Raw genomic sequence first — 40,791 nt, 5'->3', positions numbered from 1 at the left:
TCTTGTTTATTATAACTGGGAACGGCCACATCAGGGCATCAATGGTAAAAAACCTATCGATATGGTCACCCTAAACAACAAATAAAAATACCTGATTCTGTTACCGAATTACTAAACCCTTACAGCAATGACGGTCGGTTTAAATGGTTAAATTAAAATAAATGTGCCCGTATCTCACCCCGGGCACACAGGTTATCAAATACCTGATAACATCAACTAAATCCCGGTTAATCTCGTTTATACCGGGATACTTTATCCCCATGTCCCGCTGAACTTGTTTCAGCATCCCACAGGACAGGTTGCCCGCAAATTGAACACTAAGTACGTGGGATGCCGAAATAAATTCGGCAGGACTTTTAACCTAAATCCGCACATCAATAAACTATAAAACTCCCCCTCGCCCGGATATCTTCTGATGAGCTGCCTACCATTATTTTAAACTCGCCGGGTTCAACAACCTGTTTCATTTGCCTGTTCCAAAGCATCAGTTCCCTGTTATTCAGTTTAAAATGTACGGTGCCACTTTCCCCTGGTTTCAGGGAGATGCGCTTAAAGCCTTTTAACGATTTTACGGGTGTAGTAACACTTGCAATAACATCGCGCAGGTAAAGCTGTACAACCTCGGTACCCTCAACCTTGCCGGTATTTTTTATACTGATACTTACGTTAACCGAACCATTAAGCGGGATACGCGCCTGGCTAATGTGCAGATCTGAATATTGAAAAGTAGTATAACTTAAACCATGCCCAAAGGGGAACAAGGCCGAAGTATCCTGGTCGACATATACGTGCCTTGAGGTTGGCTTATGGTTATAATAATAAGGCAACTGCCCTACCGACCGTGGAAATGTCATTGGCAACTTACCTGATGGATTGACTTTTCCCAGTAAAACATCAGCTATGGCCAGCCCGCCGGTTTCGCCCAAAAACCACGATTCAACAATGGCCGGTATTTTTTTAGCTATCCAATTGATACATAAAGGTCGCCCGTTGAAAAGCACAACTACTGTGGGCTTGCCTGTTTTATAAATAGCTTCTATCAACCTCGATTGCTGATGATTCAGATCCAGATTGGAACGATCTTTTCCCTCGCCTACTTCGTTAATATCTTCTCCCAAAACAGCTATAGCTACGTCGGCGCTGTTAACCGTGTTAATTGCTTTCTGCAGATTTTCGGCTTCCCCCATAGCCGAGGTATCAGCCGGTGAATAACCGGGTTCATATTTTATATCCAAACTATTACCCGCCCTTTGCTTTAAGGCGTTAATAATAGCAACACCCTTACCATCCTTATTGGCATATCCGCCCAAATAAGTACTGGCAGCCAAGGGGCCAATAACTGCAATGGAATGCACGTTAGCGCCAAGCGGCAATACCGAATTTTCATTTTTCAACAAGCTGATGCCTTCCTGTGCGGCCTGTAACGCTACTGCGCGACTGGCCTCGGTATGGTTCACTTTTTGAAGTAATGCCTCATCTATATACGGATTATCAAACAAACCCAACATAAATTTAACCCTCAGTACGTTAGCTACCGCCCGGTTAAGGCTGGCTGTGGCCAATTGCTTACTGGTTAAAGCCTTTGTCATCGCATCCATAAACTGCTGATGCGGAAAATCATAAAACTGCATATCCAGCCCGGCAGTAAAAGTTTGCGCCAGTGCATCGGCAGGGTCTGTAGCTACCTGGTGACTATTCAAAGACATCTTGATGGCCCCAAGATCCGACAGTACAAAGCCTTTAAAACCCCATTCTTTGCGCAAAACATCCTGCAGCAACCAGCGGTTATCTACGCAGGGAATACCATCAATTTCGCTGTATGCAGCCATCATACCTAAAGCGCCACCCTCTTTAACCGCTTTTTCAAACACATATAAAAATGATGAACGGGCTTCTCTCTCACCCATATTTACGGGTGCCATATTGCTGCCCGCTTCGGGTACGCCGTGAACCGCAAAGTGCTTGGGTTCTGCCACAACCGCATCCGGGCTGCTTAATTTATTGCCTTGCATGCCTTTTACCATAGCCACGCCATTGGCCGCGGCCAGGTATGAATCTTCCCCGTAAGTTTCTTCAACCCTTCCCCAGCGCGGATCTCGTGGCAGGCAAAGCACGGGTCCTAATATCATATTAACACCATGCGCCCGTACCTCGGTAGCAATGATGCGCCCGGCCTTGTGTACCATGGCAGTATCCCAGGCACCGGCCAGCGCCATAGGTGTAGGGAAGGTTGTACTTCCCAGGCTTTCATAGCCATGCAACCCTTCCTCAATGAATAATACAGGGATGCCTAACCTTGTTTTCTCCAGCGCATACCGCTGAATCTGGTTGGTAACAGCCGCTGTTAATGGATAAAGATCATGCACCGAGCCAATGCCTTGTGTGCCGATATTAATTTTAGCGCTATCAGAAACTGATTCGGCCTCGTGCCCTTTCATATTGGCAACCTCGTGGCCCCAAAACATATCCAGCTGCCTGATCTTTTCGACGGTAGTCATCCTACTTAGCAGATCTGCCACCCGTTTTTCAACCGGTAATCTGGCATCCTTGTAAGGAAGTTTCACCGGTTGATCCGGATTATTAAATGAACAAAAAGTCATCGTTAAAAGAGCCAAAATTGAGGCGTTCTTTTTCTTCATACTTTATTATATGATAAGATTAATATTTGAATACAATCGATTGGTTTACCTAACAAGCAGAGCTTAATTATTTGGTTTATACTTCGGCTAAGCTATGTGTGGACAACTAATAAGTAATTAATAAAGCATTAACAAGAACTGATTTTTTATACTTTCGCAAATTTCACCAACAAGAATTTCTAAAAATTCCACTTAACTTGTCTGCATTTTTTCAAACACGCAACACGCAACACGCAACACGCAACACGCAACACGCAACACGCAACACGCAACACGCAACACGCAACACCTACTTACCAACCGGCAATGGCACATTCTCCTGCAAAGGCACCTGATGCCTGAGCATTTTAGCAGCATAACCGGTTAGGTACAGGTAATAATCATTGGGCACGTCATCCTCATACCTAACAAAGGTGCTTAAGCCAACCGGTGGATTTCTTGATGCTTTCAGAATAGCAGTGCCTTCATCAACCTCATCAAACATGGCTACGTAAAGCATGTCGGCACCGCTTTTTATGGCGCCGTTAATCTGTTTCCAGTAAAAGCGGCCCCGGTTGCGGGGAATTTGGTTTTGAGGACTGCGCGGGTTCATATTATGCCAGCTAAAGCCAGGGAAAACAGTGGGCACATACTCCACCTTATTGGCTTTGCACCAGGCAATATCATCTACAATCCTCGCCTCAAATTTGGGGTACGAATCTTCATTAAATCTGCCCACAAACCAGGGATGAACAATATCAACCTTCCGCAGCAAATTGTGCAGTTGGGGATCCTTCTCCGTATCGTTCCCAAAATCGCGCCAGTAGGTTGGTACACCCAATAAAACAGCGCATCCACCATAAACAGGATCGTTCTTTAAAAAATCAATGATCCTTTCAGCTTCTGCAAGGCCATATTTGCGGTTATCGTTAAAGCCAACTCCCCATACGGCAATAAGCGGTTTACCGTTATGATATAACCAGGTTTGGTTGTTGCCACGGTTGGTTAATTTCATACTATCAACCAAATGCTTCCAGTCTTTAATAACTAATGAATCGCCACCGGCGCCCATTCCCGAAAGATCATACATTACAGAAATTGCCCTGTGGTATTTTTCAGAAAATTTAAGCGCATTACCCAAAACTACATCGTTGTGATTGCGCCCCCTGCCCCGTTGTACATCGCCAATAAAGCGTTGTACAAATACACCATCTACGCCGTACTGCTGCATCCATTTAAAATGGGTTTCCACAGATGATGCATCATAGGAGCTATAGAGGTAAGCATCACTTCCATCGGCCAGTTTAAAGGGCGACTTATAGGTCTTTTTATATTCGCTCACATCGGGCCATACATCAATATTTGTAAAGCCCGGCTCAAATTTACCATGCGATGTATAGTGATTCCAGCCCCGGCCACCACCATCTTCAGGCGCATTGAACCAGCCCTGGTAACCGGCCATCACCAGCCCCTTGTAACTTTTAAATGCCGACGTTTTGCTATGTTTTTGACCGTATACAACAGTGCATAGCAATAGCAGCAAGATGCTAAAAACTTGTTTTTTCATCAGGAGAAAATTTAATATGTTTTGTTTTTATTGGTTAAATCAGATACCCCAGCTTTTATTTGGTTTTGGCCCCATCTCCAGTTGGAGGGTACCTCCGGAGGTTAATTGTTCATGTGTAAACCAGGGTTTATTTAAAACTTTGCCATTAAACTTTGCGCTTTGAATATACTTATTGATCACCGAGCAATTATTGGCTACCATTTTAAACTGTTTACCATTGGATAAATTGATAGTAACCTTGCTAAAAACCGGACTACCAATGGTATATACCGGCTTGCCCGGCGTAATAGGATAAAAGCCCATAGAGGAGAACACCACAAAGGCCGACATACCGCCGCCATCCTCATCACCGGGGATGCCGAAGATGTTATCCTTATACCATACATCAAGCAGGAAACGGATGCGTTTTTGGGTTTTCCATGGGGCGCCGGCATAGTTATATAGGTACGGGATATGGAAACTTGGCTCGTTACCCATAGAATACTGGCCAACTAAACCCGTTGCATCCGGAAATTTAGCCCAAAACTGGTATTTACTCCTATCTAAACTTTCGCGAAATGTTTGATCAAGTTTAGCCTGGAAGTTATCGTTGCCACGCATTAAATTAATAAGGCCGGGTATATCATGCTGCACCTGCCACAGGTAAGTCCAGCCGTTGTTTTCATCATAAAAATCACGTCCGCCAAGGCCGCCATCAAATTTAGGGTCGATGTTAATCCAGTTGCCATCCTTATCTTTAGGGATAAACATCTTTTTATCATCGTTCCACAGGTTTTTATAGTTTAATGCACGTTTGGCAAATGTGGCCTCATCGTTTGTCTTTTTCAACTCGGTTGCCAGCTGGCCAACTGCCCAATCATCATAACTGCCACCAAGGGTTACGGCAACAGCCTGTCTTTTCTCAAACGAATGAACCAGGCTCACAGTTTCCTTTTCACCTTTTTGCAGGGCCGGGAAAAATCCTTTGTTATAGTAAAAATCATCCAACTCGCACTTAGGGCCATTTTCCCATGGCAGCATGGTAGCCTGTGTTGCATTTTTCAAAATGCCTTCATATGCTTTTCCTACATCAAAGCCACGGATACCCTTCCGGTAATCATCCAGGAACATCACAGTAGAGTGAAAACCATTCATGCATGGGTTATCGCCAAACAATACCGGGAAGGTAGGCATCCAGCCGCTTTGCTGGTACATGTTCACGTAGGAATTCAACATATCCGATTCCATGGCGGGATTGAGTATGCTTCTCAGCGGGTGCAATGCCAGGTAGGTATCCCAAACCCAATCATCTACATAAAAAGGCCTGTTACTGTCATGCACTTTTTTATCATACCCGCTATAATAATGCCCATCCTCGTTGATGTTCACCATACGCTCATTGCTACGGTAAAGCGCTGTATAAAACGACCTGCGTTGTGCCACGGTACCACCCTCAATATTGATCTGGTTTACCACTTTTGCCCAGGCGCTTTTGGCCAATGCTTCCAACTTTGCAAAATCAACCCCGGTAAACTCATCCTTAAAATTCTGTTTGGCCTGCTCAGCGCTTACATAGGATATGGCATATTTAAATTCAATATGATCAGGAGCATCAGCTGCAAATGTGATAAATGACCGGGCCTCCTTACCCTCTACCGATGGCTGATTGGTTAACGCGCCATCCTTAATTACACCTGCAGTTCCTTTAGCGCTAAACTGCCCGTAAACGTAAATTTTAATATCGTCATGATAAATTTCTGTACCGGTAAGCTCGTTACCACCTGTAAAGTTCCATGTTGCTGGTCCCTCATTATATACATTAAACAGCATACTTTTGGCAGCAGTTTTAGCAGGAAAGGTAAACCTGTACTCGCCAACCTTTTTGCCGGGTGTAAATTCCACAGTAATACCTTTATCAATAAGATAAGTGGAATAATACCACGGCCTCGTAACTTCCAGGTCATGATCATAAGTCATTTTTTGGTTCCATGACTCCATGGTGAGTGGTTTATTATCGGGCTTTATGGCAAAAACCTCGCCCAACCTATGCGAAACCATATTAAGCGGGAAGCTTGAAATCTGGTCGTCAATATAATCGGCCCTTTTAGGGTACATCCTGATCATTTGATTGGGCAGGTGCATAGTTGGCCGGGTGGGCTCCAATAGTTGCCCCACGTTGCCTATCCTTGGGTCAATATATACTAAATTGCCATCGGTGTTTTGCGCATAGCTTGTACCTGTAGCAGCCATACTGCACATGGCACATAAAACAACCGGTTTTAATAAACGGGAAAAATGATTAACCATCTGCAAAAATTTATAATTGGTTTATAGCCCAAAATTGTTCATAAAGCTTAATGAACTATTAATATTTGATTAATTAAGGAAGAAAATAACGATTGTAACAGATTTATTCAAGAATTGAATGAAAATCACGATCAAAAGCTTCACCATAAATTACTTTATACTCTTTGTTAAAGTTTTCGAAAGTGTTTTTTGCAAGCGAGTGTTTGCCAATGTGCGCAAGGGCCTTGCACTTTAATATCATGGCCTCCTCGTTTACCGGGTCGAAATAGAAAATATCATTGGCCAACTTTATCAAAAACTCAGGATCATCAGCTATTTGAACGCTGTTTGCAAATTGTATATAGGAATCAATGATCTCGTTAGATACTTCGGATTTAAAAGCATCAAGCCATTCGTATTCAATGTTCGATAAAAAATTACCTCTCTGGGTGATATGGGTAAGCTGAATTATCTTTTGTTTGTTAAGTTTGGTTTTGTTGGATACAATGTTGAGGTAATTGTGGTAATCAACCAGGATGCTGCTATAATCAATCGCTATTTTCCAGTAACCGGTATCTTTTGATAAATGGCAATGCCCCATTTTATCCAACAACGATTTAAGCTTGGCAATATTTACCGACCGGTTATTACGGGCGCTTTTTTCTGATTTATCAAACCAAAGTATCTCATTCAGCTTTTCGGAGCTTACTCCTCTATCCAACTTTACCGAGTAGAGCAAAATAACTAGGAACAGTTCTTTTAGCAAGGGTGTAAAATACTTGGTGATCTCGTTTCCGTCCGGCGTAAAAAGCTGCAGATCGCCAAATAAAAATATGGCGTTACTGTTGTTGTTATTCCGGGTATGATCGTCTGCAGCAATTATTACTTCCGGCTCAGGTTGATGAACGGCGACGGGCTGTTCTTCGACACTTTTGGGTATCACCGCCGGTATTGCTGAAGCTTTTTTACGGCGACGACTGATCACAACCACCAAAGCTAAACCCAAACCAGCCACACAAACACCTCCTATCCATAGAAGATAGCTATGATTAATCTCAATTACCTTATCAGCCAATGGTTCAGGCGGACTTAAAAGTGAATAGATCTTGATTCGTGTTCTATCGTTTTCTCTAAAAAGGGTTACAGCCAAAAACTTACCGCTGTGAGCAAAATAACACAGATCTGCATAAGCGTGGATATCATGAAAAAGAAAGGGAATAGTATCGCCCACCAGGTGGTAGCTTGCCTTATCCAAAGATCCTTCTATGAGTTGAAGACTTGAATTAAATTTGTGCTGCGGAAAAATAAGCCCATAGTATGACCTGTTTTTTTCGTTAACGACGAGGGAATTGGCAAATACAAAATCCTCATTTTTAACATCGATGCTGAACAGTTTTTTAAAGGATTTATCTTTAACCGAAAACCGCATCATATCATACAAATTGCGCGGGTTTACTATCTGCTGCCCCGAAGCGCTGCCATAACCGCCAATTACGTAAGCCGTATCGCCGGTTGCATTGGTGCCCAGCCCGGCCAGGTAACGGGGGGTAAACGTATCGCCCTTAACCTTTACTTTTTGCCAGGTATTGGTGATCACATTATATCGTTTAACACTATCCTTATATATCAGCTGCCCATAGCCGCCAATAGTATATACAGAGCTATCTGATTTACTGTAAAACTTATTCAGGTGCCCGTTATTGGTTGCCCGGTTTTTGAAACCTTTGTTCCATTTGCCAGCTTTAAAATCATAGGTAGCAATAGCCATTTGATCTATGTACAAATAGTACAGCTTATCATTACCAAATACAGCCTGATCACCGGGTACCAGCATTTGCCTGCCCGATTGGTAAGCCGTACTTTTTAGCTGCGGTGTTTTATTAACAGAAAAAGTAACCAGCGAATCCTGGGAGATAATATGAACGGCTTCATTTGCGGCATCAAAGGCCAGACTGGCATCGCCCGGTACCGTAAATTCCTTTTCCATTTGCCAGTTACGATGACGGGCCTTAATCCACAATGGGTTTGTTATTGTTCCGTTGTTTTGGTTTACTGTTTCATTGGCAACACATCCATCCCATTCATTAAGCGGCCAATTGGATAACAGTTTACCGCTTTGCGATACATTTACGTCCCTTAATTTTATAGGCGGAAGATCGGTTGTTTGATACTGGCGGTAGGCATTAGCGCCAAAAAGCAATTTGTAGTTTCTGCTTTGTTTCAGATGAACACCCAATTCAGAAAATGATTCGCGGCCCGAGAACACGGTGATCTTATCATTCTTATAATCTATCAATAGCCGCAGTTTGTTCCAGTGCTCAAATAATAGTTTATCATCAATATTAAAGGAGATCTTGGAAAGCCGTTCGCCTATGATGATTTTAAAGTGCCGGGTATTGGCCTGGTTATCATATACCAGGTCGATATTTTGCTTATTATCGTCAACAATTCTTAATATATACCCAAAATAAATTTCGTGATTGGGGATGAAAGACAGATCAAATGAAACTTCAAGATTATCTTTTGGGGCAACATTACTCAGGCTAAGGTCTAAAGTGGTGCGTTTATCCTGTACTACTTCGTGACTATAAAATCCCAACCCATACGATTGCGCATTGGCTGGCAATATGAATAGGATATTTAATAAAATAACCGTTATAGTTCCCGATAAAAAAAATCTCATGTTGAATAAGTACACAATAAGTATTAATACTTAAGTACCCGGCGTATAGTTTAATAATTCAGGTTATGAAAACATGTAAAATGTTTAGGTTACATGTGTTATGCTGGCTAAATTACAATAAAAACAATACACATTCAAGGAATATAACTTTATATAAAGTAACAATGCAGTGAAGGCCGGCCCAAAGTAACTGGTATAAATTTAACAAATATTAATACCAATTTACCACAAACATTAAGTACCTTAACCTTTTGCTCAAACAAAAGCATGTTTTCGATGGGTCGACCGCCTCATCGGCTTATTAATGTTTCGTCATATCAACAACATCGGCCATCCGGCTTTGGGGGATAACTTTCAGGTTAACAAGCTTTCCGTTTTCAACCCTCCCTTCTACCGTTGTGTTATAAGGCGCATTAAGTTTAAAATCAGCATCCCATCCTTTGGGCCAGGCGGGCAAAAGCATTATCTTTTTGCCATCAACCTGCATCAACATCAATTGCAGGCCGTTTTCTCCGTTACCGCCGTTATCTTCATCGGGCATGTAATCATTGGCTTTATCCCAAAAGGCCGGAAATTTAAGTTGAGGATCTTTATGGGTAAGCGCAAAACTTACATAGTCCTTGGCCACATCGGCATCGCCTATCATGGCAGCCTGTATGGGGTCCTGAACCCAGCAGCCCTTTGAACGCTGTTTACGTGCATTAAATGAATTTATGGCTACATCCAAACCGGGCTTCCCTAACCCATAAATACGAAACGGATATATGGCATATAATTCTGGATTTTCACTGTTGAATGCTTTTGCGGTTTGCGGGCCGGTGTAGGGCAAAAGCAAAGTTTTACCATTATCATTTGCTGTGGGTAAGGCCGGCAGCTCTTCATAAAATTTTTGCCATTGTGAATGTGTTTTATCATCCACAATACCGGCAGGCAGTTTTATCAAGCGGCTAAGTAGGGCATGTAAACCTGCAATATCGGGTGCGGGGTTATGCACTTTCCAAAACATTTCTATAGAGTTATCAGGATCAAGCAAAAGCTTCCCGGTACTGTCCCGGCCAAAATGCTGTTCAAAAAACTGTAGTCCGGCGGTGGCAATGGGCAATAAGGTTTTTTTAGCAAACGCAGCATCGCCGGTGTATTCATAATAATCAAGCATCATCATGCTTAATTCCAATATGGGCGTAAAGTAATGATTGGTATAATTGGCCTTCACATCGGGTCCCATAAAATTCAGTCCGCCCCAAAAAGGTGAGGTTTCTGCAAAATAAGCCCCGGCGTGATGGTAATATTGCTGAACCTGGGCAGCATTGGCCGGCAAAATATTGGCATACATACCAAACAACGGCAGCATCATATCAAAATCACCGGCCATAAGCCTTGGCCAGTACATAGCCCTGGTATTTTGAAACCAATATTGACCGCCCCAGGCACGGAAATCGGCATTTTCATTTTTGGCAGGATTATCCACCACAAAAATAGACCCGTTGAATTTTATAGGATAAGCCCCCCTACCGGCGCATGCAGTAACAAAGCGCTGCAAAACGTAACCTTGCGTAACATGATTAGCCTGCTCATCACCACGTACAAATACCCAGCTGCGCTGCCAGAATTGCCGCCACCATTGCTGATGGGCCAGCCGGGTTTGTTCGAGTTTTAATTTTTCAATTTGGTTTACTTTATTTTGAAGTTTTGATAGCCATTGACCACCACTTTCGGCAACCGACGTTAATGGATAAATAGAGATCAATTGCGAGGTGCTTGCCTTACCCGATTGCAAAGTTGCATTATCCTTATTCACCAGGCCCGTACCTTTAATAACGGCCCCAAAAGTAAGGTTAGCCAAATGAGGATCGGTAGTTGCCGCGTTATGATGATACCAGGCTATGCGTCCCTTTTGATTTTTTAAAACGGTATCCGTCAAGCCCGAGCGCCAGTTTTCGAGTTTTACGCTTACTGTTCCGGGGGATGCACTATGGGTTTCCACCCTGATCACAGGGTTATTGGCATCAACCCAAACCCTAAGGTTAACCGCGGATGCACCCTCCCCTTCCTGTATCAATATTTCGCCTGTTTTTAGTTGGAGTACCTGTTTAAAAACCGAACCATTAGCTAAAGGACTGGGATTTACAGATACTCTGACAGCCCCTAACTTCATCAATACGCCGCCCTGTTTCATCCACTCGTCTTTTTGAGCAGCCAATTCGCCGCCCCATGCGTCAGTTTTGCTGATGTAGAAAACGAGGTCGCCATTTTTTTCTACCCAAAGATTCAGGCCAATATCACCGTTACCCAAAGGCATGGATTGCGCCGAACCGGGACCGGGCGTATCCCAAAGAACATTATATTTATCAAGCAAGGTATCCGCCGGGGCTTTTGGGTTGGCAAAAACGGCGGTGGCAATAATTAAACACAGGAAAACATTAATCAGTATAAAAGGCTTTCTATTCATTTTTATTTAGGTAGATAACTATCCGAAGCATGAAACAATACGTCAGCAATTAACCACGAGCGTTTATACTGTAGTATTTAAACAGCAAAGGAATAAACAGAACTTTATAATGCAGCTTACCCGGTTAATTGATGGTACAAATAAACATCCGCAGCTTAATAAACCATTAAAAATTGATTAACCAAATAACTCTTTAAATGAAATAAGTTTTTTTATAAAGCACCGTAACCTTAGAAGCTCTTTAAAAATAGAGAAAAAGATCGTCATTGCGAGTCGTAAAATCTGGTGGCCTCTGAAGGAGAAAATGACGTAACAAAACTGGCTGTCATCCTGAGCCTGTCGAAGGATAGCGGGCAAAGGCCTCTCCGCGCGAGTCTTCGACAGGCTCAGACTGACAGGCCCACACGCCTCAAAATTCAATACGTCATGGGTAACGATAGTGAAGGATCTACTCTCCACCATGCTTCTTCGCCCTGTACAGTTTGCAAATAGATCCTTCGTTCCTCAGGATGACAAAGCTTTTTAACGTTATTTCCCCTTCAGAGGCCATCGGATTTTACCATTCACAATGACGGTTGTTTTATTTATTTTTAGACAGCCCTTATAGCTCCCTCACCCAAATATTCCGGTAGCTTATCGGTTCACTTTTGTCGCCATGGGCTTGTAATTTGATAGGTTCGGCGCCATGTTTACGGTATTCGGGCTGACCGATGTATGGGGTATCTCCTTTTAACGCTGTATTGTTTTGAACCAGTACCCCGTTGTGCAACACCGTGGCCCGCGCCGCTGATTTTAAGGTGCCATCTTCATTGAAGCGGGGCGCCGTCCATATCACATCATAATATTGCCATTCACCAGGCTTGCGGCAGGCGTTCACCAATGGTGGCGATTGTTTATATAAACTGCCTACCTGGCCGTTAACATAAGTAGGGTTCTTATAGTTGTCCAACACCTGCAATTCGTATCCGCCGGCTCCCCAGGGCAGGGCTGCCAGGAAAATACCGCTGTTACCGCGTGCCTGGCTTTTACCTGTAATATTTGACGGGATCCTGTACTCGATATGAAGCTGAAAATCCATGAATTTCCGTTTGGTTTGGATATCGCCTGCGGTTTTATCTACCGTAATTGCTTTATCGGCAACTTTCCATTTATGTGCCGATGTGGAATCATTAGTGGCTACCCATTCATCCAGGTTTTTACCATCAAATAAAATAATGGCATCAGATGGTGCTTCGCCCATGTTTTTGGCAGGGGTTACTATGGCCGGTACAGGAGTCCAGTATTCAGTATCTTCTGGTTTAGCAGTTTGCTGCCCGTGAGCTGTTAAAGCCGAACAGGCCAATAAAGCCGCAAATATTACAAAGTGTTTCATTTTTCAGATTTGTTTTTAAATAAGAGTTAAGAATCAAGATACAATTATCTTATTCTTGCACACAATATATTAAGACCCGCCTTGCAGTCTTTTTCTTGATTCTTGACTCTTATTTCTTGATTCTTGATTCTTTTTATTTCACCAGTGATTTTATCCAAAGGGCAATTTTGCGGGCATCCTCTTTAGGTACCTGCGGCATTGGTGGCATTGGTGTTGAATAATCCGGCCAATGTTCAGGTTTCGGATTGTGAATCAGCTGCACCAATTCGTTTACACTGTATTTTCTTTTTGCCACATCAATATAAGCCGGACCAACCTGGCGTTTATTGGCATTATGGCATGATAGGCACGTATTTTTCAGTAACAGTGGTTTTACTTCATCATAAGTTGGCACTGCATTAGCAACCGCCAAAACCTTTACACCAGTTCCTTTTTTAGCTCCGGGTTTTGCCGTTGCCAGTGCTGCAACTTTTACTTTTTTAAATGAGTTGATGGTGCTGACTTCCACAATGGATAGTTTTTGCCCTTCGGGGATATTATTCAGGGTATAATATGCTGTGGGATGAATCAGGTTAAAATAATTCTCTTTATCGCGGATGCCATCAAGGGTAATGGTGTGGATATAATATTTGCGCAAATTATTGACGATCAATCTCGCCCTTAAACCATCATCTGATACTTTAACTCCAACTATTGGGCATTTTTCGGTATTTACCGGGGGACTACCATACACGCCGTGGTATTTATAAATATAACTCTCTACCGAGTATGATGCTATATCTTCAGCAACCTTCTTATCTACCGGTTTGGTAAATTCAATTTCAAATCCATCGGGCATGGCACGGATGGCCCTCATTTCAAACGGGATTTTATTGTTCCATACCAAACGCTGCAAGCCCATGGTAGCCTCGCCCGCAGAGCCCCAGCCACGGTTGGTTTCGCCTGCTGCCAGCGAACCATCTGGCAACCAGGCCAGCCTTACAATGCCCGATTGAAAACCACTCCGGAAAGCCCATGCGGCTCCCTGGTATTCGCCATTAACTTTTTCCAGGAAAATCCTGTCAACCATGCTTTGTCCCTGATCGCATACCAATAACTGGCCTGCAAACGGACCGAAAGCGCCTTCAGGGATCTTTACAATTTCGGAATTGGAAATCCCAAGGATGCCATGCGGCAGCCAAACAACGGGCAACTGCAATTCCGGAATTTCTTTTTTAGCCTCAAACTCAGTTTTAAACTTTTCGTTAACAATATTCTGTGGTTTAAACGGCTGCCCATCTTTATCAAATTCAATCCTCGGGTTGTTTTTGGCAAAGAATTGCTCGGACGTAAGTTTTAATGGCGAGTTTGGCAAATTAGTCCATACCAAACTTGATGGATGGCCCATAAAAGCGCCTTTTTTAACCTGCATTATACTGCCCGATCCCACCCAGTCGCCCTGGTTGTCGGTATACCACAATTCTCCGTCAATCATACTGATACCGCATGGCGAGCGCATCCCGGCAGCCCATGGAGTAACCGTTCCATCTTCTTTAATATTTAAGGTCCATCCCCTGTATGGTACAAAACTTTTAGGGTGCCACCAATCCGGCGGGAAACCAAGGTTAAGGGTAACAAAGAAAGATCCATCGGGCGCTATCTTTGGGCCAAAGCTGTATTCATGATAATTGCCAGATAAAGGCCACGCATAAATGGTTTCAAAAACATCGGCCTTACCATCCATATTGGTATCAACCAATTTGGTAAGCTCGCCACGTTGTACTACGTACAAAGCCCCATCTTTCCAGGCTGCTCCCAAAACCTCATGCAGGCCAGATGCAAACTTGCGAAAGAACGGATGCTGACTGGTAGGGTTCTCTACCATAAAAATATCGCCCCGGCGCGTGGTTACCGCAAGTGTTCCGTTGGGTAAAGTACATAAACCGCCAACTTCCAAAATGGTACCCTCGGGAGCGGGCACTTTCATAATTTTAAAAAAATCATCCTCTTTGGGCGATTCTGCCTGGGCATATGTTTTTTGTGTATAGTTTAAAAGAGCGGCAATTATTAGTGTGCTAAATAATGTGGCCCTGTTTATCATTTGTTTTAATGAGTAATTCATGATGAAGGCTACTTAAAAGATAATGGAATAGGTTAATTTTTTCTGGATCGGGATGATAAGCTCCTGCTTCCCGCCCGCGTCACGAATAATGGGTTTGACTCCTCCAGCGTCATCTATGCGGATATAGTAGGATTTGTTATCAACCGTATATAAGCCGTTACCAAGGTCCTCAACACTATCGCCAGTAACAAGGTGTGCAAATAAACCATCAATTGGGTTTTGCAAAGTTATTTCGCGGTGAATGCCCTGCCCTTTATCCATAATGGTACTGGCATCATTCACTACTGAACCATAAATGATATACCTGAAAGCCGGCTGATCATTGGTATTTAAAATATATCCTTTAGGCTTATAACCTGTACCAGCGGTATCGGGCGCCCAGGCAGCCTGCGCGTTAGCCAGCTTTTCAATTGCAGGCACCGGTTTACCCAAATACAGCACTGAGCCGGCCGGGCGCGATGAGCCATCGCCGCGTTCATGCCACATGGGGGTAGCATCTAAGAATCCGCCACGCCATACTTCAACTATCATTCCCTTATCCAGGTCATAAGTATAGTGTACCTGTTCCGCACTGCCTACATTTACACCGTGTGTAACTCTTATACCACCCGGCAGATCAGAGAAACTACGCAAAATGGTATTTGAAGGAGCATTGATCAGGATTGGATCAATGGGGTCATTTGAACTTACATTGGCATCGCTCAACAAATACTCACGAATGCCGGGGCCGGCTACCGTAAGCCCTAAAGAAGGCTTGGCCCAGTCAGCAGTTTTTGAATAAAAAAGCTCGAAATTATGGTCGCCGGGTTGCAATTGAATTTTGCCCGTCCCCCTGTTATCAGCCTGGGGTACTGCATCGGCGCCATTAATGTGCAAAGAACCTTTGCCGCCGGGTACACTTAGTTTAAATTCATATTCGCCGGCTTCGGTAACTTTTATGTTGCCTGTATAACGGATCAAAAAGTCGTTGGTTAATTTACCCTGATTTGATGACAAAATTGTTGAACTGCCTTCCGCCTCGGGTTTCAGCTTTTTGTATTCAGTTTCGGTAAGTGAGCCACCCTTATATACCTGGTATTTTAAGTTTGATAACACCGGATGCGATTTATCAAAACTTGTTATATTAATATTTTTGAAAGCTACCGCGCCATGATCGCCCTGGATGCGTAAAGGGCCGGTAACATTTTCCTTACTATCTATGGCCCCGCGGGTTGGCCCTGCAAGCTCCACATTGTCCTGTATTAAAACACCGTTCAGCCAAACATATATTATTTTTGCGTTTGATATTTTTTGGCCGCCTGCATCAAAGCGCGGTGCCTGGAACGAGATCTTCATATGTTGCCACAAACCGGGAGCCCTGCTGGCATTTTGCCTTGGCGCATGCCCATCATAGCCTTGCTGTCCATCGGGTTTACTATCATCCCAGCGTTCATAGATGCCGCCGTTATCGCCCGATTTGGGATTAACCACTCCCCAGCTATCCAATAACTGAATTTCATACCGCCCCTGCAGATATATTCCTGAATTTGATCCTTTAGCCATCAGGTAATCAAGCTCAATATCCACATCACCATAATTAGCTTTGGTAAATAGGTCTTTTGCACCTTTTTTGCCGGGCAGGTTAACCAGGATACCTGTACCATCCTTAACGTTTAAAATCTCATCCTGCAAAAGATCGGCCTGCACGTTGGTTGCCAGCTTCCAGTTTGATGATGGATCCTGAAAAAAAGACAAGTCATTAAGTGGTACTTTGTTCTGCGCCATGAGGTTTTGAAAACCCAGCGCACAAACAAGTAACGCCAAAAACCTTTTACCGCTAAAGTTTACAGGAGGATACTTCATAGAATACATTTGATTTTAATTATAATATGGTTTATGTAGTTTAAAGCGAAGAAGCTTTACAGTTGGCAATTTAGTAAAATTACGCAATCGATTACGAATATTATTTTAACAATAGTTAATCTAAAATTACCTGACAACCAGTCATAAAAAAAGGCGTTCCATTTTAGCAGGAACGCCTTATAATTGACTAAATATCAGAATAAACCAAGAATTAAAAAGGCTATAACTTAGGCAGGTTATTGCTTAAATCCCACATTTTTAAACTTTTGATCAATGTTTTTCCTTCAGCAAATACGGCTATGCCGGTAGCATCATTATCCGGGTAAATCATGGTGGAAATCACCCGTTCGCCGCCATTGCCAAAAACTTCCAATGATGATCTGTCAAGCAATACCTGTATCCTTATTACACCATTCACCGGTTTTAAAGGCGCTGTTTGAATCAAATTCCGGGAATCTTTATTCCCTGTTTCTGAACCGGTACAATCTACAAACAGTTCCTGCTTGGCGGCATCATAGCCTACTATTACTTTTTTTGATGTCCCCTTTTTTTCTGTTAAAACAAAGCCGGTTTTCTGGGAAGCGTTCACCTCAAATTCCGCATCAATCCAGTTTGAGTTACTGTTAAAACGTCCATCTGCAGAAAGTTCAACGTTGCCATCAACAGTCATGTTCTTTTTAGTAAGAACGCTCTTTGCATGCTTTGCAAGCGATTTGCTGATTACCTCAGATGGCGACTGGATCAGCCTTAAACCCTCGTCGGTAGTTTTTAACGTCAGATCATGCGGGATAGACATCTGTCCCTTCCATGGAAATGTTTCTTTCCTGCCGTTCTGCATCCAACCTAAAAGGACCTTTTTATTTTCGGGCGCATCCCGCCAGGCTATGGCGGCATAAAAGGCATCTCCGTAGTCAACGGTCAATACTTTATTAGCATCGTTGTTGTTTTTAAAGCTTGTGCCGTCAAAGTCGCCAACATAGTATTGCATTAGCGGGCCGTGCTCACCTCCTGATGATACAAAAAGCACCCATTTTATATTGGATGCATTACCATCAACTACCAATGGCAGCAACGATGGGCATTCCCAACCGTTTTTTGTATAACCTGCAGGACCAAAATCACTCAGCTTTGTCCATTCCTTTAAATTTTTTGAACCGTAGATCCTTACCATGTGCTCATCAACCATGGCTACCGTCATGATCCATTGCTTGGTTGGCTCATGCCAAAAAACATTGGGGTCGCGAAAATCCCTCATGTTAAGATCAATCACCGGGTTACCGGCATATTGAGTATAGGTTAAGCCACCATCATTACTGTAAGCAATAAATTGTGATTCCTTTTTTTGCTTAGGCTGATCGGCAGTAAAAATGGCCACAATGGGTGCCTTACCATTTTTGCCAAAACCACTTGTATTGTTTTTATCCAGCACCGCCGAGCCTGAATAGATCCAGGTGGTAGTATCCTTTGTCATTATTTCGGGTATTGCAACAGGCAGGTTGTTCCAATGTACCAGATCGGTACTGGTGGCATGCCCCCAGCTCATGTGCCCCCATTTGTTTTCGGATGGGTTATGCTGATAGTATAAGTTATAAGCACCATTCAGGAATATTAAACCATTGGGGTCGTTCGTCCAGTTCTTAGGCGGGGTAAAATGATAGGCAGGCCGCCATTGCGGTGTTGGCACATCCTGGGCAAATGCCATACGGTTTACAGCAACAACAAAAAGGCAGGTTATTATAACGCTGTTAATAGATTTCATAGAGTAGATGGATTTTATTTATTCCAGATGGATTTTAGTGGTGTAATTTTAATGTTTTTTATATTCAATTTTTCATTTGCTGTTATTGCCAGATCGGTAAAATCCCCGTTAGGGAAATAAACAGCCGTCATGGTGGTTAATCCTCCATCTGCAAATACCTCAACCGATGCCTTATCAACCACTATGGTAATATCTGAATTTTTAGCAGCCGTAAATCTTGGCGCTTTAGCTTGCCCTGCAAAATCCTTTTGAAAACTAACCTTCCCGGATTTTGTACGATCAATAAAGTATTGATCTTTGGCTTCGTCATAACCTATCAGGAGTTCTTCGCTTTTTTTGTTTGATAATTTAATGGTGTAGCCCTTTAACTGCGCCAGGCTCATTTTTAACACATACTGGCTTTTGAAGTCCGCTACCTTTGATGACAGATCAAGCGTTTTATTAACCGATAGGTTATTTAAAGCCAAACTCTTTGCATTTATAGTAGCCAGTTCGGGAACGGGTGTTGATGCAATTACGATACCTTGTTTACTTTGCTTTAATTGCAGATCGCGCGGAATGGTCATAGCGTTGCGCCATTTTTCTGTTGGTACCTGGTTGGCATATTCCCAATTACTCATCCAGCCTAAAAATATTTTGCGACTGCCTGTATTTCCCCAGGTTATACCGGCGTACTCATCGGGCCCATAATCCAGCCAACGGGTTTGGGTATCCATTGGTGTAAACTTGCTGCCGTTATAGCTGCCTATAAAATATTGCGTGGCCGATCCTCCGTTTGGCCCTCCGGGATTAATGTTTACAATCAATACCCAGTAAGTTTTGCCATTCAGCTTTAAAGGGAACAGGTCGGGGCATTCCCATACCCCGCCGTGCGCTCCCTCTCTTAAACCAAACTCACTCTCCTTCTTCCAGTTTTTCAGATCAGACGCCGAGTAAAAAGTGATATGATCTTTGGTGGCCAAAGTCATTACCCATTTTTTTTCTTTTGCGTACCACATTACTTTAGGATCACGAAAATCCTTAATACCCGGATTTTTCAATACCGGGTTGCCCTTATACTTCGTCCATGTGTTTCCTTCATCCAGGCTATAAGCAATACTCTGGTTCTGATAATTATCCTTACCGGCTTTCTCCCCCTTAGGGTCGTGATGCGTAAAGATAGCTACCATGGGAATCTTTCCCTTTTTACCAAAACCCGAAGTGTTGTTGGAGTCAACCACGGCGCTGCCAGAGAATATATAGCCCAAACTATCGGGATATAAAGCTATCGGTAACTCTTTCCAGTGGATGAGGTCCTTACTTACCGCATGCCCCCAGTGCATTGGGCCCCAAACAATATCCTTGGGGTAATACTGGAAAAACAGATGGTAAGTGTGGTTAAAGTAAACCATACCATTGGGATCATTTACCCAATGCGCCTTTGGCGAAAAATGTAACTGCGGGCGGTACTGCTCCGTGTAAGGTTTTGGCAAATCCTGAGCCTTACAAATACATGTTATTGTAAGAAAAGCAATCAGCATTAATACGCCACATTTTGTTTTCATAATTTAAGCTATTAACAGGTTATATTATTTGGAGGGGGCATTCAAGAAACTTAAAATAAATATTCCATAAATAACAGGCATCCCGGCTTAATAAATTAAGCCGGGTGCCCATTAATTTTATATAACAATTTTAATAACCAGGGTTTTGTTTATATAAACCGTTGGTAAATGTAATTTCTGATTGTGGAATTGGCAGGTACTCATCTCTCCCGGCGGTAAACTTAGCCGTTGCTAAAAATGGTCTTCTACCTTTTTCAATGTTAATATAGTCGTTTAAAGTTTTTTCTGCAATTCCCCATCTCACTAAATCAAAGAAACGTGCACCTTCGGTTGCAAATTCCAGGCGTCTTTCCCATTGTAATGCTTTACGGGCATAGTCCTGATTCCAGTTTGCTAAACTATAGGGCTTTACATTGTAGGTTGATGGGAAAGTACCATCCAACTTTTTAAGCCGCCCTGTACTTGCCGCGGCACGGTTGCGTATCTGGTTAATGAGTGGTAAAGCGCTTGCCTGCTGCCCCAATTCAATATATGCTTCGGCCTGCATCAATAAGATATCATCATACCTGATTATATCATAATTTTTTGCCGATCCCATAAACGGACCGAGCTTAAAATATGATGAGCTGGTAGCCAGTTGCTGGTTGCGCATGGTATGAAAATTTCCATAAACACCCGGATCACGTACCCAGCTGTTGCTGAATGGTTTGGTGTTATCATATTTGTATGGGTGGCCATCTATACCTACTGTATGATCTAATCGCGGGTCAACAGTAACTTTTGTTAAATCAGCTATACTATTGTTGAAGTTATCAAAATTAGGTAAACCATTTACATCCGTTGTATGCGCATTTACTAAGTTTTGACTTGCAGCATGAAATCCGCAACATCCGTACTGAGGTGCTCCATGCGGATAGTTTAATCCATCCTCGAAATTTAAACGCCCTGAAGTAGTACCATCATTAATGGTGAATTGTATCGCGAATACTGATTCTGGTCCGTTTTCTGTTTCGGGTAAAAAATCATCAGCAATATCATTACTTAATGAATATTTACCCGAGCCAATAACTGCCTGTGTAAGGGTAACTACTTCCTGCAACCTTGTTTTATTGATATTGGTTACATGATGTTTATCATCCTGCTCATAAGCCTGGTATAATTTCAATTTGGCCAAATAAGCCTGGGCATTTAATTTATTGGCTCTTGCTTTTTCGGGCTGTGAGGCTGGTAAATTGTCAACCGCATATTGAAAATCAGCAGCGATTTTGTTCCAGGAATCATCATTTGATAAAGTATTTGAAACTTTCAGGATATCGGCAGATGTTGCATTTTCATCAAAAATGGGGATATTTTTATATAACAGCTTCATAGTAAAATAACTATGTGCTCTTAAAAATCTCAATTCGGCCAAACGTGTTTTTTTGTTAGGAAATTCGGCATCCGAAAGCGAATTAACCGCCCTGAGCGCCGCATTTGCTCTTGAGATAGATTTAAACAAGTTTTTCCAGGTACGCGAAACAAACGAATCCATTGATGGGGTTACCAGGTTATAATGCTCCAAAGCATCCACTTCGCCAACATCCCCTGTACCGCCGCCGCCTTTATAGGCATCATCTGAGCGAACGCTGCCGTAGGCCCAATCGCTATATATCGGCCCAATCATATCGCCGTTCCCGATAGCAGCATAGGCCGCGGTTACCAAACCTTCAACAGCGGCTGGTGTTTTTAAATCTGATGCAGACAATACTCCTTTTGGTGTATAGTCTAACGCTTTTTTACAGGAGCTGAAGATGATCAGGCCGGATAAAATAGCTGTAAATAATATTTTTGCTTTCATACTGAATAGTTTTTATCGTTAAAATGATGCGTTGATACCAAAACTGAAAACTTTAGGAATTGGAACCGGGTCCAGGTCAATCCTTTCAGGATCGGGGCTTAAATAGTTTTTACTTTTCATCGTAAATATGTTTTCGGCCATCGCGAACACCCTTAGCCTGGTAAATACCGCTTTAGGCACAATAGTGTATCCAATTTGAATGTTGCGTATTTTGAAGTAAGAGGTATTCACAATAAAATAGTCGGAAGTACGGCCTTCATTATTGTTATCTTTTAATGTTAATGCCGGTACCTTTGTGTTGGTATGCTGCGGTGTCCAACCTTGAAATACTCCCGGGCCAACGTTTTCGCGGCTATGCATCAGGTTATTATACAAGGTGTATACGTCAAATCCTTTTCTGCCTGCCACACCCGATCCAAATAAAGACAGATCGAATTTTTTATAGGTTAGGTCAATTCTTGCACCGTACTCTAAAGCGGGCAATGTAGTCCCTATCCAGGTTTGATCATTGGCATCAATTTTCCCGTCATTATTGGTATCAACATAACGGATTCTGCCCGGACCAGCGCCAATTTGCGTTGGTGCAGCGTTTACTTCGGCCTGGGATTGGAAAAGGCCATTGGTTTTGTAGCCAAAAATATCAAACTGAGAATGACCCAATATGGTATTTTGTAAATTTCCGGGGTAGGCTGGCCTCACATCCTCTGGCAGGCTGGTGATCCTGTCTCTGAAGTGCGAAAAGTTTAAAGTTACATTGTAATTAAAATCTCCCCTTTGCTGCCCGTGATAGGTTACTAAAAATTCCCAGCCTCTATTGCTCTTTGATGCACCGTTAACTGTTTTTGATTGTCCTTCGCCCAATGCAGATGCAACAGGAGGTGTAATCAAAATGCCGGTGGTTTTCCTGGTAAAATAATCAAATGAGCCCGAAATCCGGTCATTTAATATGGCGAAATCCAACCCTGCATTTATTTCATCGGTGGTTTCCCATTTAAGGCCGGGGTTTGGTGCCTGTGTTTGCACAAAACCAGAAGGTAAGGAACCTGTGTTGGCACCCGACAATGAATACGCGGTTCCAACATTCATATATTGTTCCCAAAATCCTGGGGTTAGCTGGTTCTGAGTAGTACCATACCTTGTACCATAAAGTGCGAAGCGCGAGATGTCGCCAATTTCCTGGTTACCTACCCTACCAACACCAGCCCTTAATTTCAATTCAGAAAAAATGGCGTTATTCCTCATGAAACCTTCCTGGTCAATTTTCCATCCGAAAGATGCTGCCGGGAAAATACCATACTGATTATCTGAACCAAACCTTGACGAACCATCGCGGCGCACAGTAACTGATGCTAAATATTTGCCACCGTAACTGTAATCCAAACGCGCAAACTGCGAGAACAGGCTATTACCGGTTGATCTGCCGGAAACAATAGTATTGCCGGTACCTGCATCTAAGGTAAAATAGTCTTCGGTTTGTATGGCGTAACCTTGCTTAAGTGTGGTCTGGAAATCTGTAAAGGTTTTAATATATTCTGTACCAGCTAAAAATTTGAAGTGGTTATTGGTTGATAAATCGTAGTTATACCTTAAAGTGTTTGAAAAAGTAGTACTCAGGTAATGATTTTGATCAAAGAATAAACTATTGGTTGTACGGCTTAACGCACCTTCAGAAAAAGTTGGCGTTATTACTTTACTAAGATAGGTTGCGTTATCAGCACCATAATTTGATTTGAAAAACAGGTTTTTGATTGGTTGAATTTCTAAAAACACATTGCCAAATGTGTTTAAACGATTGGCGTTATTCCATTTTGCCAGATCCTGCATATGCAAGGGATTGTTCCTGTCAGAATAACCTGCGCCTGATTCACCTGCATAGGTAGTACCATCTTTTTGATAAACCGGGATAGTTGGAGCCAGTGTAACCGCCAAAAATGTAGTACTTGCGCCGCCTAAATCCCTGGTGGTAAGAGTTTCATTTGAGTTGGTTATTTTTAAATTAACGCCAAAGGCCACTTTGCTGTTAAAAGCGTGTGTTATAGCATTAATACTACCGGTAGTACGCCCGTATTTGGTAAACCTAACAAGGCCGGTATTTTTAATATTTGCAAAATTAATTTGAACGGAGGAGTTTTTGTTCCCTACTGAGGCTGTAAAATCATTATTATAAACAGCCGCGGTTTTATACAAAACGCTTTGCCAATCGGTATTGCCAGCGAGGGTATTTGGGTCGCCGCCTACAAATTGTTTAGGTACCACACTATTTAAAACAGGATTATTAAAATCATTATTCCAGTTAAAGGTATATATGTCGCCATAACCCGCAGCCGGGTCCTGGCCATCATTTACAGAAGCCTGCCACAATGCCCTACCTCTGTCTGTTGAACTTAACATCTTAAACCTTAAAGATTTTTCGGACTGAATTGAGGTACTGTTATTAAACTGAAACTGAACTTTGCCTTCTGTATTGCCGCCGTTTTTTGTGGTAACGATGATAACACCATTTGACGCGCGTGAGCCATAAATTGACTCGGCCGAAGCATCCTTCAGTACTTGTACAGAAGCTATATTTGTTGGTGACAGATTTTGAAATACTTCGGGCCTGGTAGTAGGGATACCATCAATAATATATAAAGGATTATTATTACCTAAAGTATTCGCCCCCCTGATTAAAATCCTGCTGGTTGAGCCGTTGGCCGATCCATCTTTTTCGATATACAAACCCGCAACCCGGCCTTGTAATGCCTGCATGGTATTCCCCGAACTGTTGTTTTTTACCGGTGCTAAATCAACAACTGCAACCGCGCCCGTTAAGTCCTTTTTTCTTTCAGATGTATAACCGGTTACAACCACTTCGTTAAGTGTGTTTTCTGCATCTTTAAATACTACATTAAGCACTTTAGTATCAGCGGTGATAGTCATCAGCATCGGCTTTGTGCCCACGTATGAAAACCGTAAAGATTGCCCGGTTGCTACGGAGATACTGAACTTTCCGCTGGCGTCTGATAATGTTGATTTTTGGGTTTCAACAACCACTATGGTAACCCCATCCATTGGTTTAGATGCGTTATCCAATACAGTCCCGGTTATGATCCGGGATTGTGCATATCCCTTGCTTATTAGCAATATAAGAAAGGAACAGATAAGTAATAATTTTCTCATTGATTTTGATTTAAGTATATGTTGGTTTCCTCTGGTTTATTTAAAACATTTTGTTTTTAAAGTCTTCGTATTCCTTGATTTTATAATCCGGACAACCTCCTTTCTTTGTTGCAATAAAGCCGCCCATCGCTATTGCATTTTTCAATAAATTTTCTGGTGGTACGCCACGGTAGTGGCTGGCAATAAATGCCGCTAAAAAGGAATCGCCGCTGCCAATAGTATCTATTACTTTTACCTCGCGGCCCGCCACATGGTAAGCTTTATCGCCTTTGTAATAGGAGGCGCCAAACTCGCCCTTGGTAACTACAATCTCGGGGATGTTAAAATGATCCCGGATAAATTTGATCTGTTCCGATTCTTTCCAGAATGATCCACGGAATAATCCCTGCACCATTTCCAGTTCGGCCTGGTTAAACTTTACAATATCGGCCTTATGAAGCAGCTCATCCAACAAATCGCGGCTGATAAACGGCGGCCTCAGGTTAATATCAAACACCTTGATCGCATCACTTTCCAACAGCTCAAACAAGGTATTGCGTGATACACTATTGCGTGAAGCCAGGCTGCCATACACCAAATAAGTTGATGGCTTTAGCTGTTTGATGATGTGCTCACTATCGTTAATAAAATCCCAGGCTACCGGGAAAACGATCTCGTATGATACCTCGTTACCATTATTCATGCTGGCAATTACCTGGCTGGTTGGGTGTTCGGTATCCGTTTGCAGCAAATGTTTAGGTATTCCCCAGCCGTCAAGCAGGCTTTCCAGCTTTTGGCCGTTAACATCGTTACCTATTTTACTTACCAGACTGGCTGGCACACCCAATTTATTCAGGTGGTACGATACGTTTAGCAAAGCGCCACCAGGCTGCGGACCATCTGGCAGCACATCCCAAAGAATCTCGCCATAGCAAATGGCCGGGGTTAATGTTTCTGTTTGCGGGTTCATCATCATTCAATTATTAATGCATTACCATATTGGTTTCAATCTGCTCCAATGAGCGTCCTTTAGTTTCGGGCATAAACCTCCACACGAAAATGAGCTGACAGATCATCATGGTACCGAAAAATGAAAAGGTGATTGCTCCACCCAGCGACTCGGCCAGGTAAGGGAAGCAAAACGCAATTATCGCAGCCATAACCCAATGGGTTGAGCTGCCCAGCGTTTGCCCTTTTGCACGCACCTGGTTGGGGAAGATCTCGGATATAAACACCCAGATAACCGCTCCCTGCGAAAAGGCGAAGAAAGCGATGAACATCATCATATAAACAGGTATGGCAAAGCCGTTAAAATGGCCCGAGTAAAAGGTGAATGCCACCAGGAATAGCGATGCTATAAGCCCGAAAGAGCCTACAAGCATCAATGTACGGCGCCCTACCTTATCAATAATATTAATACCCAACAAGGTGAATATGAAATTGATAAGCCCGATGCCTACTGTTGAAAGTAATGAGGAGTGCGCACCCAGCCCGGCCATTTCAAATATGCGCGGTGCATAATATATAATGGCATTGATACCCGATACCTGGTTAAAAAAAGCAAACAGTACAGCCAGTATAACCGGCGTTTTGTACTGGCCCGAGAAAAGGCTGGTACTTGAGGCACCGGCATGCAGACTGGAGTCTTGAATAGATTTAAGTTCCTGATCGCAGTTGAGAGGGTTTATGATCCTTAGTATCTCAAGCGCCCGGCCAATCTCCCCTTTTTTAAGAATAAGCCAGCGCGGGCTTTCGGGTATAAAATAGATGAGTGCCAGGAAAAGCAGCGATGGGAATGCCTGTACACCCAGCATCCAGCGCCAGGAGGTTTCGCCGCCCTGGCTAATGAGGTAGTTGGATAGGTAGGATACAAGGATACCTAACACCACATTAAACTGAAACAAGCCAACTAACCTTCCACGCCTATCGGCAGGCGATACTTCTGAGATATAAATGGGGGCTGTAACTGAAGAGATCCCCACACCAAGGCCACCCAATAGCCTGAAAACTAAAAATATGTACCAGTTATCGGCAAGCGCAGTACCTATTGATGATAATAAATAGGCGGCGGCCACAAAGTATAAGGTATTCTTCCGCCCGAAAATATCTGATGGCCTGGCACCTAAAAGAGAACCGATTACTGTACCTATAAGCGCGATAGAGATAGTAAGCCCGTGCTCCATAACAGAAAGGTGCCAGAATTGCTGAATAGATTTTTCGGCCCCCGATATCACTGCGGTATCAAACCCGAAAAGGAAGCCACCAAGGGCTACGACCATGGACCAGGCCAGGACGGAATGTTTTCTCATAATAATTATAAAAGGTGTTAATTGGATTTACGATTGCAAAGTAGGTCCATTTGCAAGGCAGCAGTTATTGATTTTATACCAAAACAGTACAAAAATCAAAACACCCATAAGTAACTGATTTTCAGGTAAATAAAATTAAAGCTCAATTCTATTTCAACAAGATGTTTGTTTTTGTTACGTGCTTATTTCAATTTTGATACATATTGATGCCCTGAAAACACTGGCTGCAACTTCCGCAGTTTGTATTGTAAAAACATTTATCGATACATTTGTATAGGAGCATCCCAAAAGGCATTGCATTCACCAATAAACCGTACTTAAACGTTTACTTAATATCTCACTCCTGATTGATTTAATGGCTTTGAATTATAACCTGCGCAACATATTCCTGTTACCTGTATTGATACTGGTGCTATTTACCGGCTGTAAAAAAGCAGATAAAACATCACAGTATACTATAGGTTTTTCACAATGCGTGGGTTCTGATCTTTGGCGGCGTAACATGCTGGATGAAATGAAAATGGAACTGTCATTACATCCCGATGCCCGGTTTATTTATGCAGATGCTGATAACAGCAGTAAAAAACAAATTGAGCAGGTAAAGAAAATGCTGGATGAAGGCATCGACCTGTTGATCATATCACCTAACGAGGCGCAGCCGCTTACGGGCATAGTTGAGCAAATCTATAATAAAGGTATTCCTGTTATTGTTATCGATCGTAAAACCTCCTCAGATTTGTATACAGCCTATGTTGGCGCTGATAACTACCAGGTTGGTAAAATGGCGGGTGAATATATTGGCGCCAATCTTAAAGGCAAAGGCAACGTGATAGAAGTAATGGGACTGCCAGGCTCCTCCCCTGCAATTGAAAGGCACCGGGGATTTAGCGCTGCTTTATCAAAGTTTAATAATATTCATATTAAAGCACAAGTATATGGCGATTGGCTAAAAGATCATGCCCAAAAACAGCTGAACCTGATAAAGCCTGACTTAAAAACTGCCGATGCCCTGTTTGCACATAATGATGTAATGGCCGGCGGATCAAGGGAGGTACTTAATAGCCTGCACTTGGATCACCACGTTAAAGTTTTAGGGGTTGATGCTATGCCGGGGAACGGCGGTGGCCTGCAAATGGTGGCATCCAAAACCATTGATGCCAGTATGATGTACCCCACCGGTGGCAAAGAAGCTATTACTACCGCTTTCAGGATCCTGAATAAGGAATCATTTGAGAAGGAGAACATCCTGCAGTCGCTGGTTATTGATTCAACCAATGTGCAGCTCATGAAGCTGCAATGGAACAAGATCAATAGTCAGCAAAAAGATATTGAGCGGCAGCAATCATTGTTAGAAGAGCAGCGCCAGGTTTATAACAGCCAGCAGTTGGTTTTAAACATCATTGTAATTACACTGGTACTCGCCATAGTTTTTGGAGGGCTTGCCTTTTACTGGCTGATGGAAAACCGCAAGATCAACAAAAGCCTGGAAACCAAAAACAACGAGATCTTATTACAACGTAACCAACTGATTGAAATGTCGGCACGGGCCGAGGCTGCAACCGAAGCCAAACTGAATTTTTTCACCAATATTTCACACGAGTTTCGCACCCCCTTAACCCTCATTCTTTCACCCGTTGAAGATATGATGGGTAATGAAAAGCTTGACAAAGTTGCCGGCAAAAATTTAACACTCATTCATAAAAATACATTCAGGTTGCTGAGGCTGGTAGACCAACTGATAGATTACCGTAAAATAGAATACGATAAACAGGAAATAAATGCATCGCCCAATAATTTGGTTGAGTTTGTGAGCGATATATTGGATAGCTTTAAGCATAATGCTCAAAAACGGAACATTAGTTTAAACCTGGCATCATCAGCAAAAAACATAACTGTTTGGTTTGATGCCAATATGCTGGATAAAGTTTTCTTTAACCTGGTATCCAATGCGCTTAAATTCACAAAGGATAACGGCAGGATACAGATAATATTTACTTCGAATACCGAATCTGTGGAGATAGCCATAAACGATAACGGCATAGGTATGGAACCCGAAGAAGCAGAACACGTTTTCGACCAGTTTTACCAGGCTGACAATGGCAATAGCAAAGGTTCGGGACTCGGGCTTTCTCTATCAAAGGAAATAGTAAATCGTCATCATGGCAGCATTACGGTGAGCAGCAAAAAATGGCAGGGCACAACTTTTACCGTAACCCTGCCGCTTGGCAACCTTTACGCCTATAATACCGATAAAAATAGCCCGGTGATCAACGCGTCGGTTCTTGACGAACGTTCCCGGATCTATACAACCGACCTTGAACAAGGCGAAGTAAAGACCGATACCAATTTACTTGAAACACCCAAAGAGCTATCCATACTCATCATTGAAGATAACGCCGATCTGTTAAGCTACCTAAGCGATAAACTGGGCGAGGACTATGAAATTTTTACAGCTAATACCGGCACGCAAGGATTATCAGAAGCATTTGAGAAAGTTCCAGACCTGATTATATCTGATGTGGTGCTGCCCGGCATATCGGGCAAGGTGATTACCCAAAAACTTAAAACAGATATCCGTACATCGCATATCCCTGTTATATTACTAACCGCACAGGCCGGCGTTGAACAACAAATAGATGGCATCCGCAGTATGGCAGATTATTATATGGTGAAGCCCTTTAGCTATGATCAGCTACTGGCAACTGCAAAAAATCTGATAAAAAACCGGTTAATACTAAAAGAACACTTTACCAGCGACGTTAGTCATGGCAAAATACCGGCATCAAAAAATATCGACAAAAAATTCCTGAATGATTTTGCCGGCATTGTTGAGCAAAACCTGGCTAACGAAAACTTTAATGTTGACGATATCTGCAAAACCGTAGGCATTTCGCGGGTGCAGCTTTACCGTAAAGTAAAGGCCCTGCTGGGTTGCAGCATTACCGATTATATTTTAAACCGAAGGCTGAAGAAAGCCAAATATCTGCTGGTTCATGAGGCGTATTCCATATCCGAGATTACTTACATGGTGGGCTTTGCCAGTCCCAACTATTTTGCAACTGTATTTAAGGCAAAGTATGACTGCACACCAAGCGAGTTTAAACGCAGGCAGCATTTGTAAATGTTAAAGGCAGCATTTTGTTTTATTATCAAATTAAATTTTGTAAGTTTATTTTTAAATAACATCTTTAGGCAAACCTTTGTACTTAATCCAAAATTGAAAAAGTTTATTGCCATAATGTTACTAAACATTCACCTGCTAAACATTGGCGGGCAATTGGCAATACATCAATACCTGGTTTATAAAACAAATAAATTTTTTACAGAACAAACCCGCAAAGGTCTTTATAACGTTAAGGATCTTACAGAAATAGCTATACCGGTAAACTTACCCAACATTCACGATTGGAAACATTTTGAAAATATAGCCGGCCAGATACAGTTTGGCAAAACCAACTACAACTACGTAAAAATGAAAATGACCAGGACTGCCATCCACCTGATGTGCATTCCTAATTATGAAACTACCCAGCCAGTTGATAAAAACGTGGTGAATGCCAAAGGCGTAAAAGATATCCCGGTACCTCAAAAAGATCATGTTCCGTATGGCAAAATAATCATACAGGAAAACATCAGTTTCTCCTTTGTGCAATTTGAGTTTTATTGCCCTATAAAAAATTTACAAGAAAACGTTGTACAACCCGTGCAACCATTGGTTCATTATCACCAGGATATTCCTGAGCAACCACCTAAAACTTCCTGTTAATCCCCCGCCCTGTTTTAATTCATTTTCTGGATTTGCTTTACATTACTGTTGATTTTTACCAGGATTTGCCTGCGCGTTTATTAATTCCCGCTTGCCTTTAAATTTAGGTTAGGGAGAAAAACATGTTGGCAGCATTCCGATAAAAAGTCTCTTTGCACGTAAGGCATCTTCCAGACCATTTTCAAATCTTCAAATTACCAAATGGCCATGCCTTACATACCTCTTGAATCTCATTTACCGGGAATTACCGGCCTGCTTGAATACAGCAAAGAAACTGCTGAACCTATCCGCGATTTGACGCAGATCTTACTGCGCGGCCCTTCAACCCTATCAGAAGGCGACCGTGAACTGATAGCTACCGTTGTATCTCACGGCAACCAATGCAAATTTTGCACCACAGCCCACACCGCCGCCGCCGACTTATATATCGGTGACACCGAAACGGCTCAAAAAATAAAGGAAAACATTGAAACTGCGCCCATTACCGAAAAGATGAAAGCGCTGCTTACCATTGCCAAACTAACAGGCCAAAGTGGTAAAAATGTAACCACGCAACATATTGAAAGGGCTAAGGCTGCCGGCGCAACAGATATCGAAATTCATGATACGGTACTGATAGCCGCCTTGTTTTGCCTGTATAACCGCTATGTTGATGGCCTGGCTACAGCCCTGCCCGCTGATGCCGGATACTACAATGTATTGGCTGACCGGTTGGTTAACCACGGCTATACCCGCCTGCCGCAAGGCTATGATCACCTTAAAAAATAAACCCCATCCTAATAATCCTATCCTAATTAAATTAAACACCAAATCACAATGAAAAAACTTTTATTCATCTTATTACTACTCACGTCAATCAACCTGTTTGCGCAGGAAACCAAAATAACGGGTACTATAACCGATGCCACAACCGGCTCGCCTATTGTTGGCGCAAGCATCAGTGTTAAAAACAAGCTTGCCGGCACCATAACCGATTCAAAAGGCAATTACAGCCTTACTGTAAATAAAATCAAGCTACCGTTTACACTGGTAATATCGGCTGTTGGCTATGAGTTACAGGAAAGCCCTATAACCGCCCTCAATGGTACTATCAGCCTAAAACTGCAACAAAAATCAATTGTACTTAATGAGGTGGTATCATCTGCCACCCGCATTAACCAAAGCATTTTGCAGTCGCCGGTTAGTATCGAAAAAATGAGTTTGAAGGCCATCAGGGAAAACCCTTCTTTCACTTTTTATGATGGCCTGCAAAGCTTAAAAGGGCTTGAAGCAGTAACCAGTAGCTTAACTTACAAACAGATCAATACCCGCGGTTTTAACAGCACCGGTAACAGCCGTTTTTTACAACTGGTTGATGGGGTTGATAACCAAACACCCGGCCTCAATTTCTCAGTAGGTAACTTGTTTGGCGCATCGGATATTGATATTGAAAGCGCAGAGGTAATTCCTGGCGCAGCCTCGGCATTATATGGCCCGGTAGCTTTTAATGGTTTGTTATCATTAAAAACCAAAGATCCTTTTAAATACCAGGGTTTAACCGTACAGGTAAAAACCGGACTTAACCATTTTGGCGAATCGGTTGTAAAACCACAGGGTTTATATGATTTTGCCGCACGATATGCCAAAGCTTTCAATGATAAATTCGCTTTTAAAATCAACGCCTCATACCTAACCGGCCGCGATTGGTATGCTGATAACTACACAGATGTAAGCGCATCAACACCGGTTGCGCAGCGTGGCCCAAACAATCCTGGTCGCGATGCATTGAATATTTATGGTGATGAAGTATCACGTACCCTGCCAGGTATTGGCCTGGTTTCAAGAACCGGTTACGAGGAAAAAGACCTCATGAACTACAATGTATACAGCCTGAAATTAAATGGTGCATTACAATACCGCATCAGCAATAACCTGGAAGCTATTTACCAGTACAACTATGGTCGCGGTACCGCAAGCTATACCGGCAGCAGCCGTTTCGATCTTAATAACTTTGTGTTGCAAACACACAGGGTTGAGTTAAAAGGCAGCAACTTTTTTGTTCGTGGCTATTCCGTTGCCGAAAACTCACACGACTCCTACAACACCCGGTCGCTGGCACAATTCATCAACCGCGATTGGGTTAAGGATTTGAGCGGTAACACCGTAACTCCAGACAAAGCCGATGATACCTGGTTTACCCGTTACGCTGCAGCCTATAATGGTACCGCGAATGGTGTAACCGCTCACGACAACGCAGCCGCCAGAACTTTTGCCGACCAGGGTCGTTTTTTACCAGGTACAGCAGATTTTAATGCTGCAAAGAATGCATCAATCCATAATTATGGCTTAAGCGGTGCAGGCGTTTTTAGTGCCAGTAAATTTTATCATGCAGAAGGTCAGTATGATTTTACAAGCGCTATAAAAATATTTGAACTGCTTGCCGGTGGCAGCTTCCGCGATTACCGCATGTTTACCAATGGTAGCTTATTTGATGATAAAACCAACCGCGTAACCATCCAGGAGTACGGCGCGTTTATGCAGGCCGCCAAAAAGCTGTTTGATGATAACCTGAAACTGACAGCCTCTGTACGTTATGATAAAAATGAAAACTTCAAGGGCAGCTTTACACCTCGTTTCTCGGCAGTGTATACGGTTGATAAAACCCATAATTTCAGGGCATCGTACCAAACCGGTTTCAGAAACCCTACCCCGGTTGATCAGTTCATCCACCTTAACGTAGGCCCTATTACCATATTGGGTGGTGCACCTAACAACAGCAAAGGATTAAACGTGTATGAAAACTCATTCACTGCTTCGTCTGTAAGTGCATTTGGCGCGGCGTTTGGCGCAGCGATGCAAGCCGGCACACCATTTCCGCAGGCGGTTGCTAACAATAAAGGGTTGCTTAAAAAATCAAATGTGGCCTACATTAAGCCCGAGCAACAAAAAGCCTTTGAGCTGGGTTATAAAGGCTTAGTTGCCGATAAATTATTGGTAGATGTAAATTACTATTACAGCAGCTATACCAATTTTATTTTGAACACCGTAGTTATACAACCGCAAAATCCTATCCTGGCTGCTGATGGAACTATAAATACTGCTGCCGCGAGTGATATCCCTAATGGCAAGGTTCACGCTTTCCAATTGTACACCAATGCGCCGGATAAAGTATCTGCACAAGGAGCAAGCGCCGGTTTAACTTATTTGTTTGATAAAGGTTATGCCTTAGGAGGCAACGCTACCTTATCTACATTTAACCTGCGCAATGCCAACCCAAACAACATAGCTGCATTTAACACACCAAAATGGAGCACCAATGCCACGTTTGGCAACAGCAATGTGGTTAAGGATTTTGGCTTTAACCTGGCCTGGCACTGGCAAAGCGCTTATGACTGGTACGGAACATTTAATGGCACCCGCCCCGGCCGTGTTGACGCCTATTCGATGGTTGATGCTCAGGTGAGCAAAAAGTTGCCAAAATTCAAATCAACAGTTAAATTAGGGGGTAGCAATATCTTCAACAAGCACATCTACCAATCATATGGTTCGCCCGCTATTGGCGCCATTTATTATGTATCAATAGTATTTGATGATCTATTAAAATAAAATAACATGAGCACCATTGTAATTGATGAGCAGGTTGCAAAACCTCAAGCAGATATCACCACGGCTTACCGGGTAATATTATTCGTGATTTGTTTTTTTAGCAGCGCATTTGGCGGCACGGTATCTACCCTCATGTCGGTTTACCTGCCAGTAGTGGTAAAGGATTTGCAGGGCGACCTGCCTCCCGGCGAAATAAACTCCATCAGTGGGTATATCAATGCCATATTCATTTTTGGCTGGGCCTTAGGTGGTTTTACGTGGGGAGTTATCAGCGATAAAATGGGCCGTAAAACAGCGCTTTTAATGGCCATTGGCTGTTATGGTATTTTCACCATACTAACCGGGCAAATGCCAAACTGGTGGGGCGTTGTACTTTGCCGTTTCATGAGTGGTTTTGGCGTAGGTGGTGTATTAGTAACCACCATTACCCTGGTGAGCGAAGTTTGGCCTGCAAAAAGTAAAGCAGTTGTTATCGGTATATTATCTATCGCTTTCCCTGTGGGGATCTTTTCGGCCGGGCTTATCAATTACGTGGTTTCTTCATGGCGATCAGGATTCCTGATCGGGATCATTCCATTAACATTGGCACTTATCGGTACATGGCTGTTGAAAGAATCGCAAAGCTGGCTAAACTACCGTAACGATATTGCCAACAGGAACAATCCGTTAAACAAGCTTTTATCAAAAAGCCATCGCCGTGAGTTGATTGTTGGCTCTTTAACCTTTGGTACCATGCTCATCGGTTTATGGGCTATCTTCTCCTGGCTGCCAACCTGGGTGCAAAGCCTCATCACTACCCATGATGCCGCCAAGGAGCGCGGTCTGAGCATGATGTTTTTAGGCATGGGCGGCCTAACCGGTGGTTTCTTGTCGGGCTGGCTGGTTAACCTTTTAACCCTACGCAGATCAATGCTCATTTGCTTTGCGGTTTGCGCAGGGATGTCATTCATCCTGTTTAAAACAAATACTACATTTAGCCCGGTGATATACGGCGAAATTGCCATACTGGCCTTGTTCTTTGGAGCAAGCCAAGGTGTGCTATCAGCGTATATACCACAGCTGTTCTCAACCGGAATCAGGGCTACCGCCACAGGATTTTGCTTTAACATCGGCCGTATATTTACGGCTACCGCTGTATTGTTTGTAGGCATATTGGTATCAACACTGGGTGGCTATGGTAATGCGATATTCATTTTTTCGCTGATATTTATAGTAGGGCTATTGGTGGTATTGTTTGGGCACGAAAAGCAAGCCAAAAACTGAAAACCTAAAGCAGAAAGCAAAGAAATAATTCAAAATAAAAATTCACTAACTCACTAATTCAATAATTCACTAATTAAAGAATATGGCACACATCAATGTACCCGAAGGTGTTCCGGGCATCCGCTCACTGGTTATGTTCAGGCCCGAAACCGGTAAGCCGCTGTATGAGCTGGCCCAGGTATTGTTACGCGGCGAATCAACCCTGACAGAGGCCGAGCGCGAGCTGATAGCCGCCTATGTATCCTACCGTAATAATTGCACCTTTTGCTATAGTAGCCACGCGGCTGCGGCAAGGTATCTTTACGAGGAAGAGGCCGCCATTGTTGACGAAGTATTAAAAGATATGCAACAGGCTCCGGTAAGTGATAAGCTAAAAGCTTTATTGAATATCGCCGGTAAAGTGCAGATATTGGGCACAGAAGTTAAACAGGCCGATATTGATGCCGCACGTGAACTTGGCGCTACCGATCGTGAACTTCATGATACGGTATTGATAGCCGCATCATTCAGCATGTTTAACCGTTATGTTGATGGACTGGCAAGCCTTACCCCTACCGATCCCGAGGCATATGCCGAAATGGGCGTACGTATGGCGAAGGGCTACGCTTTACCATCACAACCGCAGCAATAAAATTATTCATTGATAGATAAACACATTATGGCACATATTGAATTGAATAACGACCTACCCGGCATTAGGGGATTAATGTTTTACAGACCCGAAACCGAAGCCCCTATGAACGCCCTCGCCGAACTTTTGCTGCGCGATGAAAACAACACGCTAACCCGTGGCGAACGCGAGTTGATAGGAACTTATGTATCCTATTTAAATGATTGCTTTTTTTGCCAAAACGTACACGGTGCTGTAGCCGGCCATTATCTTGGCTGCAGCATGGATGATATAGATGCCATCAAAGCCGACTTTACATCGGCAGATCTATCGCCCAAAATAAAAGCGTTGCTGGCTATCGCAGGCAGTGTGCAAAAAGGAGGCAAACATGTAACTCCAGAGCAGGTAGAGATCGCCAGAAATGAGGGAGCAACAGACAAAGAGATTCATGATACCGTATTGATAGCTGCCTCTTTCTGCATGTTTAACCGCTATGTGGATGGACTGGGAACCTGGGCACCGCAAGACAGATCTTTCTATGTAAACCGTGCACCTCAAAGAGCGGTTGAGGGCTATGTTGGCAGTATTTTAAAATAACGTTTTTTAACCTAAACCATATGAAACACACAAGGCCCTGCGATTGCGGGCCTTGTGTGTTCTAAGCAATATCTAAAAAAATTTATTGTAACAACGCTTAATGGTATCTATCAAAAACTATTCAGCTTTTATTGTCACCGGACCAACCAAACCGGATTTTAACAGTGGTGAGTCTTTGCTGTAAAACCTATTGGTGGCAAATGTAAACCTGCCGCTGGTACGGGGTAAACCTTTTACCAGCCAATCTGGCCAGGTATCATTCTTTATACCATCATCGGGCAGTTTTTCATCTCCAATAAGCCGGTTGGGCCATAAGTTCACCACTTCTATTTCCAGTTTATTATTCGTTTTTAATACGGCATCCGTAATATCAACTTTCCAGGGAGCTGTCCACAACACACCCAGATCCTTCCCGTTCAATTTAATCCGGGCCATATTTTTAATCTCACCCAGATCAAGGTAAAGTCTTTTAGTTTTTTGCGACGCGGTGCTCCCTGGCAGATTAAATACTTTATGGTAAACCGCCGTGCCAGAGTAGTATTTGATACCATCTTCAGGGCGTGATGTCCAGTCTGTCAATTCATCAAACTTAATGTTTTTCGGGCCTCCCCATTTAGGATCAAACGCCACCTGCCATGGGCCGGTTAAAGTTTTTAATACCGTAGTGGCAACAAAATTTTCATGCGCCGTTAATGCCAGCGGATCGTTTTTAGCAAACACGATAAAAAAACTTTCATAAGCCGATAATTTCAATGGTACAGAAGTAAGCTGCCCTTTCACGGTATATTCTGGTAGGTTCTTAATCTCGCCGGTAATAGCATCCCATAATTGCGGAACGCCTGTAATGCTTCTGAATGATGCTAAAGTACTCACCGGTTCAGCTGTCCGATTCGATACAAAATAAATATCTTCATTGCCAGTTGTTCTATGGGTGTATCTTAATTGGCCGTTAGCTTTAAAATCCTGCTCAACGTTCATCGACTGGAGTATTTTAGCTGTCAGTTCATATTCTGGATAAAGGTCATTAATCTGCCTGCTCAGTTCGCCTCCCCATATTACCTTACCTTTCCCATAAGCGTGTTCGGTTTGCGCAGCTGGTTCCGGCAAGCTACCCCAAATCATTTTTGCCATGGTGCTAACCTGTACATCGCATGCAGGGTAACCCGATAATCCCGGTGATTTTAAAGGGGCTGAACCAACCACAGTAGCGCCATCAGCCACTAACGATTTAATTTTTTGCAATAACGCGGGTGTCATGGTTTTAACGGCAGGCAGTACCAGCAGCCTGTAACTTGCACCTCCCGGAAACATGATCATCCCATTCTCCACACGCGCGTTATACAACTGCCCCGGTGAGCAGCCATCAAAATTATACCCTTTCCTATCGGGCAATACAACATCACCATCCATAGCTGATGATGGCGGCCTGAAAACATGCGGCGAACCTTCGGGCGTTAAGTAAAGTACATCGGCCACAGATCTTCCCTGTTGTAAAATATACTGGCAGCGCGAAATATAATCATGATAACTGCCCACCATTGGCCACCAGGTTTGGTTTCTGTCCCAATGAACACCGTATGGCCCCATGGTTGAGCCGGGCCGCAATGAATCGGCCAGGAACTGGTTTTGGAAAGTGTGGTAAACAAACCGGTTAATACCTGTGGCAAAAGCCCAGTCGCCCTGGTTTTTCATCGAGCCGGGGTATTGTTTCCAACCCTCATTATCCTGTGCTGTAAATGCCTCAGCAGGAATCAATGTCTGGCCATTTAAATGCCCTATTGAAGTTGATTCTATACAACTGAACGAAGAGTTAAATCCAAGTCCTTTGCTCCAAAATTCGGCCATAGGTACATCAGCTATCGAGCCCAATTCCAAATCGGCAGTTGGGTTCATATCGTAAGGCTCTATGGATAGCTGCATGCCCATTCTGTGCGCGTATATTTTCACCTGTCCTGCATGGTTTTCCAATACAAGCTCCTGCGCGGTTTGCCGCAAATCCCACAAAAAGCGCTCGCTTATCTCATCGCTCTCCACCATATTGCCCGCATAAACCGGGTAATAAGGCAAGGGGTCGTAACCTCTTCGTTTTGCAAATTCTTCACGAAAACGGGGAGTCCAGTTCTGCGAGCCAATCTCCCAGCTATCCATATGCAACCTTTTTAAGCCGCCTGCGTCGGCCGCATCGGGTTTACCTGTTTTACGCAGCAATTTGCCCACGTAATTATCCAGGTGGGCGTTCAATGGTATGGTATCAAGCTTATCGGCCTCGAAACCCAGGCCGGGTACAGGTGCCGGCCGGGTGATGGCTCCGTTATTGCGCCGGCCTAAGCGCATAATTGTCCAGTTACCTTTTGGTACTTTCCAATTGAGCGTACCATCGGGTTGTAGTTTCCCTGTCAGATCAATTATCTTACTTTTATTAATCACAGCCGCCTTAGGCGGTTCTGCATATTCAACAGCTGATGGCAAAAACTGCTTAACTCCTTGCACCGATGAATATGGAGCCCGGTAATACAAAGCCTTTTCATCTATATCAGTTATTTTGGACGATGGCAAAGATGGCGTTGGATAAGCCAATACCGCCACATCTTCGTAAAAATCATTCCACTGTTTTTTTAGCTCGGGCGTAAAAGCTCCTTCACCAAAGTAAGGCGATTTTGGAGCCGGCACCGGTAAAACTAGAGCCTGTTTTGTACCTCCTGCCACATTGATACTACTGCTAACCAGGTGTTGCATAGACTGCGACACGGGCACCCATGGCCCGCCACTCCCCGTCCATCCGGGGCCAATACCCAATGTTATTTCGATACCCAGCCGCTTGGCCTCGCTTACGGCATGGGCAAACATATCCTGCCATTTCTCAGTTAAAAAATCAACCGGCCCACGGGGGATGCCCACATTAACTTCCAAAAAAATAAGATTACCTATCCCCGCCTTTTTCATGGCTTCCAGATCGGAGGTGATGGATCTGGCCGACATATTGCCATCCATAAAATACCAGTAAACACCAGGTTTAGCTGAATCCGGCGGGTGAACAAAACCGGCTTTTAAGTTGCTGACCTGTGCATAAGGTGCATTTAAACCCATCAAAAAGGCGATAAAACAACTCACCACAATTTTATACATAAAGTTTTTTTTAGGTTGATATACCATGGGGTAACGAAGATAATAAACCGATGATTTAAAGGCATCCCTATCCATCCTGAAAACCGATTTTATTAACATATAATATTTATTTTTAGCGCAGCACTTACCAGGCCCTAAAAATGAAAACCAAAAACAGCTATCCAATCTACCTAAAAGGCATTGCTCCGTTCCTGATGCTGGCACTTGTCCTTATAACACAGCCTGCCTTATCCCAAAGTAAAAAAAAGGCTGCAACGCCCTTAAACACAGTTACCAACTTTGATAAGGATGGTAAACAGGTAACCCGTTTTAGTACCGTTGGCGATGCTATAGACGCGCACGATGGAGAGATAGCCCTGT

Annotated in this window: 23 protein-coding genes (1 of these 23 cut by a window edge); 8 read left to right on the top strand and 15 right to left on the bottom strand. The window is 43.2% G+C overall.

Annotation, left to right across the window (positions count from 1 at the left end; translation table 11 throughout):
• Positions 1 to 374: 374 nt before the first annotated feature.
• The 14 genes from Q0R88_RS14275 to Q0R88_RS14210 all read right to left on the bottom strand — a co-directional run bounded on the left by Q0R88_RS14275 (position 375) and on the right by Q0R88_RS14210 (position 27,484).
• Positions 375 to 2,639: a glycoside hydrolase family 3 N-terminal domain-containing protein gene (locus Q0R88_RS14275; RefSeq protein ID WP_295717177.1), complete on the bottom strand. Its 2,265-nt coding sequence runs from the start codon at positions 2,637 to 2,639 to the stop codon at positions 375 to 377.
• 289 nt (positions 2,640 to 2,928) lie between these two features.
• The gene (locus Q0R88_RS14270) at positions 2,929 to 4,185 is read right to left on the bottom strand and encodes a glycoside hydrolase family 71/99-like protein (protein ID WP_295717176.1); all 1,257 of its coding nucleotides are present in this window, start codon (positions 4,183 to 4,185) and stop codon (positions 2,929 to 2,931) included.
• A 39-nt stretch (positions 4,186 to 4,224) separates the two neighbouring features.
• On the bottom strand, positions 4,225 to 6,471 hold the full coding sequence (locus Q0R88_RS14265; protein ID WP_295717174.1) for a GH92 family glycosyl hydrolase: 2,247 nt from the start codon (positions 6,469 to 6,471) through the stop codon (positions 4,225 to 4,227).
• A 103-nt stretch (positions 6,472 to 6,574) separates the two neighbouring features.
• On the bottom strand, positions 6,575 to 9,133 hold the full coding sequence (locus Q0R88_RS14260; RefSeq protein WP_295717171.1) for a galactose oxidase: 2,559 nt from the start codon (positions 9,131 to 9,133) through the stop codon (positions 6,575 to 6,577).
• Positions 9,134 to 9,434: 301 nt separating this feature from the next.
• Positions 9,435 to 11,582, bottom strand: coding sequence for a DUF5703 domain-containing protein (locus Q0R88_RS14255; RefSeq protein WP_295717169.1), 2,148 nt, complete (start codon positions 11,580 to 11,582; stop codon positions 9,435 to 9,437).
• 601 nt (positions 11,583 to 12,183) lie between these two features.
• Complete coding sequence (locus tag Q0R88_RS14250; RefSeq protein WP_295717167.1) at positions 12,184 to 12,954, bottom strand: DUF1080 domain-containing protein; 771 nt, start codon at positions 12,952 to 12,954, stop codon at positions 12,184 to 12,186.
• Between the two features lie 133 nt (positions 12,955 to 13,087).
• A complete protein-coding gene (locus Q0R88_RS14245; RefSeq protein WP_295717165.1) occupies positions 13,088 to 15,055 on the bottom strand; it encodes a c-type cytochrome in 1,968 nt (655 codons plus the stop codon).
• Between the two features lie 12 nt (positions 15,056 to 15,067).
• Positions 15,068 to 16,897 carry a family 16 glycoside hydrolase gene (locus Q0R88_RS14240; protein WP_295717163.1) on the bottom strand — a complete coding sequence of 610 codons (1,830 nt, stop codon included), beginning with the start codon at positions 16,895 to 16,897 and terminating at the stop codon, positions 15,068 to 15,070.
• Positions 16,898 to 17,117: 220 nt separating this feature from the next.
• A complete protein-coding gene (locus tag Q0R88_RS14235) occupies positions 17,118 to 18,656 on the bottom strand; it encodes a glycoside hydrolase family 32 protein (protein WP_295717160.1) in 1,539 nt (512 codons plus the stop codon).
• Positions 18,657 to 18,670: 14 nt separating this feature from the next.
• Positions 18,671 to 20,200 carry a glycoside hydrolase family 32 protein gene (locus tag Q0R88_RS14230; RefSeq protein WP_295717158.1) on the bottom strand — a complete coding sequence of 510 codons (1,530 nt, stop codon included), beginning with the start codon at positions 20,198 to 20,200 and terminating at the stop codon, positions 18,671 to 18,673.
• Positions 20,201 to 20,330: 130 nt separating this feature from the next.
• Entirely contained in the window at positions 20,331 to 22,037 is a 1,707-nt protein-coding gene (locus Q0R88_RS14225; RefSeq protein ID WP_295717155.1) for a RagB/SusD family nutrient uptake outer membrane protein, read from the bottom strand.
• An 18-nt stretch (positions 22,038 to 22,055) separates the two neighbouring features.
• Complete coding sequence (locus tag Q0R88_RS14220; RefSeq protein WP_295717153.1) at positions 22,056 to 25,196, bottom strand: SusC/RagA family TonB-linked outer membrane protein; 3,141 nt, start codon at positions 25,194 to 25,196, stop codon at positions 22,056 to 22,058.
• 40 nt (positions 25,197 to 25,236) lie between these two features.
• Positions 25,237 to 26,151, bottom strand: a complete 915-nt coding sequence (locus Q0R88_RS14215) for a carbohydrate kinase (RefSeq protein ID WP_295717150.1) — start codon at positions 26,149 to 26,151, stop codon at positions 25,237 to 25,239.
• 7 nt (positions 26,152 to 26,158) lie between these two features.
• On the bottom strand, positions 26,159 to 27,484 hold the full coding sequence (locus Q0R88_RS14210; protein WP_295717147.1) for a sugar porter family MFS transporter: 1,326 nt from the start codon (positions 27,482 to 27,484) through the stop codon (positions 26,159 to 26,161).
• A gap of 355 nt (positions 27,485 to 27,839) precedes the next feature.
• On the opposite strand from Q0R88_RS14210, the gene Q0R88_RS14205 reads away from it, so the two are divergent.
• From Q0R88_RS14205 to Q0R88_RS14175, 7 genes are all read left to right on the top strand, one after another.
• Positions 27,840 to 30,605, top strand: coding sequence for a substrate-binding domain-containing protein (locus Q0R88_RS14205; RefSeq protein WP_295717146.1), 2,766 nt, complete (start codon positions 27,840 to 27,842; stop codon positions 30,603 to 30,605).
• Between the two features lie 96 nt (positions 30,606 to 30,701).
• Positions 30,702 to 31,250, top strand: coding sequence for a hypothetical protein (locus tag Q0R88_RS14200; protein ID WP_295717145.1), 549 nt, complete (start codon positions 30,702 to 30,704; stop codon positions 31,248 to 31,250).
• A 207-nt stretch (positions 31,251 to 31,457) separates the two neighbouring features.
• Positions 31,458 to 32,018: a peroxidase-related enzyme gene (locus Q0R88_RS14195; RefSeq protein ID WP_295717143.1), complete on the top strand. Its 561-nt coding sequence runs from the start codon at positions 31,458 to 31,460 to the stop codon at positions 32,016 to 32,018.
• 48 nt (positions 32,019 to 32,066) lie between these two features.
• Positions 32,067 to 34,835 carry a TonB-dependent receptor gene (locus Q0R88_RS14190; RefSeq protein WP_295717141.1) on the top strand — a complete coding sequence of 923 codons (2,769 nt, stop codon included), beginning with the start codon at positions 32,067 to 32,069 and terminating at the stop codon, positions 34,833 to 34,835.
• Positions 34,836 to 34,841: 6 nt separating this feature from the next.
• Complete coding sequence (locus Q0R88_RS14185) at positions 34,842 to 36,098, top strand: MFS transporter (protein ID WP_295717140.1); 1,257 nt, start codon at positions 34,842 to 34,844, stop codon at positions 36,096 to 36,098.
• A gap of 82 nt (positions 36,099 to 36,180) precedes the next feature.
• Positions 36,181 to 36,729, top strand: coding sequence for a peroxidase-related enzyme (locus tag Q0R88_RS14180; protein ID WP_295717138.1), 549 nt, complete (start codon positions 36,181 to 36,183; stop codon positions 36,727 to 36,729).
• A 27-nt stretch (positions 36,730 to 36,756) separates the two neighbouring features.
• Positions 36,757 to 37,305 carry a carboxymuconolactone decarboxylase family protein gene (locus Q0R88_RS14175; protein ID WP_295717137.1) on the top strand — a complete coding sequence of 183 codons (549 nt, stop codon included), beginning with the start codon at positions 36,757 to 36,759 and terminating at the stop codon, positions 37,303 to 37,305.
• A gap of 117 nt (positions 37,306 to 37,422) precedes the next feature.
• On the opposite strand, the gene Q0R88_RS14170 is transcribed toward Q0R88_RS14175, so the two are convergent.
• Positions 37,423 to 40,530 carry a glycosyl hydrolase gene (locus Q0R88_RS14170; RefSeq protein WP_295717135.1) on the bottom strand — a complete coding sequence of 1,036 codons (3,108 nt, stop codon included), beginning with the start codon at positions 40,528 to 40,530 and terminating at the stop codon, positions 37,423 to 37,425.
• Positions 40,531 to 40,571: 41 nt separating this feature from the next.
• On the opposite strand from Q0R88_RS14170, the gene Q0R88_RS14165 reads away from it, so the two are divergent.
• A protein-coding gene (locus Q0R88_RS14165) for a family 43 glycosylhydrolase (protein ID WP_295717132.1) crosses the window boundary here: on the top strand, positions 40,572 to 40,791 show its beginning. 1,349 nt of this gene lie beyond the right edge of the window; the window shows 220 of its 1,569 coding nt (coding positions 1–220); it begins with the start codon at positions 40,572 to 40,574; the stop codon falls past the right edge of the window.

The sequence above is a fragment of the Mucilaginibacter sp. genome, assembly GCF_025362475.1.
Taxonomy (GTDB): domain Bacteria; phylum Bacteroidota; class Bacteroidia; order Sphingobacteriales; family Sphingobacteriaceae; genus Mucilaginibacter.
This window is presented reverse-complemented; position numbering and strand designations above follow the sequence as displayed.

Bases quoted from the DNA above. Each gene is read 5' to 3' on its own strand.
- Q0R88_RS14275 (WP_295717177.1), bottom strand. From the start codon at position 2,639: ATGAAGAAAAAGAACGCCTCAATTTTGGCTCTTTTAACGATGACTTTT.
- Q0R88_RS14270 (WP_295717176.1), bottom strand. From the start codon at position 4,185: ATGAAAAAACAAGTTTTTAGCATCTTGCTGCTATTGCTATGCACTGTT.
- Q0R88_RS14265 (WP_295717174.1), bottom strand. From the start codon at position 6,471: ATGGTTAATCATTTTTCCCGTTTATTAAAACCGGTTGTTTTATGTGCC.
- Q0R88_RS14260 (WP_295717171.1), bottom strand. From the start codon at position 9,133: ATGAGATTTTTTTTATCGGGAACTATAACGGTTATTTTATTAAATATC.
- Q0R88_RS14255 (WP_295717169.1), bottom strand. From the start codon at position 11,582: ATGAATAGAAAGCCTTTTATACTGATTAATGTTTTCCTGTGTTTAATT.
- Q0R88_RS14250 (WP_295717167.1), bottom strand. From the start codon at position 12,954: ATGAAACACTTTGTAATATTTGCGGCTTTATTGGCCTGTTCGGCTTTA.
- Q0R88_RS14245 (WP_295717165.1), bottom strand. From the start codon at position 15,055: ATGAATTACTCATTAAAACAAATGATAAACAGGGCCACATTATTTAGC.
- Q0R88_RS14240 (WP_295717163.1), bottom strand. From the start codon at position 16,897: ATGAAGTATCCTCCTGTAAACTTTAGCGGTAAAAGGTTTTTGGCGTTA.
- Q0R88_RS14235 (WP_295717160.1), bottom strand. From the start codon at position 18,656: ATGAAATCTATTAACAGCGTTATAATAACCTGCCTTTTTGTTGTTGCT.
- Q0R88_RS14230 (WP_295717158.1), bottom strand. From the start codon at position 20,200: ATGAAAACAAAATGTGGCGTATTAATGCTGATTGCTTTTCTTACAATA.
- Q0R88_RS14225 (WP_295717155.1), bottom strand. From the start codon at position 22,037: ATGAAAGCAAAAATATTATTTACAGCTATTTTATCCGGCCTGATCATC.
- Q0R88_RS14220 (WP_295717153.1), bottom strand. From the start codon at position 25,196: ATGAGAAAATTATTACTTATCTGTTCCTTTCTTATATTGCTAATAAGC.
- Q0R88_RS14215 (WP_295717150.1), bottom strand. From the start codon at position 26,151: ATGATGATGAACCCGCAAACAGAAACATTAACCCCGGCCATTTGCTAT.
- Q0R88_RS14210 (WP_295717147.1), bottom strand. From the start codon at position 27,484: ATGAGAAAACATTCCGTCCTGGCCTGGTCCATGGTCGTAGCCCTTGGT.
- Q0R88_RS14205 (WP_295717146.1), top strand. From the start codon at position 27,840: ATGGCTTTGAATTATAACCTGCGCAACATATTCCTGTTACCTGTATTG.
- Q0R88_RS14195 (WP_295717143.1), top strand. From the start codon at position 31,458: ATGCCTTACATACCTCTTGAATCTCATTTACCGGGAATTACCGGCCTG.
- Q0R88_RS14190 (WP_295717141.1), top strand. From the start codon at position 32,067: ATGAAAAAACTTTTATTCATCTTATTACTACTCACGTCAATCAACCTG.
- Q0R88_RS14185 (WP_295717140.1), top strand. From the start codon at position 34,842: ATGAGCACCATTGTAATTGATGAGCAGGTTGCAAAACCTCAAGCAGAT.
- Q0R88_RS14180 (WP_295717138.1), top strand. From the start codon at position 36,181: ATGGCACACATCAATGTACCCGAAGGTGTTCCGGGCATCCGCTCACTG.
- Q0R88_RS14175 (WP_295717137.1), top strand. From the start codon at position 36,757: ATGGCACATATTGAATTGAATAACGACCTACCCGGCATTAGGGGATTA.
- Q0R88_RS14170 (WP_295717135.1), bottom strand. From the start codon at position 40,530: ATGTTAATAAAATCGGTTTTCAGGATGGATAGGGATGCCTTTAAATCA.